The organism is Peribacillus butanolivorans (assembly GCF_001273755.1).
Classification (GTDB): domain Bacteria; phylum Bacillota; class Bacilli; order Bacillales; family DSM-1321; genus Peribacillus; species Peribacillus butanolivorans.
Map to the genome: position 1 here is coordinate 3,677,511 of NZ_LGYA01000001.1, position 46,654 is coordinate 3,724,164.

Genomic DNA, 46,654 nt, shown 5'->3' on the forward strand with positions numbered 1-46,654 from the left:
CAGAAAAAAAATATACATGACTGGAGGTAATCCAATCATGTATATTTAGCTTGGGGGTGATTGCTCTTCTTTAACAGCTTCAGTAGCCGCCTTTTTCTTCTGTTCAATCTCTTCGATTTTCATCACCATATATTCAATATTCTTCAGGAGCCAAAATTGCCGCTGCAGTTGGGTTACATTATCTAGTTCTGTTCTATGGCCTCTGCCGTCCGAATAATTCTTCACTATATCTAGAGCCGATCCCGGAAAAGCAAGATAGCTTTGCATCAGCAGCAATTCTTCTTCTTTTAACGGGAAATAACGGAGATAGTTATATAGCCAATCAACACAGTCATCACATTGGACAGGATAGGTCCTCGCCGATTTGACTAGGAATGGGAGTAAATCGAAATGAGGAGGTGCCGTATTCGAATTCTCGAAATTAATAAAGTAACCATATCCACGTTCATCATAAACAAAATGCTTTAATGAGACCTTTCCATGCGTGACAACAGTCCGGATTTTTTCACTTTCCTTTGTTTTTTCATACCACGTTTCAAACTTCTTAATCGAGTACCTCAGTGCCTGTGATATATCTGTGAAAAAGGAACAAACCGTCATTTCAAATGGAGACATATACCACTTCTTTTCACAGCTATCAATATACTCATCCATAAAATCCTTCTCGTTATTCCAGGCATCCAATGTTCTCTCATAATGAGATTCTCGTTCCTCAATATCCACATCTATTTCTTTTACAGACAACGTATGCATCCGGGCAAGCTCCCTGAACATTTGCTTATGGCTTTCATCGCGCTCTCCGTTTCTCTCGTTATTCAACCAGGGCATCAGGTAATACAAACGACCATTATGAAGAACCGCATAACGTTGATCCATCGTTTGATAAATGGGAACAATTCGGTTATACCCGCGATGATACAGTTTTTGAACATTTTTGATAAAATCAATGCCGTTGTGCGGTAAAATGGACTTCAAGGCAAATGTACCGCGATCACTATAGACTTTTTTCACTCGTCCGAAATCCTCTATATATTGTACATATAGGGCATATTCTTTCAAAACTTCTCCTGTGTCCCTATCCCAATTATTAGTCTGCTGATTCTCGTTTTCCCTCACGAGACTCACTCACTTTCTCTAAAAAAACTCGCCAATTGGATTCCTATAGCCACCAAAGGCGTAGTCACATTCAATCTTAATTTCTTAGATTGTCTTTCATATTTACCAAAGTTTATTAAATTACAACTCAATTACTATAGTAAAAAACAGGAGCAGTGCCATCTGCTCTGCTCTCTGCCGTACTTAATTTTTATAAGCAATCGCCTTCGGTATATAAATGACTTGCCCTTCATGAACGTTCTGATTCGACTCCAATTCATTGCTGAAGAGTATAGATTGAACAGTAACATCATAGCGCTGTGCCAAATCATCCAACGTTTCCCCTTGCTGAACAATGCAAACCTTCATCCTGACCAGTTCTTCCTCTTGTTTTCGTCCGAATAAATCCATAATGGATAAATGCTTATCCGCGTGCTCTGTCGTCTCTTTATCATCACGTTCCGAGGCTTGTTTTCTGCCTTTATAATTTTTAACTTCTTTGGCTGGTTGCTCTGGATTTTCTTTTCTTTTAAACAAATCCCTTATAGACGATTGGTGTTCCTCTTCGTTTGCTACTTTCACATGCTCATTGAGGATAGGGCCTGCTTCATTAACAGCTTTTTCCTGCCGATCGACTTCCTCGGATCCAAATGGCGATACAGGATTCTTACTAACTGGGACATTTTGTTGATTACTTACATAAACCGATTCTTCTTCTTTCTTAATCTCCGAGTTCTCTACGGCTTTCACCAGTCTGCTAACTTCTGCCTCTAGATTCTCATCTTGAATGGGAGACTCCGGAATCTTATCAACTGGATGACTATGGCGATCAATTAGGTAAATCACTTCTTCTTCCTCTTCGGCTTCTTCCCTGTTTACTTCTTCCCACTGCTCCTCTTCTGGATACGGTGAAACAGGAATTTCAAAAACTGGAGCATTATGCTGTTCACTTAAATAGATAGGCTCCTCATCATCTTCTTCCTCAGTTTCAGACACTCGTTTTGCCTCGGCAGAAAATGGCGTGTATAACTCTTCTTCCTGCTCATCACGAAACACCGGTTGAAAATCTGGGATTGGCGGGACCCCAGCCGCATATGGAATGTATGACTCATTTTCTTCGTCTGTTTCTTCTTGTTCATCGGTTTCTGTTTCCACGACCTCCAGTTCCGTATCGGTACGTTCTTCCACATATGAATCATTATAGATTCCGGTTATCAACAAATCCGCCTGCAATTTTAAACAGTTATGCTCAGGTAGAGCATAATCAAAACTTTGAATCGAGACATCAATTTCATCTAATGAGGCAATCCGATTATTCGGAATCGTTATATCAACCGGAAAACGGTGTGTGAACTCATTGAGTCCATCGAGATTCCTCTCAACCTTTTGAACGGATCTTGGCAAAAAGGTCTGTGAAAACTCTTCTTGTTCACCATTTTGCGAGTCCTTGTATTCACCGCATAAATCTAACGAGCCTCGTATAAAAACATATTGATCACTTTCTTGAATCGTCACATTTGGATCGAGGGAAATGGAATATAGCTCAGCCACTTCCTGTCCCTTCTGGAACCAAACGGATTCCTCTAAAGAAAATCGTAAATACGATTCATTTTCTTGCGACAAGACAACTCCTCCTTTCAACTTCAGTAAACGGTACCTATACCAATAACAATCTATGAAGAAAGGCTGTTGATTATTCCTTAATATCATCGGAAACCATCTTGCCCTTAAGCCCTTCAACCACTTTTATTCGGCCTTCTACCATTTAATTCGGCCTTCAACCATTTATTTCGGCCTTCAACCATTTAATTCGGCCTTCATCCACTTTTATTCGGCCGTTAACCATTTATTTCGGCCTTCTACCATTTATTCGGCCTTCAACCATTTAATTCGTCCTTCAACCACTTTTATTCGGCCTTTAACCATTTATTTCGGCCTTCAACCATTTAATTCGGCCTTGATCCACTTTTATTCGGCCGTTAACCACTTTTATTCGGCCTTCTACCATTTAATTCGGCCTTCATCCACTTTTATTCGGCCTTCAACCACTTAATTCGGCCTTCAACCAATTTTATTCGTCCTTCAACCATTTATTTCGGCCTTCATACATTTATTCGACCTTCAACCATTTATTTCGACCTTCATCCACTTTTATTCGGCCTTCAACCATTTAATTCGTCCTTCTTCCACTTTCGGCCTACAAACTTTTTTTGGGCCTTCTGCCACTTATTGATTGAAATTCTATAAAAAAACAGGCTACCTTTCTCCAAAAGTTTTTGGATAATGGTAGCCTGTTTTATGTGTTTCAATTAGCTAGGTAGTTCAGGAAGTCCTTTTTAGACTATTTTTTTAATTTTGCAAAAGCCTGTTCAGTTGCTGCAATGGTCTTTTCGATATCTTCATCACTATGTGCTGTAGATAGGAATAAACCTTCGAACTGGGACGGCGGCAAGTAGATACCTTGGTTAGCCATTTCCCTATAATAGGAAGCAAAGAACTCTAAATCAGAAGTTTTTGCTGTATCATAATTAACTACATCTTCATTCGTAAAGAAAAGTCCGATCATTGAACCAGCACGGTTAAATGTATGAGGAACACCATATTTTTTAGCAGCTTCTCCAATGCCTTTTTCGAGCATGTCACTTTTACGGGTAAACTCTTCATAAGACTCTGGAGTCAATTGGCTCAGCGTTTCAAGTCCGGCTGTCATGGCAAGCGGGTTTCCAGATAATGTTCCTGCTTGATAGATTGTTCCACTCGGTGCAATTTGTTCCATGATTTTACGTTTACCTCCGAAAGCTCCGACCGGTAAACCTCCGCCAATAACTTTACCAAGACAAGTCAGGTCCGGCTCAATGCCAAAATAGCCTTGTGCACAATTATAACCGACTCGGAAACCTGTCATCACTTCATCAAAAATCAATAGAGCCCCGTATTGGGTCGTCAAGTCGCGCAGGCCTTCCAAGAAACCAGGTTGTGGTGGCACGACACCCATGTTCCCCGCAACAGGCTCCACGATGATACAGGCGATGTCTTCGCCAAATTGCTCAAACGCATATTTTGTTGCTGCAAGATCATTATATGGCACAGTAATTGTATTTTTTGCGATGCCTTCTGGTACACCTGGGCTATCTGGTAGACCTAACGTTGCAACGCCAGATCCGGCCTTAATTAACAAGGAATCACCATGTCCATGATAAGAACCTTCAAACTTCAGGATTTTATCACGGCCAGTATATCCTCGCGCTAATCTTAAAGCACTCATAGTCGCTTCCGTTCCTGAAGAGACCATACGAATCATCTCAATCGAAGGAACCCGTTCAATGACAAGCTTAGCCAATTCATTTTCAATCACGGTAGAGGTTCCGAAGCTTGTACCTGATTCCGCTACCTTTTTCAGTGATTCAACGACACGATCATTCGTGTGACCCAGGATAAGCGGTCCCCAGGAAAGAACGTAGTCTATATATTCATTGCCATCGATATCATACATTTTCGAGCCTTTGCCACGCTCCATGAAAATGGGGTCCATGTCCACAGATTTAAAGGCACGGACCGGGCTGTTCACGCCGCCCGGCATCAAATTTTTTGCTTCAGCAAACGCTTTTTTCGATTTTTCAAATGACCGCATGATTCAGTCCCCTTTTCTCTATCAGGTTATATTTTTTATCTTTTATTATCTTCGTCAATCCAGCGTGCTACCTCTTTTGAAAAATACGTAATGATTAGGTCCGATCCTGCACGTTTTAAGCCTGTCAGCATTTCCATAACAATTGCTTTTTCATCAATCCAGCCATTATTGGCCGCAGCTTTTACCATGGAATATTCTCCGCTCACATTGTATGAAACAACAGGAAGATTAAAGTTATTTTTTACATCTCTGATGATGTCCATATAAGAAAGGGCTGGTTTCACGATTAAGAAATCCGCACCTTCAGCAACATCTGATTCCGCTTCACGGAACGCTTCAAGACGATTCGCTGGATCCATTTGGTACGTCTTCCTGTCACCAAATTGTGGCGCGCCATTCGCAGCTTCACGGAATGGGCCGTAAAAGGCTGAAGCGTATTTTACAGCATAGGACATGATAGGGATATCTTCATAACCCGCTTCATCCAAACCTGCACGAATGGCCGCAACAAATCCGTCCATCATGTTAGAAGGTGCAATGATATCAGCGCCCGCTTCGGCCTGGCTAATAGCCGTTTTAGCAAGAAGGTTAAGAGAAGCGTCGTTTAAAATCTTGTCTCCCTCAACGACTCCACAATGGCCATGGCTTGTATACTCACAAAGACAAGTATCAGCAATGACAATGATTTCCGGGTATTGTTTTTTGATAAGACGGGTCGCCTCTTGTACAAGACCGTTATGATGAAAAGCACCTGTGCCATGTTCGTCTTTATCATGATCAAAAGGGACACCAAATAAAATGACTGATTTAATGCCTAGACTCACGACTTCATCCATTTCTGCTCCCAGATTATCCATAGAAAGCTGATAAATACCGGGCATCGAGCTAATTTCATTTTTTACGTTTTCTCCGTCAATGACGAAAATCGGATAGATTAAATCCTCTTTATGCAATTGTGTTTCACGGACTAGAGCTCGCATGCCAGCACTTGCACGCAGGCGACGGTGGCGATTGAATGGAATGTCTTTCATTTTAAAGTTCCTCCCCTATTATTCTTTTTTACAATAAATCGTATTAATTCCTCAACCATTGCTTCTGTTGTATAAACATCTGGACACACATCGACAGTTAAACCATGTTTAGAAGCCGTTTTAGCAGCAATTGGCCCGATGCAAGCAATGATAATGCTTTCTATGTATGTACCCAATTTATTGCGGTCTATAATCTGTAAGAAGTGCTCTACCGTTGAAGAGCTTGTAAAGGTTATGATATCAATTTTCCGACTAACTATCAGTTGAACAAGTTTTCGTTCACTCTCATCAGGAAGTACGGTATGATAAACAATCACTTCATCACAGGATGCACCAGCTTTATTAATCTCATCCGCAATGACCGCGCGCGCGAGATTTCCTTTTGCCAGCAAAACACGGGATCCGGGTTGAAGTAGTGAAATGAACTCCGAAACAAAACCTTCAGCAACAAACTGAGATGGAATAAAATCCGCTACATATCCATGGCACTTCAGTGCTTCTTCTGTTTTTGAACCGATAACTGCTATTTTTGGAAGCCTAACAGGCTTTTTTCCGAGAAGTGCAAAGAGGAATTCAACCCCATTTTGACTAGTTAAAATAATCCAGTCGTAGCTATCTAATTCATCTAACCGCTGCTGCACTTCTTCCGGACGATCAGGAAGAGTGAACTCAAGCAAAGGAACGAGAAGCGGAGTTCCACCATTTTTTTCAACCGAAGCTTTTAAGCCATCAGCCTGTCTTTTCCCTCTGGTGATTAACACCTGATAATCTTTGAGAGGTTGAAAGGGCTTCATTACTGATCAAGCTCCTCTTTTACACGATCGATTAACTCTTTACCGCCAAATTCACTAATAAGTTTAGCAGCATTATGTCCAACTGCTTCTGGGTCAGACCCTTCAACCATTTCTTTATAAATCAATTTACCATCCGGAGAAGCGACCAATGCAGTTAATGAAATATCTCCATTGTCTTTTGCTACCGCGAAGCCGGCAATCGGCACCTGACAGCCACCTTCCATTTTATCTAAAAAGGCACGTTCTGCTTCAACTGTTCTTTTCGTTTTTTCACAGGTGAATTTCGCAAGCTCAGCCAGTAAATCTTGATCGTCAGCACGGCATTCAATAGAAAGGGCTCCTTGGCCAACTGCTGGTATACAAATATCTTCATCTAAAAATTCTGTTACGACGTCCTGCTTCCATCCCATTCTTGAAAGTCCGGCAGCAGCTAAAATAATAGCATCGTAATCTTCAGTTTTCAGCTTATTCAGGCGGGTATCGATATTACCGCGAATCCACTTAATTTCAAGGTCTGGTCTTCTTGCTAGGATTTGAGCACCACGGCGTAAACTGCTTGTCCCAATGATAGAACCTGGCTTCAGTTCAGAAAGAGTTTCATGGTTTTTTGAAATCAAGGCATCTCGGTGGTCTTCTCTCGGTGGAATGCAGCCAATCGTCAAGCCTTCTGGAAGTACCGCCGGCATATCTTTCATACTATGTACAGCCATATCGATTTCTTTATCAAGCATAGCTTGTTCGATTTCTTTTACAAATAAGCCTTTGCCTCCTACTTTAGAAAGCGTTACATCAAGGATTTGATCCCCTTTTGTGACAATTTCCTTCACCTCGAACTCGTATGGAACACCAAGCTCTTTAAGTTGATTAATAACCCAGTTCGTTTGGGTAATCGCTAATTTACTACGTCTAGAACCGACAATAATTTTTCTCATAATTTCCTCCTATGTATTCCAAAAGTGGAATGTTGAAAGGCTTCCAAAAAGGAAAAAGTTAATTAACACAATCATGAAAGATCCAATATTCAGAAAGGCTAGTGTCCTTCCATACATTTGTTTCCGAATTTTCAAGTATAAAAACACGCTGTAACCGATAAGCAAAATGAATGAGCCGATAATTTTCATATCCAGCCAGGATACTCCAGGTACTTTTATATAGGCCCATTGAATACCCAAGATAAGGGAGACCACTAATAATGGGACTCCGATTACTGCAAGGACATATGACATATGCTCAAGCTTTGTTAAATCTCCGAGACGAAGCAGCCGTTTTCCCCATTTTTTTCGTTTCAATAAATCATATTGAATTAAGTAGAGTAGGGAAAATACGAAAGAAAGTGTAAAAGCCCCATAAGATAGAATGGCAAACGTAATATGTATGAGCAAAAGCTCTGAAACGAGCTGCTGTGCGAGCACTTCTGATTCTATCTGAACTGGTGCAAAGGTATGAATAGCCATAACCATAAAGCCTAATACATTGGTAAAGAAGACCGTAAAATCGACTCTAAGCAATCGATTAATAATTAATGATAACGAAATGAGGACCCATGCATAAAAATATAAGCCTTCAAAAATCGTCAATACCGGAAACCTTCCCGTTTTCATTACATATAGAAACAAAAAAATTGTTTGCAGCACCCAAACAATAGAAAGCAACCAGAAGGCAACTTTATTCGCCTTCTGGTTATTATTAAGGAAGTCAATAAAATATAAAAGCATACTGATGGCATACAACAATACAGTGGCTTCATGTAATCTTGTCATTAGTAATTCCATATCTACCTCATTACTGGACAGGAACTGGATTTAATAGGGATGTCTTGGCGCTGTTCCGTTCATTTTCGTCATCCACTACCAACTGTTCTTCCATCAATTCCTCTAAATGAAAGATCTTCACGAAATTATTTAATTGCTCTTTTGCATTCGGCTCATCTGCAAGTTCTTTTGCATATAAAATCGGATCTTTCAGCATTTGGTTGATAATGCTCTTCGTATGCTTGTTCAGAACTTTTTTGTCGCGTTCGCTTAAGTGTGGAAGCTTTCTCTCAATGCTTTCCATCGTTTCCTTTTGAATCGACAGTGATTTTTCCCGTAAAGAGGAAATAACAGGAACTACGCCAAGCAAATTAATCCACTGATTAAAATCAACAATTTCTGATTCAATCATTAATTCGATTTTCTCAGCTGCTTTTTTACGCTCCTCAATATTCGCTTGCACTATTCCCTCAAGATCATCAATGTCATACAAGAAGACATTCTCAAGCTCAGCTAATTTTGGATCAAGGTCACGCGGTACCGCGATGTCGACCATGAAAATAGGGCGACCTTTGCGAAGCTTGTTCACGAACGTCATCATTTCTTTTGTTACGAGAAGATTTTTTGAACCAGTGGAAGTAATTAAAATATCCGCTTCCACTAAGGCACATTGCAACTCTTGAAGCTGTTTTGCTTTACCATTAAATCTTTCAGCCAAGTCGACTGCTTTCTGATACGTACGGTTGATAACCGTAATACTATCTGCACCGTTACTGTGCAGATTTTGAATAGCCAGTTCTCCCATTTTTCCTGCACCAAGAATCAAGACATTCTTGCCGTTTAGTCCACCGAAGATTTTTTTTGCAAGCTCGACTGCCGCATAGCTAACAGAAACTGCATTCGTATTAATTTCCGTTTCTGAATGAGCCTTTTTTGCTAATGTAAGGGATTGCTTGAAGAGATGGTTAAAAACCGTACCAAGCGTATCTTCTTTTTGTCCTAACATATAGCTTGAGCGAACTTGTCCCAAAATCTGTGTTTCTCCAAGAATCATGGAATTCAAGCCGCAAGTAACTGAAAATAAATGCTCGACTGCTCCATCGCCTTCATAGATAAACAGATATTTAGAGAATTCTTCCTTATCGATGTTAAACCATTCTGAAAGAAATTCCTTGATATAATATCGGGTTGTATGAAGTTGGTCACCGACCGCAAATATTTCCGTTCTATTACATGTTGAAATAATAACATTTTCCAAGATGCTTTTTTTATTTTTAAGAGCTTTCATTGCCTCGGCAAGTTCGGCTTCGTTAAACGACAGTTTTTCCCGAATTTCTACAGGGGCAGTTTTGTAATTAATACCAACCGCTAGAATATGCATCCTTTTATTTTGCACCCCCAAAATTTTTCATGTAAATTTATTATACCATGTACTAAAATTGATTCACGCAAATAATATGAACAGTTTATGAAAACGTATGCTACCATTAAAAAGACTGCCAAAACACCTGAATAGCTACAAAAGGTATTAGAGCGGTGGTTTGTAATTTATATACATACTTCGACATTGTGTACAAAAGTACCATATCAAAAATGCCCAAAAACTTCAAGTAATCGAATTGGATAGGAGGACAAAATGAAAACGCAACGTATTTTCCCTGGAATCGTTTTAATCGGTTTCGGACTCTACTTTTTTCTTGAACATTCACAAATAGAAATCTTTCCAGGCTTTTTTAGCTGGCCCACCTTATTATGTATCGTTGGTATCGCCTTCTTAATACAGGCTTATAGCGGTAATGAATTTGATTCAATCCTTCCCGGCGTCATCTTGCTCGGGTTCGGCGCTCATTTCCATATCGTTGAGAACCTAGATATTTGGCCGGATAATATAGGTATCTTTATTTTAATCATATCTCTAGGATTTATTCTCCGGGCCCGCAAAACAAAATCTGGAATGTTACATGGGATGATATTATTTATCATCTCAATCCTTATTTTATTTTATGATAAAATCTCTACTTCTTTCGGCATCCTCGAAACAAGTACGGCAAACATTGAAAAGTTTTGGCCGTTTGTGTTGATGGGAATTGGGGTTTACATATTAATCCGAAAAAAATAAAGCTGCGAATTTCATGCAGAAAAGGGTATTTCCATATACGGAATACCCTTTTCTTTTTGTTACATATATTTCTTAAGAACGCCCCAGGCCTGTTCTTTTCCTTCGCCTGTTTCTCCTGAGAAAAGAAGCAATTCATCTTCTCTTTCCATATTAAGCGTTTGGCGTGTGACTTTTAAGTGCTTCTGCCATTTGCCTTTTGGAATTTTATCCGCTTTTGTGGCGATAACAATCCTTGGCAGGTCATAATGCTTTAGGAATTCGTACATTGCGATATCATCCTTAGTCGGTGGATGACGCAAATCGACGATTAAGAGCGCAGCACGAAGCTGGTCACGGGAGGTGAAATACGTTTCGATCATTCTCCCCCAAGCATCACGCTCAGTTTTAGAAACCTTCGCATAGCCATAACCCGGTACATCCACAAAATGAAGTGCTTCATTTATGATGTAAAAATTCAACGTCTGCGTCTTACCTGGTTTAGAGGAAGTACGCGCCAAATTTTTTCGATTAATCATTTTGTTAATAAAACTCGATTTCCCTACATTGGAACGACCCGCTAAGGCAAACTCCGGGATTGGAGTGTTTGGATATTGTTCAGGCTTTACAGCACTTATGACAATATCTGAACTTGTTACTTTCATTCGTTCACACCTACCAATGCATGCTCAAGGACTTCATCAACGTGTGAAACTGGAACAAATGTTAATTCTTTACGGACACTTTCCGGGATATCATCAATATCCTTTTCGTTATTTTGCGGGATGATGATTTTCGTAAGTCCTGCCCGGTGAGCCGCTAAAGATTTTTCTTTAAGGCCGCCGATTGGAAGAACTCGTCCGCGTAATGTAATTTCGCCTGTCATGCCTACCTCTTTTCTGATCGGCCTATTAGTAAGGGCCGATATTAACGCTGTTGCAATCGTGATGCCTGCAGAAGGACCATCCTTAGGGACAGCACCTTCAGGAACATGAATATGAATATCATATTTTTCATGGAAGTTCGTATCAATATGAAGTTTCTCGGTTTTCGAACGGACGTAACTAAAAGCAGCCTGAGCCGATTCTTTCATTACATCGCCAAGTTTTCCTGTCAAAATAAGCTTGCCTTTACCTGGTGATAAAGAAACCTCGATTTGTAGCGTATCGCCACCTACCGACGTGTAAGCTAGTCCATTAGCGACACCGACTTGGTTCTCGACTTCCGCTTGTCCATAATGGAACATCGTTTTCCCTAAAAACTCCTCGACATTCTTTTCAGAAATGACGACCCGTTTTTTATCTCCGGATACGATGATTTTCGCAGTCTTCCGACAGATGCTTGCAAGCTGTCGTTCCAGACTCCGGACACCAGCCTCCCGAGTATAATAACGGATGATTTTAGTAAGGGCTTCCTCACGAATTTGCAGTTGGGTCTTCAATAAACCATGGTTTTCTAACTGTCTAGGCAGTAAATGATCCTTGGCAATATGAAGTTTCTCTATTTCAGTATAACCCGCAATCGAAATGATTTCCATACGATCACGAAGCGGCCCCGGAATTGTGCCCAAATTATTCGCAGTTGCAATGAACATAACTTTGGAAAGGTCATAGGTTTCCTCTATATAATGGTCACTGAAATTATGATTTTGCTCCGGATCGAGCACTTCAAGCATCGCTGCAGATGGATCTCCCCTAAAGTCATTTGACATCTTATCCACTTCATCCAGTAAAAAGACAGGATTAATCGTTCCAGCTTTTTTCATACCCTGGATGATCCGGCCTGGCATTGCCCCTACATAGGTACGGCGGTGTCCACGGATTTCTGATTCATCACGCACTCCACCTAAGGAAACCCGAACGAAATTCCGGTTCAGGGATGCAGCGATTGATTTAGCCAAGCTTGTTTTCCCAACCCCAGGAGGGCCCACTAAGCAAAGGATTGGTCCCTTCAACGAATTAGTCAATTGCTGAACAGCTAAATACTCAAGCACCCGCTCTTTTACCTTTTCCAACCCATAATGGTCACGGTTTAGAATTTTTTCAGCTTTATGAATATTCAAGTCGTCTTTCGAAGCTTTAGACCAAGGAAGCGAGATTAACCAATCAATATAGTTGCGGATGACGGAACTTTCAGCTGAGCTTGATGGAACCTTTTCATAACGGTCCAATTCCTTTAATGCTGTTTCTTTAATATGCTCCGGCATATCCGCTTCTTCTATCTTTTCAGTAAGAACGGTAATTTCACCTGTTTTACCTTCTTTATCTCCCAATTCCTTTTGAATCGCTTTCATTTGTTCACGCAAATAATATTCTTTTTGCGTCCGCTCCATGGAACGTTTAACACGCTGACCGATCTTTTTCTCAAGAAAAAGAACTTCTTTCTCGTTATTAATGATCTCAATCACACGGCTTAAACGTTTTTTCATATCAATAGTCTCAAGTACTTCTTGCTTTTCCTTCAATTTCAAAGGCAAATGCGAAGCAATTATATCAGCTAGTCTTCCCGGCTCTTCAATATCGGAAGTAGCTGAAAAGGTTTCACCGGTTATTTTCTTGGACATCTTTATGTATTGTTCAAAATAATCCAGCAAAGTACGCATTAATGCTTGATGTTCCGCATCTTTTTCATCGCTGTCTTCATATATTTTAATCTTGGCACCATAATGTGTCTCATAATCGTAAAATTCGATGACCTCTGCTCGGTTTAATCCTTCCACCAACACTCGGATTGTACCGTTTGGAAGCTTCAACATCTGTTTTACCTTTGTTAAAGTCCCCATTGTAAATAAATCTTCTTCACCTGGTTCGTCCAACGAAACATCTTGCTGTGTCGTCAAAAATATAAGATGGTCTTCCACCATTGCTTTCTCAAGGGCTTGTACCGATTTATCTCGGCCTACATCTAAATGAAGTACCATCGTTGGATATACAAGCAGTCCTCTAAGCGGCAGGAGGGGGACGATGATTTCTTTATCAGTCATTTCCTGACACCTCCATCTAATTAGTATCGTCGTTGTAAACTATTTACCCATGTTCTCAACCTTTTAACAATTCTATCCTATTTATATAGAAGTGTCTATTTGTTTACCTTAACACGTTTCTACTGCTTTTATTATCTCCAATATTAGATAAAAAAGCACGTATGAACAAGCTATTATTTTTCTGTTAGGTTTATTTCGAGAAATTGTTATGGTCCTTAAAATGCCCCGGTCTGATCAAACCGGGGCAATTCTTTTATACACTTTCTTTTTTCGATAGGTCCAAGGATGTGAGAATTTGTTCCGACATCAACTCTTTTTTCAGTGCCCGGTCAAATACTTCTTTCACATTCGAAACGGGAATGATCTCAATATCCTTGATTTCTTGGAGCAATGGCTGCATGTTTTCTGCTGGAATGATTACTGTCTTTGCTCCAGCCAGTTTTGCAGCCTTGATTTTCGGAATGACTCCCCCAATCGGTTTAACGCCGCCATGAATGCTGATTTCTCCAGTCATCGCTAGTGTGTGATCAACAGGGATTTTATAGATTGCCGAGTATATACCTGTAGCCATTGCAATTCCCGCTGAAGGGCCATCTACAGGACTTCCACCAGGAAAGTTTACATGGATATCAAATTGGTCGGCCGGCACTCCCATCGAACGTAAAACCGTGATTACATTTTCAATTGAACCTTTTGCCATGCTCTTGCGGCGAATTGATTTCCCATTCCCCCCGCCGATGCTTTCTTCTTCAACAATACCGGTTATATTTATCGAACCGGTTTCATTGGAGGCCGCCATAACTGTTACCTCAATTTCTAGCAATGCCCCGCTGTTGGGCCCGTATACGGCAAGACCGTTAACGAGGCCAATTTTTGAATTAGATTCAATTTTCCGATCCATTCGCGGTGTCAGTTGGCTGCTATGAGCCATCCAATCAATATCTTCTTCCCTAATAAATGATCGGTTTTCATTAATCGAAATACCCGCGAGAGTCTGAATCATATTAACAGCTTCTCTACCATTTCGGGCATAATCCGAAATCGATTGTAATCCTTTTTCACTAATTGTGATTCCTACTTTATCGGAGGCATTTTTAGCAACTGTAATGATTTCTTCCCGGTCAAGTTCACGGAAAAACACTTCAATACATCTCGAGCGAATCGCAGGTGCAATTTCATTTGGCGTCCTGGTTGTGGCCCCAATCAAGCGAAAGTCAGCCGGGAGTCCATTTTTAAAAATATCATGAATGTGAGTAGGAATATTTTGATTTTCTTCTTGATAATAGGCACTTTCGAGAAACACCTTACGATCTTCCAACACCTTTAACAGCTTATTCATCTGTATTGGATGAAGCTCTCCTATTTCATCTATAAACAATACGCCTCCATGAGCATTGCTAACAGCACCCTGCTTTGGCTGTGGAATACCAGCCTGGCCCATTGCTCCAGCTCCCTGATAAATTGGATCATGCACAGACCCAATTAATGGGTCGGCAATTCCCCGCTCATCGAATCTAGCTGTAGTCGCATCCAATTCAACAAACACAGCCGAATTTTTAAAAGGAGATTTCCCATTTTTTTTCGCCTCTTCTAATACAAGCCTAGCAGCTGCTGTTTTCCCTACCCCTGGGGGACCGTAAATAATCACATGCTGAGGATTCGGCCCACACAAGGCCGCCTTTAAGGATTTAATGCCATCTTCCTGACCGACAATTTCGTTAAACGTACATGGCCTAACCTTTTCGGCCAATGGCTCTGTTAACGAAATCGACCTCATCTTTCGTAATTGATCCATTTCTTTTCGTGAATCACGGTCAATAGAAACCTTTTGCGTCCGCTGACCTTTCAATAAATTCAAAAAATACAATCCAATTACAATCCCAAAAAACAGCTGGATAAACAACGCTATTCCTGTCCAATTCATCGTATTCCCTCCTGCACTCGCCTAGTTTGTCATTTCTGTTAGTATCTCCTAGGGCAGGTCGAAATAATCCAAGAAATTCAGGTTGTAAATTTTGGAGTTTTAATCGTAAACATCAGCAAATTTCCATCATGACATCCTAAAAAGCAAAAAAAAAGACTGCCAGCATGAACTGACAGTCTTTACGTTTTTATTAAGTTAAGCAGATGTTTTCTTTTCTTGTCCTTTGATGGTTGTACCGTCTTTAAGGACTAGCTTTGGAGATTCATTTTTCGAAATCGTGCTACCTGTGATTACGCATTTTGCAACATCGTCACGGGAAGGAAGATCAAACATCACTTCAAGAATGATGCCTTCAATAATAGAACGCAGACCACGTGCACCTGTTTTACGTTCTATTGCCTTTTTAGCAATTTCACTTAGCGCTTCCGGTTCGAATTCCAATTCAACATCGTCCAGCTCAAGTAATTTTTGGTATTGTTTTACAAGAGCATTTTTCGGTTTTGTCAGGATTTCAATCAATGCAGCTTCGTCTAATTGCTCAAGAGTAGCAATTACTGGAAGACGGCCGATGAATTCCGGAATCAATCCGAAACGAAGTAAGTCTTCTGGAAGAACTTTAGAAAGCAATTCTTTTTCTGCAACATCATCCTTTTTCACATCAGAGCCAAAACCGATAACTTTTTGTCCAAGACGGCGTTTGATGATTGGTTCGATGCCATCAAAGGCACCGCCGCAGATGAATAAAATATTGGTAGTGTCGATTTGAATGAACTCTTGATGAGGATGTTTACGTCCCCCTTGTGGCGGTACGCTAGCAACCGTTCCTTCAAGAATTTTTAGCAACGCTTGTTGCACACCTTCACCAGACACATCTCGTGTAATAGAAGGGTTTTCAGATTTACGGGCAACTTTATCAATTTCATCGATATAAATGATCCCTTTTTCCGCTTTTTCCACATCATAATCAGCAGCTTGGATCAATTTAAGAAGGATGTTTTCCACATCTTCCCCTACATATCCAGCTTCCGTTAATGAAGTTGCATCAGCAATAGCAAAAGGAACATTCAGAAGACGTGCTAATGTTTGCGCAAGAAGCGTTTTCCCACTTCCCGTCGGTCCGATTAAAGCGATGTTACTTTTAGAAAGCTCTACATCGTCGACTTTGCTATTGGAATTGATACGTTTGTAATGATTGTAAACAGCAACAGCTAAAGATTTCTTCGCCTGTTCTTGTCCAATCACATATTCGTCAAGAATTTCACGAATTTCCATTGGCTTAGGTACATCCCTGAATTCAACTTCTTCATCAGTACCCAGCTCTTCTTCAACGATTTCCGTACAAAGCTCGATACACTCGTCACAAATATATACACCTGGACCAGCAACCAGTTTACGGACTTGTTCTTGTGTTTTACCGCAAAAAGAACATTTTAACTGTCCTTTTTCATCATTAAATTTAAACATGACATTCACCCCTTTAAATACTCTTCCAACTCTATTACAGTAGCGGTATCTAATTCCTAATAAAAAAAGACACACATCCACTAAAGCATTCCAAAACTCCTAGTATGTTTTGCATTTTATCATGTTTCTTGGAAGTTTAGTAACAATAATGCTCACGCTTGCGAGTTGTTCAATAAGTACAATAATCCAATCAATATGTATTTGCCCTTTACCAGTATGCCCAAAACTTTTGATTTTTAAAATAAGGATTTGTTGTATAAATATGTATATGCGGTATTAGAACTAATCTACACCGAAATCCAAAAAAAATCAATCAGGAAATAACTGAAAATTTCAAATTTCCACAAATTCTCAATATGTATAAAACAAGGCACGATTACTCGCGCCTTGTTTTTTTGAAGAAAATATTAAAATCTAATTACTTATTAAAATTATTTTGCTTCAACTGTTTTGCTGTTTTCAACCAAGAAGTCAATTGCTTTCTTAATTTTAAGATCGCCTTTAATTCCATCTAAGTTTCCAAGAGCTTGTTTGATTGCTTCTACTTCCATTTTGTACATTTCAGCCATTTGACCAAGTTCAGCTTCTACATCTTCGTCAGTTGCTTCAAGTTTTTCAACTTCAGCAATTGCTTCAAGAGTTAGGCTTGTACGAACTTGTCCTTCAGCTTCTTCTTTCATTTGTGCTTTTAAAGCTTCTTCGTCTTGACCTGAGAATTGGTAGTAAAGATCCAAGTTTAGTCCTTGTGATTGAATGCGTTGAGAAAACTCATTCATCATGCGGTCTACTTCGTTTGAAATCATTGCTTCAGGAACGTCCATTTCTGCACCTTCAACAGCTTTACCAATTACAGTATTTTGTACGAAGTTTTCTTCTTCGTGTTTTTTGTCATGCTCTAATTTATGTTTTGTTTTCTCTTTAAGTTCAGCTAATGTTTCAACTTCGTCGTCAACATCTTTCGCGAACTCATCATCCAACTCAGGAAGTTGTTTTGTTTTGATTTCGTGAATTTTCACTTTGAATACAGCTGGTTTACCTGCAAGCTCAGCAGCATGGTATTCTTCTGGGAATGTTACTTCGATATCTTTTTCAGCGCCAGTTTCAAGACCAACTAGTTGTTCTTCAAAACCAGGAATGAAAGAGTTAGAACCGATTTCTAATGAATGGTTTTCAGAAGCTCCACCTTCAAATGCTTCACCATCAACGAATCCTTCGAAGTCAAGAACAACTGTATCGCCTTCTGCAGCTTGTCCTTCTTCTTTAACAACAAGCTCAGCTTGACGCTCTTGCAAAGTTTTTAATTCATTTTCAACATCTTCGTCAGTTACTTCAGTATTGAATTTTTCAACTTCAACACCTTTGTAATCTCCTAATTTAACTTCAGGCTTAACTGTTACAGTTGCAGTGAAAATTAAGTTTTCGCCTTTTTCCATTTTCTCGATGTCGATTTCTGGACGATCTACAGGCTGAATTCCAGCTTCTTCGACAGCATTTGCATAAGCATCTGGAAGAATAATATCAAGCGCATCTTGATAAAGAGATTCTACGCCGAATTTTTTTTCGAACATTTGACGTGGCATTTTACCTTTACGGAAGCCAGGTACGTTTACTTGTTTTACTACTTTTTTGAAAGCTGCGTCTAAACCTTCGTTTACTTTTGCAGCGTCAACTTCAATTGTTAATACGCCTTGATTACCTTCTTGTTTTTCCCATTTTACAGACATGTGTTTCCCTCCAAAAAATCTATATACTTCAATAATAAGCATTGGATGAATATGCTTTGCAAGTGTTAACAAGTCATCCTTCAAAAATACCCAAAAAAATTATTGGGAAATCGTCAAAATTAGACGATTATACATTACAACCACTACATTATACCACAGGATTAATCTGTTACAACAGCTATAGGTTAAATAATGGGATAAGAAATTTCCTCGATTTCTTTAATATAGGATAGAATATCCTCAACTGCTTCCTCATCAGCCAAATAAATGTCCGCTATCTTCCTGCTGATATTTTCTCCTGCCATGTATTCTTCTGCTAATGCATGATAGGCAGCCGCCCAAACTGGCAGGCTTTCTGGTTCCGGTTCAAACGGATATAATAGAAAGGAATGCCGCTCGATTAAACTATGCACCATTTCAAATAAACTTGGGTTTTTCTGACTGATTTCCGCTTCTGTAAGACTGGTAACCTTCTTATAAAATTCCGTCTCCTTCAAGCCTGCTAATTCTTTTGGAATTACGGACTTTGCTTTAGAGAATTTCTTAAGTGTCACTTCTTCGTTATATTCCTGGTCGATAAGGATGTTAAGGAGCATCGTTTTAAAAAACGGATGGCCTTGTTCTTGTTGTAGAAATTGTTCGATTTGAGGGATAAATGGTCGAATATTTATATTCGTCAGTTTTGAAATAACTAAGAATATTTCATTATCCGTTTTCCCTTCAAACAGCTCATCCTCTTTTAATTCCTCTGCAAGCTGCTGTTTTTGCCTGTCCGCTTCCTCTTTTTTATCTTCAAGAGCCCTTTTACTGAACTGAAGCATCTTTTCAAAATGTTCCTCTTTATCAAATGGTATTTGATTTTCTTCAAATAGCATTTCAATAGTCGTAACCATTTCCTGATGCTCGCTTAATTGTAAAAGCACCATTAAATAGATATTGATAAGTTGAAAATAATCACCGATGCCTTTGTTCAACATCTCTTGGCACAACTCTTTTGACTCCTCATAATACTCAAGTTCGACAAGGGAGACCACTAGTCCCATACAGACTTCATCATTTTCAGGCTCAAACTCCCGAGCTTGGCTAAAGAGCAGTGCAGCATCTCTAAAGTTTCTGTTCCCAAGCTCATCTAACCCTTTTACTATCAACCTTTCACCGAGATTTGGAAAGGAGATAATCTTGGTCTCTTCAGCTTTCTTTTGGTTGTTCTTATTATCCATCCTATTTTCCGCCTCACCGTCGCTTTTTGAAAAACAGTTTAGCATGTAATAGTATGAAATACAAAAATTATAAGGGTGAATGAACACTTTCCACCCTTTTTTCTTTACAAAAAAAATCCCGGCCCCTTTCAAATAAGAAAGAAAGAACGGGAGATTTGTTCTTCAATTAAGTACTAGAAACAACCTTTTTTTGTTGTTCATAAGCAGAAATCTCTTCATCATATTGAAGTGTAATAGAAATTTCATCCCAGCCTTTGACTAGCATTTCCTTCCAATATGGATGAATCTCAAAGCTTACTTCAAATCCTTGACCATCTATTAATGTTTGATTAGGCAGATCAATCGTCAACTCATAGTCAGGCGCTGACACTCGCTCCATTAAATACTTCACTTCATCCTGCGTTAAAGCAATAGGAACCATCCCATTTTTCATGCAGTTACTTTTAAAAATATCAGCAAAAGACGGTGCGATGACAATATCAAATCCGTAATCTTTCAACGACCATGGAGCATGCTCACGTGAAGAACCACAACCGAAATTTTCACCTGCAATTAAAATGGACGTGTTTTGATTATGAGGCTGATTTAATTCAAAATCGGGCCGTTCCTTTCCATCCTCATCAAAACGCCAGTTATAGAATAAAAATTCACCAAATCCGCTTCGCTCGATTCGTTTTAAAAATTGCTTTGGAATGATTTGATCTGTATCCACGTTTTTACGGTCAAGTGCCGCGGCTCTTCCTTTATATATAGTAATGGGTTCCATTCTCTGCACCTCCAGCTAATTCGTATTCTTAATGAACTTGTTCAGTTTTTTTCAAGTTTCTAATATCGACAAATTTCCCATAAATAGCCGCTGCTGCAGCCATTGCCGGGCTAACTAAGTGAGTCCTTGCTCCAGCACCTTGACGTCCTTCAAAGTTCCGATTACTAGTGGATGCACAGTGCTCACCAGATGGAACGGCATCCGGATTCATACTTAAGCACATGCTGCATCCTGATTCACGCCACTCAAAGCCTGCGGATTTAAAAATTTCATCCAAACCTTCATCTTCCGCTTGTCTTTTAACACTTTGTGAACCTGGTACGACCATCGCTCGAACACCTTTTTGAACAGTCTGACCATCTATCATTTCTGCTGCTTGTCGCAAGTCCTCAATTCGGGAATTTGTACAAGATCCAATGAATACATGCTGAACAGGAATATTCGTTATTGGCATACCTTCTTCAAGACCCATATACTCCAGAGCACGATTCAGTTCTTTTGAATCGATGATATCTTCAGCAAAGGTCGGCACATTACCGTCAACTCCACTCGCCATTCCTGGGTTTGTTCCCCAGCTGACCATCGGCGAAATTAGGCTACCATCAAGAATTATTTCCTGGTCATAGACCGCATCTTCATCACTGGCGAGCGATTTCCACTCCTGAACATATTGTTCGAATTCCACTCCTTTTGGTACATATTTACGACCTTTTATATAAGAGAATGTTGTTTCATCAGGAGCCACAAGCCCCGCTCTTGCTCCGCCTTCAATCGACATATTACATACCGTCATTCTTTCTTCCATTGACATATCTCTGAATACTTCGCCACAGTATTCAATGATATGTCCAGTACCAAAATCGACACCGAATTTAGAAATCACATATAAAATGACATCTTTCGCCATCACACCTTGACCAAGCTTTCCATTAACCTCAAGCTTTAATGTTTTTGGTTTTGTTTGCCATAGAGTTTGTGTAGCCAAAACGTGTTCGACCTCACTTGTTCCTATGCCAAACGCAATCGATCCGAATGCGCCATGTGTAGAGGTATGACTGTCACCACAAACAATCGTCATCCCCGGCTGTGTAAGACCTAATTCAGGACCAATAACGTGAACGATTCCTTGTTCCGGACTGTCTAAATCAGCAAGGCGGATGCCAAACTCCTTACAGTTTTGGTCAAGTGCTTCTAACTGTTTTCTTGCAATATCATCCTCGATGAAATAGCGATTAACAGTTGGCACATTATGATCCATTGTGGCGAATGTACGATCCGGTCTTCTAACTTTACGCCCTTTTAATCTCAATCCTTCAAACGCTTGAGGAGAGGTTACTTCATGAATATATTGAAGGTCTATATACAATAAATCCGGTTTATTTTCCTCTTCATTTACAATATGCCGATCCCATATTTTTTCTATTATCGACTTGCCCATCTGTATCCACCTCGATTAATTTTATATTTTTTTTAAAAAACACGGCCTAATGTTAGGCCGTGAAAGAAGTTTATGCATAAGCTCCCATGATGTTGGAAATAGCTTCCTGGTCTAAAAGATTCGCTTTTATTTCGGCAATCATTTCTGAAGTAGAAGTAATGTTTGATTGCCCATTTGCAATATCACCTGTTCTTAACCCATAATCGAGTACCGTTTCCACAGCTTGCTCAACAGCATTCGCCTCATTTTCCAAGCCAAAGGATAAGCGCAGCATCGATGCCGCCGATAAAATAGTTCCGATAGGATTAGCTAAATTTTTGCCTGCAATATCAGGTGCAGAGCCATGAATTGGTTCATATAAATTCGGCCCTTGAGTAGATATTGAGGCGGAAGGAAGCATTCCAAGCGATCCAGTTAATACGGACGCTTCATCGCTTAAAATATCGCCAAACATATTCTCTGTTACGACAATATCAAATTGTTTTGGATTTTTAATGAGTTGCATGGCTGCATTATCCACAAGCATATGTTCAAGCTCTACATCCGGATAATCCTTTGCAATTTCTTCAGCCGTTTCACGCCACATCCGGCTGGATTCAAGCACATTGGCTTTATCAACAGATGTTACTTTTTTCTTTCGATCAGATGCTAATTTAAACGCAAGTTCAATGATGCGCTGCATTTCGATTTTTTGATAGAAAAGAGTATCGACAACGGCTTCTTTTCCTTCTCTTTCTACCCGTTCACTCGGCTTTCCGAAATAAAGGCCGCCCGTTAGTTCTCGGACAATAACAAAATCCACATCTTCAATGAATTCCTTTTTAAGAGGTGAAGATTCCGATAAGCTGGAATAATAGCTGATTGGTCGAATGTTAGCATAGAGATTCAAATCTTTTCGGATTTTTAATAATCCTCGTTCCGGTCTTAGGTGTGCAGGTTGATTATCCCACTTCGGTCCCCCAACGGCACCTAATAATACCGCATCGCTGTTTTTACAAATCTCTACTGTTTCATCTGGCAGGGGCGATCCAGTGTTGTCGATTGCCCCGCCACCAATTTCACCATATTGAAATTCAAAATCGTGACCATATCTTTGGGCAACGGCTTCGAGAATTTCTACAGCGCCTCTTGTTACTTCTTTCCCGATGCCATCTCCTTGAAGCACCGCAATATTCCTTTTCATCGAAATCTCCCCTTTCTATTGTAATACTGCTTTTTCTTCTAATTCCTTCATGATGATTACACGGTTCACCGCGTTCAAATATGCTTTAGCAGATGCTTCCAAAACGTCTTGATCGAGACCGCGTCCGCTCGTTTCCACACCGTTAAAATCGATTTTCACAAAAACCTGTGCAAGGGCATCCATTCCGCCACCTACAGATTGAATCCGATAGTCTTTCAAGTTAATCTCGCTACCCAAACATCTTTCAAGCGTGTTATAAAGCGCTTCAACACTTCCTGCACCAGTTGCCGCTTCCTGAATTTCTTCGTTATCGCCTTTTTTCAGCGTAACAGTCGCTGTCGCAACCTGATGTGTACCGTGAGAAATCTGGAAAGAAACCAGGTCGTAAAAACTGATATCTGTCGCTTTTTCTTCAAGCACTAGTGCCACGATATCTTCATCCGTCATTGTCTTTTTGTTATCAGCCAATTCCTTGAACTGAACGAATAAAGAGTTCATTTCTTCATCAGTTACCGAAAAATTCAACTCTTGCAATCTTTCTTTGAAAGCATGTCGTCCGGAGTGTTTACCTAAAACGAGTGAATTAGATGCAACGCCGACAAGTTCCGGTGAAATGATTTCATACGTTGTTTTTTCTTTTAACATACCATCTTGGTGAATACCCGATTCATGCGCGTAAGCATTGGCACCAATTATGGCTTTATTAGCTGGAACCTGCATCCCCGTTAGACGGCTGACCAAATCACTGGATCTTTTAATTTCATTTAAGACAAGGCCCGTTTCTGCTTGATAGAAATCTTTACGAATGTAGAGAGCCATTGCTACTTCTTCGAGTGCCACGTTACCAGCACGCTCTCCAATGCCGTTGATTGTACCTTCAACTTGTGTTGCTCCGCCTTCGATGGCAGCCAAGGAGTTAGCTGTTGCCATTCCAAGGTCGTCATGGCAGTGTGCAGATAAACTCACCTTATCAATAGAAGGAACGTTTTCACGCAGGTAACGGAAAATGTTGCCGTATTCGATTGGAGCAGCATAGCCTACTGTATCCGGAATATTAATAACCTTTGCACCCGCTTGAATGACCGCTTCGACGATTTCAGCCAAATAGTCAAGTTCTGTACGGCTCGCATCTTCTGCAGACCATTGTACGATAGGAAAACGTTCTGCCCCATACTTAACCATCGCAATCGATTGTTCAATCACCTGTTCTTTTGACATTTTCAGCTTATATTCACGGTGAATGGGAGAAGTTGCGATGAATGTATGCAATCTTGGTTCTGCCCCGACTCTTAATGATTCCCAAGCTGCATCAATATCACCTTTTACAGCGCGCGCCAGCCCTGTAACAGAGCTGTTTCTGATTTTGCGCGCGATTTCCTGAACCGAGTTGAAATCTCCTTTGGATGCTGCCGGAAAACCGGCTTCGATAATATCTACACCCAATCTTTCTAACTGATAAGCAATTTCAAGCTTTTCTGTAAAGTTTAAATTTACACCAGCGGATTGCTCCCCATCTCGAAGTGTAGTTTCAAATATATTAATTTTTCGCAACGGCTACCACTTCTTTCTCTTTTTGTTGAGGTTTTACAAATGGCATCATTTTTCTTAACTCACGACCAACTACTTCGATTTGATGTTGGTTTTCACGATTATTGATAGCATTGAAGACTGGACGATTTGCTTGGTTTTCCAAAATCCATCCTTTAGCGAACTCACCGTCTTGGATGTCTTTCAAAATAGCTTTCATTGCTTCTTTAGTAGTTTCTGTTACAACGCGTGGTCCAGAAACGAAATCTCCCCATTGTGCTGTATCAGAAATGGAATAGCGCATGTTTTCCATTCCGCCTTCATACATAAGGTCGATGATTAATTTAAGTTCATGTAAACACTCAAAGTAGGCAACTTCCGGTTGGTATCCAGCTTCTGTCAAGGTTTCGAAACCGGCTTTTACAAGGGCAGTTAAGCCGCCGCAAAGTACTGCTTGCTCTCCGAATAGATCTGTTTCTGTTTCTTCTTGGAATGTTGTTTCCAAGCCACCAGCTCTTAATGAACCGATTCCTCTAGCGTAAGCAAGTGCTAATTCTCTTGCTTCCCCTGTAACGTCTTGATAGATGGCAAACAATGCTGGTACACCTGCTCCTTGTTCATATGTGCGGCGAACAAGATGTCCAGGACCTTTTGGAGCTACCAATAACACATCTACGTCTGCTGGCGGAACGATTTGATTGAAATGAACGTTGAATCCGTGTGCGAACATTAACGCTTGGCCTGCACGCAATACTGGTTTAATTTCTTCTTGGTATACTTTTGGTTGAGTTTCATCCGGTAATAGATTCATGATAACATCCGCTTGTTCAGCTGCTTCTTTAACTGTGTATACATTGAATCCGTCTTCTACAGCTTTATCGAAGGATTTACCTTTTCTGATTCCGATGATTACTTCAACGCCGCTGTCACGTAGGTTTTGTGCGTGTGCGTGTCCTTGTGAACCGTATCCGATAACTGCTACCTTTTTATTGTTGAAGAAATTCTCGTTTGCTTCTGCGTTATAATATACTTTTGCCATAATAATTACATCTCCCTTTTCTTATCCATTAGTTTTTTGTTTTTGTTTTTAGTCTTTAAACGATTGTTGCACTTTTTGCATGTGCTAATTGCATTCCACGTGGGAATGCAGCTGTCCCTGTCCTTGCCAATTCCTTGATGCCATAAGGTTTGATTAGTTCAATAAAAGCTTCAATTTTGTCTGACTCCCCAGTGATTTGAACCGTCAGACTATCTTTACTCACATCTATTACAGATGCTCGGAAAGGTTCAATGACTGAATAAATTTCAGCACGGGTCTGGGTACTCACTAATATTTTAATGAGTGCCAGCTCCCTGGCCACAATCGATTGATTCGTAATATCATATACTTTTAAAACATCAATCTGCTTGTTTAATTGCTTTGTGATTTGTTCAATGACGTTTTCGTCATCAACATCGACCACGAAGGTCATCCTTGATATACCTTCCTGTTCGGATGGTCCGACAGTCATGCTTTCAATGTTATAGTTTCTTTTTGTGAACAGGTTCGTAATCCTATTAAGGACGCCTGGCCTGTTGTTCACAGTGAGGCTAAGAATTCCCTTCATTGATTAAACTCCTTCCATTTCATCAAGCCCTTTTCCTTGCGCTACCATCGGAAAGACATTTTCTTTTTGTTTAACACGGAAATCAATTAATACCGGTCCATCAATTGCTAGCGCTTCATCGAGGCAGTTGCTTGCTTCTTCTTCCGTAGTTACTTTGAATCCCGGAATTCCATAAGCATCAGCCAATTTCACGAAATCAGGGTGCGATTGGAAAATGCTGTGTGAAAAACGGTTATCATGAAAGAGTTCCTGCCATTGTCTTACCATTCCAAGTGCTCCATTATTAACGATGATAATTTTGATTGGTAGATTCATTTCAGCAATAACCGAAAGTTCCTGAAGGCACATCTGGAAGCCACCATCTCCGGATATTGAAAGTACTGTCGCTTTCGGATCTGCAAGTTGCGCCCCGAGTGCGGAAGGTAATCCAAAGCCCATCGTGCCAAGTCCCCCGGAAGTGACCCAAGAATTTGGTTTGTTAAACGGATAGTATTGCGCTGCCCACATTTGATGCTGTCCAACATCCGTCGTAACAATGGCTTCTCCATTCGTTTTTTCATGAAGCATTTGGATGACTCGCTGAGGTTTCAGCACGCCTTCTTCCTGTGTATAACGCAATGGGAATTCTTCATTCCATTTAGTCAGCTGTGTGGTCCATTCTTTAATATCCGGCATTTTACCACTTTGCCCAATCAACTCGGTTAGGGCTTCTTTCGCACTGCCGACTACCGGAATCTTTGTTGGTACATTTTTGCCGATTTCTGCTGGATCAATATCGATATGGGCAACCGTTGCATGCTGTGCGAATTTTGCTAAATTCCCAGTCAATCGGTCATCGAATCTGGCACCGATATTGATTAATAGATCACATTTTGATAACGCCATATTTGCTGCAAAACAGCCATGCATACCGCCCATTCCGATAAAAAGCGGATGGTCAGCCGGAAAGCCGCCAAGACCAAGTAGAGTGTGAACAACTGGAATTCCTTGCTGCTCGACGTATTCCTTTAATAGATGGGATGCCTTTGCATGCAGGACACCTGCCCCAGCAAGAATGACCGGTCTTTTCGCTCCACTTACCGCTTCAACGAGCTTTCTAATTTGCAAATAATTCGGCTTCGTCGTCGGCTGATAACCAGGGAGATCCATTACAGGCTCATCATCCGTTGATACTCCTTCTAAAATGGCCATATCTTTCGGAATATCGATCAAAACTGGACCCGGTCGGCCGCTTGAAGCGATATAAAAAGCTTCTTTTATAATACGTGGGAGGTCTTCCGGCTTTCTTACTTGATAGTTGTGTTTTGTAATTGGGGTTGTAATCCCTAGTACATCAGCTTCTTGGAAAGCATCTGTACCAATTACACTAGTAGCAACCTGACCTGAAATAACAACAAGTGGTAAAGAGTCAATCATTGCATCCGCTAAACCGGTAACAATGTTTGTTGCTCCTGGACCGGATGTGACTATGACCACCCCCGGCTTGCCGGTAATCCTGGCGTATCCTTCTGCTGCATGGATTGCGCCTTGCTCATGTCTTGTCAAAATATGAAAAAGCTCTGAACTGTATAGCTTGTCATAAATCGGCAATACAGAACCACCCGGATAACCAAAAATGACTTCAACATTTTCCTTTTTCAATGCATCCATCAGGAATTCGGCACCACTATATTGTGTCTTTCCACCTTTCCGATCAGCCACTACTGCTTTTTGTGTCATACGTAAAGACCTCCTCCACTTTCTCACTTGATATTTTTTCTTAAAATTCGGAATTTTCTGCTTTTTTAGCATACAAAAAAGCCTCCCCACCCCAAATGTACTTGCACTCTGCAAGTTAAAGGGGTGAAAAGGCTTGATAAGCCACTCCACGGTACCACCCTTTTTCGCACGAACTTCCATGCGCACTTTGAATAGTCTACACTATTCTCTGTTTTGGTAACGGGTACTGGTACGCACCCGTTCAGCTCTACTAGTCTGACGTTCAAGCCGAAACTCCAAGGTGAGTTCATCTTTCGGGACAATACCGGTTCTCAGCAACCCGGCTCTCTGTGAATGCCTTGTAAAAAGACTACTTATCCTCTTCAATGCTTTTCGCATAATTCATATTTTTAGAAACGCTTATGTTTGATGTCTTGTATTTGTGATTATCTTACTTGTATTTCGGGTACTAGTCAACAGGTTTTTAAAGAATTTTTTGATAATTCTAAATTGCAAGTTTTACTGTATACGCTTACATACCTACTATTATCCCATTCTCTAAATAAATAAATTGTATTTATTTATTTTAAAAAATGTTAAATATTCTATATTTTCAAATTACAAATCAATTTAAAGATTTTTCTCAAGGACCTTCATAAAAGCAAATAACTTATTTCGCGAATTTTACCCAATATCCCTTTTTCCTGTAAATTATGTTTTTTCTGAAAGGCGATTACTGCTTTTTTTGTTTTCGCATAAAATCAAATTTCACATCATAACATCTGTTTTTAGTTTATTAGTATAAATACATAGAAAAAGGCTGAATACATAGGATAATGGATGAATAATCATGTTCATCCTCCTCGTATCAGCCCTTTAATTATTTAGCTAAAACATCCTCGTAATCGGCATTTTTTTCAAATTGTTTTTGAACGAATGTACATACCGGAACGACTTTTAGTTTTTCTTCACGTGCAAACTCAATTACCTTTTCAACAAGAGAATTACCTACCTTCTGCCCGCGAAGCTTGTCAGACACAACAGTATGGTCCACCGTGATTTCATTATCACCTGATTTATAAAACGTAATTTCCGCCAATTTCTCGCCAGATTCCGCGACAAAAAAAGAACCTTCACCTTTTTGGATATCCACCATTTTGATGACCTCCTTTTATATCCCTTTATCATATCTCACAAAATGAAAATTAAACAAATATTTAAAACTAAATTAAGATTGAACCGTCCAAATCACATCTTTTTTTCGATAAACACTTAACACAATACCGAAAATAAAAGAATTCAACAACGTACCAGAAACTCCATAAGAGATAAAAGGGAGCGAAACACTAACAATCGGGAGAACCCCAAATGACATCCCCAAGTTGATGAATACCTGCATGGCAAACATAGCCAGGCCCCCGGAAATCAAAAGGGTTCCATAATCATCCTTAATGTTCGTTAATATGAAAAACATTCGAAAGATACAAAGTAATAGAATTCCACTTAATAACAGAGCAAAGATCCAGCCCAATTCATAGGTCAACGAAGTCAGGATTAAGTCGGGAGATCCTTCTGGAAAATAGATTTCCACCTGCTGGGTACCGCCGAATAAACCAGCATTCCCAATAAGTTCTTTTACTCTCACATATAAATACTCCATTCCGCCCCCATACTTTTCAGGTGCAATGAATGAATAGATTCTCGCCAGTTGGTATTCTTTCAACGGAAACCTATAAAACGTTGCTGCAGCTATTCCGATCATCGCACTCGCAAAAAGGATCATTTTCTTTTTGTCCAAACGTGTTTTCAAAATCATTGTAGAAACCATAACGAAATAGATTACGATGCTTGGCCAGTTAACAGCTCTGTATAATAAAAGCATTGGAAAAAAGAAAAGAAGTCCAACTAAGAACATATTGATTCTCTCATTCCGGAGAATTCCTGCCCATCCAAGGAGAAAAAGGGGAAGCGTTATTAAAATATCACTGTAAAAAAAGCCTAGATTTAGACTAGGCATTCCGTTAACCGTAGGCCCAAACTCTGATGTAAATAAAACCACCGAACAACCTAAACCATAAAATACCCATCCAAATTTAGACAATTTCGTATAATCCATAAACATGACTGCACCAGCAACACCTAAACCAAGAAGGCAGCCGACCAATTTAGCATAGAAAGAATAATAATAGGACTCTGAACTTAATACCAACAGTGGAATGAAACCAAGAGACATCACCAATAAAAATAAAGCTGTCAAACGCCAGTCTACTTTCGGCCTGTGCAACCGATTTAACTTTTGGCCGATTGTAATCGGGCTTCCCATCTGTTGAACGGACTTCACTTCGGCCTCTTCTTCTGTGTACCCTTGTTTCTTTAGAGCCTCAGTTGACTGCTTCAGATGGAATTCTAATTCCGCTGTTACGAATCGCTTTGCCTCTTTGGAACAGATGAACTGTTTTACTTCATAAAGAAATTGTTCTTTTTTCATCATTTCACCCCTCTAAAACCGTTTGTAAGATGTAAGAGCCTGCATTTTGTTTAGATTCTGACTTTGCGAGCATTCGGCGCCCTTTATTACTAAGGCAGTATGATTTCTTCTCCGTCTGTTCCCATTTGGCCTCAATGAAACCCCTCTGTTCCAAGTCATGCAGCATCGTATACAAAATTCCCTCCTGCTCGGTGAATTTTTCAATGCCCCGCCTTATTAAGGATGACATAATCTGATAACCGCTTTGTTCCTCCTGGAGAATTCGAAAAATGGCGATCATTACTTCCTCATCACTTTCCTTTGCCTGAACAAGTCGCTGTTTAATAGCCGTCTTTTGTTTGTCAGTAAACTTTACATCAGCAAAAACAGTTCTTTTCATTGCACGTTTGAGCTGATTCAATTTATCTTCCATCGTTATCCCCCTCCAGCTTCTCTTTTAGCATCGCTTTCGCCCTCCGCATCCGGGTTTTTATTGTACCTTGGCTGATTCCCGTCATTTCGGAAATTTCTTTTATCGATAACTCTTGAAAATAAAATAAATAAATCACTTCCCTGTATTTTATCGGCAGATTCATCAGGGTATGAGAAAGCATTTGATCCTCATCAAGCTTAAGAATAGTTTCTTCCACACTCACTGTTGCCTGTGGCTCCACCCGCTCATCCACGGTATATTCGATGTTCCGATGGTACCAGCTTTTCAAATAATCCTTACAGTGATTTATGGCAATCTTCCATAGCCATGTTCTCAACTTGGATTGCTTCTTATATGTAGGCAATGCTTTATAACACTTCACAAAAATCTCCTGCGTTAAATCTTCGGCAACAGTGAGATTTTTCACATATGAGTACACAAGCTGAAGAATATCCTGACCGTATACAGTCATAATCTCATCCAACCATATATCTTCTTCACCAGCCTCCAGATATTCTGTAAATAACTCCTCCATAACCCTCATCCTTTCTTTCTAATTTATAGACGATTGTCAACAGGTTAAAGTTTTCTTAATTTACCCTTTATAATCAATGGAAGGATTCTTTCCATATTTATGTAAGGATAAGTATATAATAGGAAGAAACAAAAAAAACTGCCCTATACTGGATAGGACAGAATGTTAAAATTTTATAAAAAGAAAATATAAAATAATCATCAATAACATAATCACCATAAAGACCGCAATGAGAATTACCTGCACACTAGAGGGTGTGAACGTCTCCTCGTTAATTTGTCGCTTCTTCTGCAAATAACCGAAAGTTGCCAATACAGTAATCACTAAACCCAAAGTACAAGTAAACATCCCCAACACAATACTAATCAAATCAATCCGGTCGTCCCGATACTTGCCAATCGTAAAATGCAAACTCGTGGTTAAAAAACCAACCCCTACAATCGCAATCACCGTTCTGATCCATGCCAAAAAGGTGCGTTCATTGGCCAAATGCTGCTGTGCATACTTTAATTGATTTTTTTCCATATCATCACCTTAGCTTGAATGTTTTATGAATAAATCATATCACAGTGATTGCTTTTTCACATTGACACAGGAGGTAATAAAGAAAATCATATACCCTTTAATAAAAACAGACTGATACACCAAAGACCCTCGATTATTTCTAATACCCCTGGTATACCCTCCTTTTTATTTATTATTTTATCTCTTAAGGAGCGAAAAGGCTCTAAACATAGATCCGACAAACATAAGCCCCGCACCACCAAGTAATAAATATATACATAGTGTTTTATCAATAACATTCAAAGGATAAAGCAAGGCACCCAGTGCGAAAAAAGCCCCTATTCCTGTTATAATCCATCCCAATTTTTTCATGCGCAACTCCTAAAAGTTAATTATTTAGTGAAGCTCCTCTAAGGGTCTCACTATCTATTGCAAAAACTACTCTGTCTTATTCCCATAATAATAGCTTAAACCATTTAAAAACTTACAACAAGTACGAGCTTATAATTATCTTTCTAAAGGGTTTATTTAAAATTAACTAGAACTAAGAATCTCTCTATACGAAAAAAGGAACCATAACTGGTTCCTTCAGACTGTATACAAACTCGATGAAAATCGAGTTAGTCTACAGTTTTTTTGAGGGTTTGTAAAAATTCGAACGTTGATTTCCACTCCAGGCACTCGCTTTCCGCGGGCGGTCAGGGAGCCTCCTCGGCGCCTTTGCGCCTGTGGTGTCTCCCTTGGACACGCTTTTCCCGCAGGAGTCTCGCACCTCCCGTTCCAATCAACTTTGTTTTAACAATTAGAAATAAACACTTTTGCCTACAGTCTTTTTTGTTTTAATAACTGAAGGAACCATATCTGGTTACTTAAATTGAACGTATTCATATTTTGTCAGACATCCTTTTTATCCTTTTCCATGAATTCCTTTATCTTTCTTTCTTCCCATTCCGATCCGAAGTTACCATCTGCAAAAGTTGTTATACCGTGTACCAGAACTCCAATTCCCCATCCTCCAAGTGGATAGAGGAACCACCAATAACTAGTATCCGTTATTAGGTTCATAACAAAAAGCATAGCATTAACCAAGAAATACACCGTTAGATGAATGTAGAATGCCTTAAGGTTCTCCACCCTCTTTTTCGCTCTTAAATATTTATCTTCATTTCCCATTCCCTCGCCCCCTTATCGTAAACACTTAAATATATTATTCTCCACATCAATAATACCTTATTTACCCAATTTTTATTACAAAAAGGAGACGATGTGCATCCTATGATGGAATGCCGGGAATTCGGTTAATAATCGAAGATTGTTTATCTCCTATCTTTGTAAATCCAATACACTTCAGCTGGATTTTACCCTATTGTATCCTCTTTCTTCATATGGCTGTATTTTCTCCAACCATGCTTCCTCAAGTTTTTTCAATTCGCGTTTGGCATCAAAATATCCTGTTTCTTTCGGTTTTAGAACCTCTAGCACCTCAAAAGAAAAGACGTCTTTCCCATATTGATTCCACTCATCTTGCAGCATTTTATTAGTACTTGTTCCCATTTCCAATTCAAATTGTTTACCCTTTAATGTCTTTAGATTCCTAGTGCTCCCTATAAATACTTTATTATTTATCGTGTTTTTTATTTGGTAAACTCCCGCTTCAACTTTTGTTTCCTTATATAATTGCTTCAATTCTTTTTTTCGATCCATCTTCATTGCCTCCATTCGTCATTTCTTCAGCCAATATTGGCTTCCATCAGGCTTTCTATCCAAGAATCCATATTCTATTAAATACCTTCTCAAAAGAACATAGTCATGATAGGCCGCTTCCAATATTTGATTGATTTCTTTTTCACTATATTTCTGCTCATTTTTAAAACGATTCGAAATTTCTTGAAGAACAATAAACCTTTGTTTTTCCTTTGGCGGAAAAGTACTCAAAGCAGCCTGACTACCTTCTGGTAAGAATTTTTTCAATATGACCTCTTTTTCATCCTGCGTAACATTATAACGATCATCCACCATCCTTGCTTTTTGATGAAGAGGGACAAATGCAGGCGCATGTTTATCTTTATCTTTTAAAAGCTCCATCATGGCCAAAAATAACTTAGCTTGACGCTCTTTCTCTTTTAATACAAAGCGATGGTTCCGAATAGTAGAAGAACTTCCAATTCCCATTTCCTCTTGCACCTCTGCATCGTTTTTCCCTTGATAAAAAAGACGAAGAAGGCGATTCTGATGATCTGTGAGACCTGTTAGTTTCTTATCGAGATCAATCAAGTATTCGAATACCGATTGATGTGCATTTTCGATATGAATACGCATATACCTTTCTGCTTCATAAAGAGTCCCATCTATTGGATACACTATCCCTTTTTGAACTGTATTTCCGCACAGCAAACAAATAAACTGATTCTCTTCTTCGATATACCCCTGTTTTAGCTCATCATGCGATGCACTCCAAAACATTTCTGCATCCTGCATAAAACAAACACTCCCTTATAAAGTTTACAATATAATAAACATAATATTAATTTGTTTATATTATGTCAACATTTTATGTGAATTAGACATTTTTATATCGTATTTATTCATTTTCCACATTAGTTTCGTTGCATTTTCACAAAAGGGGTTAGACTTTGGGAACATATAGTTTTGGGTAAAGAGAGAGCTTTTAAGATTTTTTTGAGAAGATGGGTTTATGGGAGTTTATTACTGATGTCTGATTATTTACGGAGTGTATTGGACGTTCTTTGATATGAGGAGGCTACCAACAGGGGATTTTCTTACAAAAGAATCATCCCTTGTCGACGAATATACGTTGAATGTTGACTTTACGAATGGAGTTGCGACGAAAGACGGTAATTATTAAAAATTGCGAAATTATTACCCTTAAACATTAAATAGGAATTGATGCACCAAGTCAAAAAGCATCCAACTAGTTGGATGCTTTTTTTCAAATAATAATATGAAATTGGTTGAATTTAGTATAAATCCTTTGATTCGATAAAGAAGAATAAGTATTAGCTAGGCACAAACTTAAGTATTCCTTCCAGATAAACACCTTGTTCTTTTTTCGTACACGCTCTTAACTTAATTCTTCCCTCCTCTTCTAATTCCTTTGCTAATTGGACTACCTTTGTTCCATCTTCGGCTATCTCTACTGAAAAGAAATTCCCCCGAGTGGAAGTTTGAATGAACTTAAATAATCTATCTTTATTCATCTAAACAACTCCTTATTTATTACAAATTCGACATAAAAGATAATCTACCTGCGATAAATAGAAATAAAAAACTTCCTTGAAGGAATACGAACATGAATAGTCCTGGAATCACAAATCAATAGACATTCATTCTTGTAATTAGAAACCTAATTATTCTCCCTCTGATTTTTCCCAAGGTAAGATATTAACCCTTGCTCACTTGCCCTAAAACGAAAAAAAACTACGACAATGTAACGGACTATGAACATACATAATAATAATAATAATATTAATACCGAAAATAAGGAATCCCCCTAATCAATCATTTTAACTTTATCCCGATAAAACAAAAACAGCCAAAACCTTAAAAAAGTTTTGGCTGTTTTTGTTAGTGTCCCAGGAGAGATTCGAACTCCCGACCGACGCCTTAGAAGGGCGTTGCTCTATCCAGCTGAGCTACTGAGACATTTCGGTATTTTTTTTCTTCAGTTCAGAATAACGGTCACTTTTCGAACTTAGTCCGTAATCGTGATTTTTATTATAACCTAGTATAACACTCATTGCAATACTAGTAATAATAAATTTTGAAGAGTTATAGAATACCCCCACATTCATTCAAAATTCATCATGGTATTTGAATGAAGCTTGCAGTAAAAAAATGCAGAATACACTCTATCGAACAATTCGAAGTGATCATAATAATCAACAAAAGGAGAACACTTTGTTATAAGCGTTCTCTTCTTTTATCATATATAACTTATTAATTCATGATGACCTACCCATGTTTTAAAAGGCAGCTAGACAAAGCAATGTCATCCTGTTTATTTTAGTTAGATAAGTTACAAAACTGACGAATGAATTTCCGGTCATTCCTTCATAAAGCCAGTAATTTGACGATACAGCTTCTCGGGATGGGTGAAATTGACCATATGGTCAGCACCTGGAATTTCTATGATTCGAGCGTCTGAGTGCTTTCGAAAGTAATTGGCAACACGAAGGTTATCGGGTGAATCCTCCTTACCGATTATCAATAATGTTTTGGCCGTCAATTCTCCTAATCTTTCGATGGCCGATGGTTGCGGCCAAATCAACTTAACAGCCGGCCATTCAAACATTCGGTTCATATGGTGCCGGAGCATCTGAACCATCAAATCCCGGTGAGGACTCATTGTTACAACACGATACGATGGATCACTGAGCAAAAGCTCAATCATCTTATCGATATCGGGGGCAGCTCCATGAATCGTCTTCATTCTCTCTTCAAATTCCTTTGAATAGCTAAACCCAGATAATCCAGGCGCAAGCAAAACAAGTTTTGAAACCCTTTCAGGATAATTCAGAGCGAATTCAGTGGCAATTTGGCCACCCATTGAATGACCGATGAGTGTCGCCTGATTGATTTCTAGATGATCAAGCAGAGACAGCAAATCTTCAACCTGGTTGACATCTTCTAAAGGGGACGGTGATTTCCCGGTCCCACGTCCGTCAAAAGCAACGACCTTGTAGTCTTTCGCTAAAAGAGATGCGACAAATGTCCAGTTCCGTACATCAGCACCACCAGTGAGGAGAACCACAGGATGACCATTTCCATTAACTTCGTAATACAAATCCATTGAAATCCCTCCACCCATTACGATTTAATAATTAAAAATATGTTATCTTTCTTAATAATCCTGCCTTTTTCTGGCTTAACTTACAATTCAAGAAGCACCTTTTAATTTCCTTCCTCATTCTAGAATATGGCCCGAGTGCGGAACAAAAATAAAGAAAATATCTTCATCTATACTACACGTTACTTAAAAAAACCAGCCCCATAAATGGGCGTTTATGGGGCTATTAATCCCTTTAATAAAAAAAACAACTTATTTATGTCTATTCATAGAACCAAATCTCATTCCCAAAAACAAAGTAACAGTTTCGATCATTTACACCTTTTTTTGTGCTAATATATGAAAAAAATATATTGGAACGCCCTTGGTTTAGAAGCGATAGAACTAGAAACAGGTATTTCCTCTAATAATCCTCTTACGTCTACTTCAACATCTAATAATCCTTTTCTTTTGGTCATACGAAAAAACCTCCTATATCGTTAGTAATGTAAGTCGATATACGGTGTAATTTCTTACATGACCGTTATACTGACCGTTTCACTAAACGATATAGAAGGTTTTCGTATCGGGCTTTAAAGCCACTTTGTTAGTGTCCCAGGAGAGATTCGAACTCCCGACCGACGCCTTAGAAGGGCGTTGCTCTATCCAGCTGAGCTACTGAGACATTTATGATATAAGTTGCGGTAAAACTTATGTATGTATTACCTTAACTGTTCCCTTAGGACACTTCTTATTATAGTAGGATATCAAAAGAAAGTCAACGATTTTTCATAAAAAAGTTTTTTTCTTTTTTATAAGCCAGGAAGCGTGGAAAAACGCTTCCTGATCATTATACATTAGGTTAGTCGATCCGATAAGCCCTACTTAGCTCCTCAACGATTTTTCCTTCAAGATCATAATAGATGATTTCAAGTTGGTCGCTTCCTATATCCAAAATGGCATATGTTTTCTCTTTTCGTCCGCGTGGCTGGCGTATGCTACCTGGATTGATGAAGAGCTTGCTTTCAATCAACTCGGAACCAGCGGCGTGGGAGTGACCGAAGCAAATAATATCGGCACCGATTTCTTCACTTTTATAAGACAAATTCATTAAAGTCATCTTAATGTTATACAGATGTCCGTGGGTTAAGAAAAAGCGCTTGCCTCCAATGTCTTCAACAGCGTCATCTGGATAGGTAGCATCATAATCACAGTTCCCCCGTACTGCTAAAAAGCCCTTCATGAGAGGGTCTTTGCTTTCTAGCTCTGAATCACCGCAATGAATCATAGTAGCAACTTCTTCTTTGTGACGGTCGGTTATCATGCTGATTTCATGAGTTAAGCCATGACTGTCACTCATTATTAGCACTTTCATCGTCACATTCCTTCTTCCCTTTTTAGAAATTGACCCAGTTTTTCATCCAAAGCCTTCAATGCATGAGCACGGTGGCTGATTTGGTTTTTTTCCTCTTTTGTCAATTCAGCATTTGTTTTCCCCTGCTCTTTAACAAAAAAGACTGGGTCATATCCAAATCCATTCGTTCCTGAAGGCTGTTCGGTAATCAAGCCTTCCATCGTCCCAGAAACGGTGATTGTTTCCTGATTTGGTGACGCTAACGCTAAGGCGCAATAAAACCTTGCTGTTCTTTCCGCTTCTGGTACACCCTCTAGTTCCTGCAGAACTTTTTTCGTGTTCGCTTCATCACTCTTTGACTCGCCAGCATAGCGCGCAGAGTATACACCAGGACGCCCATCTAATGCATCGACAATCAAACCGGAGTCATCAGCTATCACGAAGTGACCTAGTTGATGGGCAATGGCTTCTGCTTTAAGAATTGCATTTTCTTCAAAAGTCGTTCCTGTTTCCTCCACATCCGGGGCGTCCGGTACGTCAAGAAGTGTTTTGACTTCATATCCTTTTGCTGAGAATAGACTTTCGAATTCCTTGGCTTTTCCTTTATTTTTTGTTGCAATAATTACTGTCTTCATACTTTGTCTCACCCTTTTGTATTTTATCGGCAATAACTCCAAGTGCTTCTTTTTGCACCTCGAATAAGGTTTGAAGTCCTTCTTGAGCTATTGAAAGTAATTGCTGTAACTCGTTATATGTAAAAGTTGCCTCTTCCCCTGTGCCCTGCAATTCGACAAATTCACCACTGCCTGTCATGATGATATTCATATCCACAAGGGCTGCTGAATCTTCCTGATAATTTAAGTCTAACACAACTCCTGCTTCTTCAATAATCCCGACACTTGTTGCTGCTAGATAATTTTTCAACGGAAATACCGCCAGTTTCCCCTCTTCATCCAGCCTATTTAAAGCAAGAGCCAACGCGACGAATGCGCCCGTAATTGAAGCTGTCCGAGTGCCGCCATCTGCCTGAATAACATCGCAATCAATCCAGATCGTTTTCTCACCAAGCGCCTCTAAATCGACCACTGCCCGCAGTGACCGTCCAATTAGCCTCTGAATTTCCATCGTGCGCCCTGTTATTTTCCCTTTTGCCGATTCCCTGATTGTCCGTTGATTAGTTGCTCGCGGAAGCATCGAATACTCCGCATTAATCCAGCCTTTCTTTTTACCGCGCATGAACGGCGGAACCCGCTCATCAACGCTTGCGGTACAGATGACCTTTGTGTCACCGACTGTAATTAATACCGAACCTTCAGGATGCTTCAAATAATCTTTTTGGATCTGTATCGTCCTTAATTCAGTATTCAGCCTGCCGTCAACGCGCATATTGTATCCCCCTAATTTCAAAAAAAGAATAAGAGGCAGCGAAAGGCTGCCTCATTGTGTTATATCTATAGTATACAAAATCGTTTCTTTAAAAACTACCTGTGTTCACTTTTTCTGGACGGACCACAGGTTCTGATAATTTCTTTCCTTCTTCGTTAAGAATATCTGCACTGCCTTGCACCTGTACTTCAACACTTTCAATTCCCTTTTGCTCCGTCAAAGATAAAACTAATGCATCAAGAACATCTTGAGAAACCTTTTTCTCTTTAAAACTACCAAGAATGTTTTCGTTAAAATTGAGAGTAACCTTTCCTTCTGCCATTTTCGGCTGATCAAGTAAGGCCACATCACTCATGAAGCCCGTTTGCAGGTTTGTTCCAGAAGGACTCTTCGTTAATTCCTCAATAACTGCTGTTACATTATCGGACACCGTCTCGCTAATACGGCGTGTTACTGGTACATAATAGGTGTACTCCTCGTCCCCGCCAATGTAATAGACAGTCAACGCTTTCGTATTCGAAATATCTACCACGTCACTGGTATCAATATTGATTCCGGAAGACCGTGAGATATTTTCATCTATCGGCGTGCCATTGACTGGCATTTCCGTAATATCTTCCCCATTGATTCTCATTTGGATTTTATCAACCGAGTCGAATTGAGTTAGTGTCCATGTAATAGCTTGAAGAATTTTGAGTTCATCTTCTTTTTGATAATTTTTGAACTCCGGTGAAAAGTCAGCCACAGCCACTCCTTCTTTTATGTTTACACTTATTTGAGTATCGGCAGGAATAACCGCTCTAAACCCATTGGGAAGCTTATCTGTAACTGGTCCATTATCCACGAGGTAGTCAAGGGCCTGTTTTGCGACGGCTTCCGATTTAGGAAGTTCCATTGTCTGTGGAACCACATATCCACTTTTATCAATTAAATACAACTCGGTCTTCACTGTTGCTGTTTCACCAGCAGTCTTTTCCCCATCTGTTGCCGGCTGTTGCTCCCCGTTGGTCTCTTTTAATGAAGATTCATCCTCGACTAATGAAACATCCTTAGGCGGGTCAATCTCCTTTTTCTCTTCACCCCCAAATAATCCACATCCGGAAAGAAAAAGAGAAGATGCCAGAATGGTCACAGCCATTGTTACTTTTGATTTATTGGACATAAAATCACTCCTAGGACAGTTTGTACTCCTATTTATACGAGCCCTAAGGGAAAATAGACCAATTATTTTTCTCTCTGATCATGCAGCTGAGCAATCTGGCCGTACTGTTGTATGTTTGTCAGCTTTAATTTGACTTCAGGATTTCCTGCTTGAAACAAAGAAATCCCTTTACCTAATACTGTAGGAATAATAGAAAGAATCATTTCATCCACCAGCTGTTTTCTCATGAACTCACTAACTAACTCCGCACCACCGACTAGCCAAATCCTTGAGTCACCCTTTAGATTTCCTATGAAATCTCCCACATCTTCATTTACAAATTCCACATGCTCGTCTTTACCTTTCGCACTTCTAGAAAAGACGTAGCAGGTTTTATCTTGATAAGGAAATTCTTCTGCTAGTGTATGAATCTGTTGATACGTTTTATTTCCCATGATCACCGTATCAATATTTTTAAAGAAATCGCCGTATCCATTATCCCCTGCACCTTCTGTCTCTTCAAGCCAACCTATGCTTCCATCCTCTCTTGCTATATATCCATCCATGCTTGTAGCTATATACATAACGATATGCTTTTGTGATACCATTTTTTTTGCTCCTTTCTACAAAAAAAAGACCTCCAAATGGAAGTCTTATAGGTGGTCAATTTTAATTGTTTCTATTGCATTGATATGAATACCGAGCCAACTCGATGCGATTGACCCAAACATATCTCTTGAACCAGTTGTGTAAAAACGATGAACCGGACGCTGCTTGCTTTTATTGATTAATCGATAGTAATCCAAAATAACACTTGCCTCACGGGCTGTCTCTTCCCCAGAGGAAATGACTTGTACTTTATCTCCCATATACTCTGAGATTACAGGCCCTAACAGCGGATAATGGGTACAGCCAAGGATTAATGTATCGATGTTCGTTTTCTTTAACGGGTTTAAAGTTTGAGCCACAACCCTATTCACGATTTTCCCTTGAAACTCTCCGCTTTCTACGATGGGGACAAATTTTGGACAAGCTAAACTATCCACTTTCACATCCGAATTGATGGAGGCAAGAGCGTCGTCATAGGCCTTGCTTTTCACTGTACCTTCTGTGCCAATTACTCCAATATGTAGAGCATTAGAAACCTTCAATGCCGCCCTTGCCCCTGGATGAATAACACCCAATACAGGAATCGGAAGTATCGCTCTAATTTCATCGAGCACCGCTGCAGTCGCAGTATTGCAGGCAATGATTAACATTTTAATATCCTTCTTCAATAAGAACCTTGTCATTTGCCAAGTGAAGGTTTGGACATCTTTTTTTGACCTTGGTCCATAAGGGCATCTTGCGGTATCGCCCAAGTAAATTATATTTTCATTTGGTAGCTGGCGCATGACTTCTTTAGCCACTGTCAAACCACCTACCCCCGAATCAATGATTCCTATTGGTTGTTTCAAAAATCTCGCCTCATTTTTCTTTCATTTCTTGATGTAGTTTTGCTAAAGTCCCACTTAGGGAAACGATATCGGATTCGCTGAAATTGACTAAAACGCCACTCAAGTACTGCTGCCGTTTGTTGATCACTTCTTCGATAATCCGTTCGCCTTCTTCAAGAAGGTGAATGCGAACCACACGCCGGTCTTTCTCATCCTTGACGCGCTGAACAAGCTGATGTTTCTCCATGCGGTCAATCAGTTCCGTCGTTGTGCTAAAGGCAAGAAACATCTTCGTAGACAATTCGCCAATCGTCATGTCGCCCGCTTCAAAAAGCCATTGCAAAGCCAGAAACTGAGGAATAGTAATTTTATAATCACTCAGAATTTCCCGTCCCCTTTGCTTAAGCCATGACGAAACATAGCGCAATTCCCTTTCGATCTCGACCACATGTGCAGCCTGACTCTCTTCACCCATACACCCAGCTCCCCACTTCATGAAACTTATCATACTACCATTTTGGGGGAAAGTGAAATAAATTTCAAGATAGATTATCTAAAGGATATAATGAAACCCCCTCCATTAAAATAAGCAGCATCTAAAGAAGTCAACATGAGAAATTATCTCAGACTTCCTTATATGCTGCCAATGAATGGGAGAGAAAAAATATATAAGGCTTACGTATTAAAGAGTCAACACATTAAAGCTTAAGTTCTCCCATACGAAGGAGCTCTATAACTGCCTGCGAACGTCCTTTGACTCCAAGCTTCTGCATCGCATTTGAAATATGGTTTCGAACTGTTTTTTCGCTAATAAACAATTCACCTGCGATTTCTTTTGTTGTTTTATCTTGTACTAGTAACTCAAATACTTCTTTTTCTCTTTTGGTGAGTAGTGGCTTATGAGTGAATTCGTTCTCCTTCAAGTAATGTTACCCTCCTTGCCTTCACCAGCATAAAACCCGGAGTGGGTGTCTATTTAGTCAAGATATAGTATGTCAGCTGGGGCAAGGGAGTGACTCTTTTACTTGTCTAATTGAAACTTTATTTAAGAATGTTTGACCTTTGTTCGCGCCATACATTCCTTCATCTCTTCCGGCCAAGGAATCGGATTCCCAGTGGTTTTAGAGACTTGGACAATAGTTCCTCTACCCGTCAAGCAAACCGAACCATCTTGTTTGGTTCCCATGTAATGAATGTCCACAGAAGAATTCCCGACATGGGCCGCTTTTACATGGATCATCAATTGATCGTTAAAAAAAACCTGCTGGATATAATCACATTGTAAATCGGCAACAACCGGTATCTCATTGCTTCCATCCGATGTCCAATCCTTCATAAAACCCATGCTATTAAAATACTCAATTCGTGCTTCCTCAAAATAGGTAAATGGAACCGTATTATTCAAATGACCGAACATATCCGTTTCCGAAAAACGGACCTTAATTTCATGTTTAAAAGAAAAGTCGCTGCCCCATTCTTTTATATTATCGATATATGATATTCTGTTCAATCTGTGCACCCCCTTATAAAATGAATGACTATTCACTCATTTTATAAGAAAAAATAGATAATGGAAAGGATTTTATATTCTTATCCTGTAAATATGATGGATTTGACCACTTTATTATTTTACACAACACTATTTTTCAATTACAGATGGACGAGGAGTTTACTAGCTTGAGAGCTATTAAGGAACTTCCTGCAGCTGCTGAATCAAGCATCAGAGAAGCATTAAAAGAATTTGAAAATGAAAAGCCCGCAATTGTTGAAGCATACATACACCCAAATAATAGCTATATTGTATTAGATCCCGGATTGACCGATCACGATATCGTAGAAGAATGCACAGCTGATTTTGCTAATAAGACTATCGTTAAGACCTATTACAACCAAGACGAACTTCTATATCCAATTAAACCCAGAACTGCAAATGAGGTAGTTTGGTATCATAGTCGCCAGATGAATCCAATCATTTCATCGTACTGCAAAAAATTTGGGACATCGATGATATGATTCCATTTACAAAATTCCAATTAACTAATAAATAGATTGTTATCCGGTCCATTGACGTCAATTGTGTCATTTTTATGGGCCGTTTATTTAATTACCTCACTCTTTCTACTAAATTGGTATTATGTTGAAAGAGTGGATTTTAATATTTGTCCCCTCTTTTTCAAAATGTGACACAAAAGTGATGTCTTTCCATGTTATGCTTTTAACAAACAAATAGGAGCTGTAAACATGATTAAAAAATATGCTGTCATTTTACTTGCTGGCTTAATGTTAATTGGTTGTTCTTCTCAATCGAATGTAAAGGCATCTAAAGAAAAGACTTCTAAAGAAGTATCTGAAATAAACGATCCCGCAGACGTTATTTACGAAACAGACAAAACTAAAAATCCTAAACACAAACAAACAGTGATACTTGAAATCGAATCGAAATAATAAATAATAAGAGCGACTGCATTTAATTAGCAATCGCTCTTATTATTTATTTTACCTGGTGGTATAGTAGTTTTCAGCTGTGTAAATAGGCCAGTCCCAAAACACTACGCCTTGTGAAATAATGTAGCGGTCTAAGAAAATTTCGAAATTAAGATTTGGAGTTGCGAGTTCTGTAAACTCCAAAATGTTAAGGTAATTCGGATCCGAACTCTTTAGTTTTTCTGTATCTAATATGAGAAAACAATCTTCCAATAAATGTCCAATCGGAATCCCCAGTCCCTCCATTAACTCAAGTTCTTGAGCTTCCTTTACTTCATCTAAACTAAATAAATGAAGCCCGCCCCCTATGTTAATATCGTCTTCTTCGATCAATTCATATATTCTTGCCCCATTATGGAGTGTTAAGAATGCCTTGTAGTCTTCAGGAAGCTTGATGTTATTTTCCCTTTCAAACATTTCAATTTCAGTTGTCTGTATTGGAGCGTTAAAAGAACAAGAAACGTTACCAACTTCCCCTTCGTGTGATATTGTCTTCATTTGATTTTTGTTATTCAACAATTTTTTAAGTCCAGATAGGGTGTTATGCACGAAATGACTCATTTACTTATCCCTCCAAAATTAAATTAATATGCTTTCCACCAAGGAGATACTGTGTTCCAATGGAGATCTTCTGTCAACGGAAATACATTAGACATCGAATTCGTTCCGCCATATTCTAATGGCAATTCATGATGTGCTTGAAGCCCTGGCCAAGTTGCACCCCAGCCTGGATCTCCATATTCTTTAATATACCATGTCCTAAATTTTCTCTTAAGATTAGTATCCCTCTTAGTTCGTTTATCTTTTGGTACTACCTTTATATTAGCTTTTGTCGGAGTCCACATAGTCGTTTTATTGTGTGAATTGTATATTTCAGGATAAGCAACTGTCTTTTTATTAACTAACACCTCTTCTGTTGCTCCGTCACTGGTTTGTGTTCCACTACCATTCCACCCCGCCGTAGTTCTTGTATAGGTTTGGTAAAAATTCGTAGTTTTATTATTGTAAGTCTTAGACGTTTTTTTGCCGATTTTTATATCTGTACCTTGCCACTTCGTATCATATTTGATTACTTGAGTATATTTACCATACTGATCTTTACCTGCATAAAGTTTTCCGCCTGTCCATACGGTACGTTTGATCCCTCCACTCGCGTCATTAAAAACAAAAAAGGGAAAGGTTCTTATAACCGAAATCGAGTAGGAGGAGGCGCCTAGCCTCCGACCTCTCACACCACCGTACGTACCGTTCGGTATACGGCGGTTCAGTTTAAGTCTGACGTAGTTTTGTATATCGTTCATATAGATTGACTAACCCTTGGTGGTGCCAATAAACATTATTAAGGGTTTTGTCTAGAATAGGACTATGCGCTATGCGCCAATAACCCTTTCTGCTATTTCCCCATTCATATGCTTTTCCAAATGGGACGCCTAATCCTTTGAGTTTCCTCACTCTTGTTCTTGGCAATTTCCATTGTTTCCATAGGCACATCCTGAGTCTTCTTCGAATCCATGAATCTAAATTCTTCAATACGTTCGGAGTATCAATGAGGGCGAAATACCCCATCCAACCTCTAAGGTATTGCTTTAACTTATTTATTCGGAGTTTCATAGGTATCGGTAATTTTCTCGAGGTCATTTCCCTGATTCGTTTCTTTACTCTCTTCACCGTTTGTTTAGCCAGTAGAACCTTCGGGTTCTTCTTTGACTTCGTGANATACTTCGACTTCTCGTAGTTGACCTTTAGCTTCAGTTTATTTTCAATGAAGCTTGAGATATTTCCCATTGCACGTTTGGCGGCTTTTCGTGTCTTCACAAAGATAGTACTGTCATCCGCATACCTTACGAATCGAAGATTGCGTTTCTCTAGTTCTTTATCTAAATCGTCTAACATGATATTAGATAATAAAGGACTTAACGGACCTCCTTGCGGAGTTCCCTCCTCACTTTTATGAAAAAGTCCGCCTATCATAATGCCTGCTTGAAGGAATTTACGAATCAGTTTGAGAACTCGTTTATCTTCAATTTTCCGCTCTAACATTCCCATGAGCTTGTCATGATTCACTTTATCGAAGAACTTCTCCAAGTCCATATCCACTACCCATGTATAACCTTCGGTTATATAGGACTTTGCCTTTCGGACCGCCTGGTGTCCTTGTTTGTTAGGGCGAAATCCATAGCTATTCTCCGAAAAGGTT

Annotated in this window: 49 protein-coding genes, 2 tRNA genes, 2 pseudogenes and 1 other annotated feature; of the genes and pseudogenes, 4 read left to right on the forward strand and 49 right to left on the reverse strand. The window is 39.5% G+C overall.

Annotated features, from left to right (window positions below; all coding sequences use genetic code 11):
• Nucleotides 1–45 precede the first annotated feature (45 nt).
• From ysxE to hemA, 8 genes are all read right to left on the reverse strand, one after another.
• Nucleotides 46–1,116, reverse strand: a complete 1,071-nt coding sequence (gene ysxE, locus AKG34_RS16970; protein ID WP_053347170.1) for a spore coat protein YsxE — start codon at nt 1,114–1,116, stop codon at nt 46–48.
• A gap of 183 nt (nt 1,117–1,299) precedes the next feature.
• Nucleotides 1,300–2,718, reverse strand: coding sequence for a stage VI sporulation protein D (gene spoVID / locus AKG34_RS16975; RefSeq protein WP_053347171.1), 1,419 nt, complete (start codon nt 2,716–2,718; stop codon nt 1,300–1,302).
• Nucleotides 2,719–3,436: 718 nt separating this feature from the next.
• Nucleotides 3,437–4,726, reverse strand: coding sequence for a glutamate-1-semialdehyde 2,1-aminomutase (gene hemL / locus AKG34_RS16980; protein ID WP_053347172.1), 1,290 nt, complete (start codon nt 4,724–4,726; stop codon nt 3,437–3,439).
• A 35-nt stretch (nt 4,727–4,761) separates the two neighbouring features.
• Nucleotides 4,762–5,757 (reverse strand): porphobilinogen synthase, encoded by a 996-nt coding sequence (gene hemB, locus AKG34_RS16985; protein ID WP_053347173.1) that lies wholly within the window; start codon nt 5,755–5,757, stop codon nt 4,762–4,764.
• Nucleotides 5,754–6,551, reverse strand: a complete 798-nt coding sequence (locus AKG34_RS16990) for a uroporphyrinogen-III synthase (RefSeq protein WP_053347174.1) — start codon at nt 6,549–6,551, stop codon at nt 5,754–5,756. The genes hemB and AKG34_RS16990 overlap by 4 nt, the downstream gene beginning before the upstream one ends.
• Nucleotides 6,551–7,483, reverse strand: coding sequence for a hydroxymethylbilane synthase (hemC, locus tag AKG34_RS16995; RefSeq protein ID WP_053347175.1), 933 nt, complete (start codon nt 7,481–7,483; stop codon nt 6,551–6,553). Before hemC ends, AKG34_RS16990 begins: the two co-directional genes overlap by 1 nt.
• A 9-nt stretch (nt 7,484–7,492) precedes the next feature.
• Nucleotides 7,493–8,323 (reverse strand): cytochrome C assembly family protein, encoded by an 831-nt coding sequence (locus AKG34_RS17000; protein WP_053347176.1) that lies wholly within the window; start codon nt 8,321–8,323, stop codon nt 7,493–7,495.
• 10 nt (nt 8,324–8,333) lie between these two features.
• Nucleotides 8,334–9,683, reverse strand: a complete 1,350-nt coding sequence (gene hemA / locus AKG34_RS17005) for a glutamyl-tRNA reductase (protein WP_053347177.1) — start codon at nt 9,681–9,683, stop codon at nt 8,334–8,336.
• Between the two features lie 255 nt (nt 9,684–9,938).
• Between hemA and AKG34_RS17010 the strand changes: the two genes are divergently transcribed.
• On the forward strand, nt 9,939–10,421 hold the full coding sequence (locus tag AKG34_RS17010) for a LiaF transmembrane domain-containing protein (RefSeq protein ID WP_053347178.1): 483 nt from the start codon (nt 9,939–9,941) through the stop codon (nt 10,419–10,421).
• 59 nt (nt 10,422–10,480) lie between these two features.
• On the opposite strand, the gene yihA is transcribed toward AKG34_RS17010, so the two are convergent.
• From yihA to AKG34_RS17115, 23 genes and pseudogenes are all read right to left on the reverse strand, one after another.
• Nucleotides 10,481–11,062 carry a ribosome biogenesis GTP-binding protein YihA/YsxC gene (gene yihA, locus AKG34_RS17015; protein WP_053347179.1) on the reverse strand — a complete coding sequence of 194 codons (582 nt, stop codon included), beginning with the start codon at nt 11,060–11,062 and terminating at the stop codon, nt 10,481–10,483.
• On the reverse strand, nt 11,059–13,380 hold the full coding sequence (gene lon, locus AKG34_RS17020; protein ID WP_053347180.1) for an endopeptidase La: 2,322 nt from the start codon (nt 13,378–13,380) through the stop codon (nt 11,059–11,061). Before lon ends, yihA begins: the two co-directional genes overlap by 4 nt.
• A gap of 253 nt (nt 13,381–13,633) precedes the next feature.
• A complete protein-coding gene (gene lonB, locus AKG34_RS17025; RefSeq protein WP_053347181.1) occupies nt 13,634–15,304 on the reverse strand; it encodes an ATP-dependent protease LonB in 1,671 nt (556 codons plus the stop codon).
• A 195-nt stretch (nt 15,305–15,499) separates the two neighbouring features.
• Nucleotides 15,500–16,768: an ATP-dependent protease ATP-binding subunit ClpX gene (gene clpX / locus AKG34_RS17030; protein ID WP_053347182.1), complete on the reverse strand. Its 1,269-nt coding sequence runs from the start codon at nt 16,766–16,768 to the stop codon at nt 15,500–15,502.
• A 431-nt stretch (nt 16,769–17,199) separates the two neighbouring features.
• Nucleotides 17,200–18,492, reverse strand: coding sequence for a trigger factor (gene tig, locus AKG34_RS17035; protein WP_053347183.1), 1,293 nt, complete (start codon nt 18,490–18,492; stop codon nt 17,200–17,202).
• A gap of 185 nt (nt 18,493–18,677) precedes the next feature.
• Complete coding sequence (locus AKG34_RS17040; protein WP_053347184.1) at nt 18,678–19,712, reverse strand: tetratricopeptide repeat protein; 1,035 nt, start codon at nt 19,710–19,712, stop codon at nt 18,678–18,680.
• A gap of 166 nt (nt 19,713–19,878) precedes the next feature.
• Complete coding sequence (gene leuD / locus AKG34_RS17045; protein ID WP_053347185.1) at nt 19,879–20,478, reverse strand: 3-isopropylmalate dehydratase small subunit; 600 nt, start codon at nt 20,476–20,478, stop codon at nt 19,879–19,881.
• Between the two features lie 28 nt (nt 20,479–20,506).
• Entirely contained in the window at nt 20,507–21,916 is a 1,410-nt protein-coding gene (leuC, locus tag AKG34_RS17050; RefSeq protein ID WP_053347186.1) for a 3-isopropylmalate dehydratase large subunit, read from the reverse strand.
• 70 nt (nt 21,917–21,986) lie between these two features.
• Nucleotides 21,987–23,099: a 3-isopropylmalate dehydrogenase gene (leuB, locus tag AKG34_RS17055; RefSeq protein WP_053347187.1), complete on the reverse strand. Its 1,113-nt coding sequence runs from the start codon at nt 23,097–23,099 to the stop codon at nt 21,987–21,989.
• Nucleotides 23,100–23,114: 15 nt separating this feature from the next.
• On the reverse strand, nt 23,115–24,650 hold the full coding sequence (locus AKG34_RS17060) for a 2-isopropylmalate synthase (protein WP_053347188.1): 1,536 nt from the start codon (nt 24,648–24,650) through the stop codon (nt 23,115–23,117).
• Complete coding sequence (gene ilvC, locus AKG34_RS17065) at nt 24,637–25,665, reverse strand: ketol-acid reductoisomerase (protein ID WP_053347189.1); 1,029 nt, start codon at nt 25,663–25,665, stop codon at nt 24,637–24,639. The genes AKG34_RS17060 and ilvC overlap by 14 nt, the downstream gene beginning before the upstream one ends.
• A 55-nt stretch (nt 25,666–25,720) precedes the next feature.
• Nucleotides 25,721–26,233, reverse strand: coding sequence for an acetolactate synthase small subunit (gene ilvN, locus AKG34_RS17070; protein WP_053347190.1), 513 nt, complete (start codon nt 26,231–26,233; stop codon nt 25,721–25,723).
• Between the two features lie 3 nt (nt 26,234–26,236).
• Nucleotides 26,237–27,952, reverse strand: a complete 1,716-nt coding sequence (ilvB, locus tag AKG34_RS17075) for an acetolactate synthase large subunit (RefSeq protein WP_053347191.1) — start codon at nt 27,950–27,952, stop codon at nt 26,237–26,239.
• 116 nt (nt 27,953–28,068) lie between these two features.
• Nucleotides 28,069–28,327, reverse strand: a binding site (T-box leader).
• Between the two features lie 257 nt (nt 28,328–28,584).
• Nucleotides 28,585–28,677 (reverse strand): annotated as a pseudogene (locus tag AKG34_RS29725) (peptidoglycan-binding domain-containing protein); the annotation flags it as partial.
• A gap of 134 nt (nt 28,678–28,811) precedes the next feature.
• Nucleotides 28,812–29,087: a GNAT family N-acetyltransferase gene (locus AKG34_RS17080; protein WP_053347192.1), complete on the reverse strand. Its 276-nt coding sequence runs from the start codon at nt 29,085–29,087 to the stop codon at nt 28,812–28,814.
• 72 nt (nt 29,088–29,159) lie between these two features.
• Entirely contained in the window at nt 29,160–30,419 is a 1,260-nt protein-coding gene (locus AKG34_RS17085) for an FtsW/RodA/SpoVE family cell cycle protein (RefSeq protein WP_161804946.1), read from the reverse strand.
• A gap of 4 nt (nt 30,420–30,423) precedes the next feature.
• Complete coding sequence (locus AKG34_RS17090) at nt 30,424–30,831, reverse strand: PadR family transcriptional regulator (protein ID WP_053347194.1); 408 nt, start codon at nt 30,829–30,831, stop codon at nt 30,424–30,426.
• Complete coding sequence (locus tag AKG34_RS17095) at nt 30,821–31,366, reverse strand: sigma-70 family RNA polymerase sigma factor (RefSeq protein WP_053347195.1); 546 nt, start codon at nt 31,364–31,366, stop codon at nt 30,821–30,823. The genes AKG34_RS17090 and AKG34_RS17095 overlap by 11 nt, the downstream gene beginning before the upstream one ends.
• Nucleotides 31,367–31,531: 165 nt before the next feature.
• Nucleotides 31,532–31,891, reverse strand: coding sequence for a YidH family protein (locus AKG34_RS17100; RefSeq protein ID WP_053347196.1), 360 nt, complete (start codon nt 31,889–31,891; stop codon nt 31,532–31,534).
• A gap of 177 nt (nt 31,892–32,068) precedes the next feature.
• Entirely contained in the window at nt 32,069–32,242 is a 174-nt protein-coding gene (locus tag AKG34_RS28360) for a hypothetical protein (RefSeq protein WP_162878664.1), read from the reverse strand.
• Nucleotides 32,243–32,764: 522 nt separating this feature from the next.
• Entirely contained in the window at nt 32,765–33,043 is a 279-nt protein-coding gene (locus AKG34_RS17105) for a 2TM domain-containing protein (RefSeq protein WP_053347197.1), read from the reverse strand.
• Between the two features lie 174 nt (nt 33,044–33,217).
• A complete protein-coding gene (locus AKG34_RS17110) occupies nt 33,218–33,574 on the reverse strand; it encodes a GIY-YIG nuclease family protein (protein ID WP_053347198.1) in 357 nt (118 codons plus the stop codon).
• An 18-nt stretch (nt 33,575–33,592) separates the two neighbouring features.
• Nucleotides 33,593–34,348: a DUF2087 domain-containing protein gene (locus AKG34_RS17115; protein ID WP_053347199.1), complete on the reverse strand. Its 756-nt coding sequence runs from the start codon at nt 34,346–34,348 to the stop codon at nt 33,593–33,595.
• 244 nt (nt 34,349–34,592) lie between these two features.
• Here AKG34_RS17115 and AKG34_RS28045 point away from each other — a divergent pair, with 244 nt between their 5' ends.
• Nucleotides 34,593–34,736 carry a DUF5412 family protein gene (locus AKG34_RS28045; protein ID WP_269083768.1) on the forward strand — a complete coding sequence of 48 codons (144 nt, stop codon included), beginning with the start codon at nt 34,593–34,595 and terminating at the stop codon, nt 34,734–34,736.
• A 151-nt stretch (nt 34,737–34,887) separates the two neighbouring features.
• Here the strand turns inward: AKG34_RS28045 and AKG34_RS17120 are convergent, their stop codons facing one another.
• From AKG34_RS17120 to AKG34_RS17180, 14 genes are all read right to left on the reverse strand, one after another.
• A complete protein-coding gene (locus AKG34_RS17120; protein ID WP_053347200.1) occupies nt 34,888–35,088 on the reverse strand; it encodes a hypothetical protein in 201 nt (66 codons plus the stop codon).
• 371 nt (nt 35,089–35,459) lie between these two features.
• Nucleotides 35,460–35,533: transfer RNA gene (locus AKG34_RS17125), tRNA-Arg, on the reverse strand.
• Between the two features lie 400 nt (nt 35,534–35,933).
• Nucleotides 35,934–36,680 (reverse strand): alpha/beta fold hydrolase, encoded by a 747-nt coding sequence (locus AKG34_RS17130; RefSeq protein WP_053347201.1) that lies wholly within the window; start codon nt 36,678–36,680, stop codon nt 35,934–35,936.
• A gap of 329 nt (nt 36,681–37,009) precedes the next feature.
• Nucleotides 37,010–37,135, reverse strand: coding sequence for a hypothetical protein (locus AKG34_RS29335; protein WP_255264011.1), 126 nt, complete (start codon nt 37,133–37,135; stop codon nt 37,010–37,012).
• A 132-nt stretch (nt 37,136–37,267) separates the two neighbouring features.
• Nucleotides 37,268–37,341 (reverse strand) — tRNA-Arg (locus AKG34_RS17135).
• 177 nt (nt 37,342–37,518) lie between these two features.
• Complete coding sequence (locus AKG34_RS17140; protein ID WP_053347202.1) at nt 37,519–38,031, reverse strand: metallophosphoesterase family protein; 513 nt, start codon at nt 38,029–38,031, stop codon at nt 37,519–37,521.
• 2 nt (nt 38,032–38,033) lie between these two features.
• Nucleotides 38,034–38,645, reverse strand: a complete 612-nt coding sequence (locus tag AKG34_RS17145; RefSeq protein WP_053347203.1) for an XTP/dITP diphosphatase — start codon at nt 38,643–38,645, stop codon at nt 38,034–38,036.
• Nucleotides 38,614–39,396, reverse strand: a complete 783-nt coding sequence (gene rph / locus AKG34_RS17150; protein WP_053347204.1) for a ribonuclease PH — start codon at nt 39,394–39,396, stop codon at nt 38,614–38,616. The genes AKG34_RS17145 and rph overlap by 32 nt, the downstream gene beginning before the upstream one ends.
• Nucleotides 39,397–39,484: 88 nt before the next feature.
• Complete coding sequence (locus tag AKG34_RS17155) at nt 39,485–40,558, reverse strand: GerMN domain-containing protein (RefSeq protein WP_053347205.1); 1,074 nt, start codon at nt 40,556–40,558, stop codon at nt 39,485–39,487.
• A gap of 62 nt (nt 40,559–40,620) precedes the next feature.
• Nucleotides 40,621–41,145: a dihydrofolate reductase family protein gene (locus AKG34_RS17160; protein WP_053347206.1), complete on the reverse strand. Its 525-nt coding sequence runs from the start codon at nt 41,143–41,145 to the stop codon at nt 40,621–40,623.
• A 45-nt stretch (nt 41,146–41,190) separates the two neighbouring features.
• A complete protein-coding gene (racE, locus tag AKG34_RS17165) occupies nt 41,191–41,994 on the reverse strand; it encodes a glutamate racemase (protein ID WP_053347207.1) in 804 nt (267 codons plus the stop codon).
• 10 nt (nt 41,995–42,004) lie between these two features.
• Entirely contained in the window at nt 42,005–42,448 is a 444-nt protein-coding gene (locus tag AKG34_RS17170; RefSeq protein WP_053347208.1) for a MarR family winged helix-turn-helix transcriptional regulator, read from the reverse strand.
• 223 nt (nt 42,449–42,671) lie between these two features.
• On the reverse strand, nt 42,672–42,896 hold the full coding sequence (locus AKG34_RS17175; protein ID WP_028392149.1) for a helix-turn-helix domain-containing protein: 225 nt from the start codon (nt 42,894–42,896) through the stop codon (nt 42,672–42,674).
• 122 nt (nt 42,897–43,018) lie between these two features.
• On the reverse strand, nt 43,019–43,483 hold the full coding sequence (locus AKG34_RS17180; protein WP_053347209.1) for an acyl-CoA thioesterase: 465 nt from the start codon (nt 43,481–43,483) through the stop codon (nt 43,019–43,021).
• 167 nt (nt 43,484–43,650) lie between these two features.
• On the opposite strand from AKG34_RS17180, the gene AKG34_RS17185 reads away from it, so the two are divergent.
• Both AKG34_RS17185 and AKG34_RS17190 read left to right on the forward strand, forming a co-directional pair.
• A complete protein-coding gene (locus AKG34_RS17185) occupies nt 43,651–43,986 on the forward strand; it encodes a hypothetical protein (protein ID WP_053347210.1) in 336 nt (111 codons plus the stop codon).
• A gap of 228 nt (nt 43,987–44,214) precedes the next feature.
• Complete coding sequence (locus AKG34_RS17190) at nt 44,215–44,418, forward strand: hypothetical protein (RefSeq protein ID WP_053347211.1); 204 nt, start codon at nt 44,215–44,217, stop codon at nt 44,416–44,418.
• 51 nt (nt 44,419–44,469) lie between these two features.
• On the opposite strand, the gene AKG34_RS17195 is transcribed toward AKG34_RS17190, so the two are convergent.
• From AKG34_RS17195 to AKG34_RS29020, 4 genes and pseudogenes are all read right to left on the reverse strand, one after another.
• Nucleotides 44,470–45,018 carry an SMI1/KNR4 family protein gene (locus AKG34_RS17195; RefSeq protein WP_053347212.1) on the reverse strand — a complete coding sequence of 183 codons (549 nt, stop codon included), beginning with the start codon at nt 45,016–45,018 and terminating at the stop codon, nt 44,470–44,472.
• Between the two features lie 23 nt (nt 45,019–45,041).
• Complete coding sequence (locus tag AKG34_RS28050; RefSeq protein WP_053347213.1) at nt 45,042–45,758, reverse strand: hypothetical protein; 717 nt, start codon at nt 45,756–45,758, stop codon at nt 45,042–45,044.
• A partial coding sequence (locus AKG34_RS29015) for a group II intron maturase-specific domain-containing protein (protein WP_330219155.1) occupies nt 45,727–46,172 on the reverse strand: 446 nt, incomplete at its 5' end. The genes AKG34_RS29015 and AKG34_RS28050, both read right to left, overlap by 32 nt.
• Nucleotide 46,173: 1 nt before the next feature.
• Nucleotides 46,174–46,654: pseudogene (locus AKG34_RS29020) on the reverse strand (reverse transcriptase domain-containing protein); the annotation flags it as partial.

Excerpts from the sequence above, each read along its gene's own strand:
- hemL (WP_053347172.1), bottom strand. The coding sequence starts at position 4,726 with ATGCGGTCATTTGAAAAATCGAAAAAAGCGTTTGCTGAAGCAAAAAAT.
- hemB (WP_053347173.1), bottom strand. The coding sequence starts at position 5,757 with ATGAAAGACATTCCATTCAATCGCCACCGTCGCCTGCGTGCAAGTGCT.
- AKG34_RS16990 (WP_053347174.1), bottom strand. The coding sequence starts at position 6,551 with ATGAAGCCCTTTCAACCTCTCAAAGATTATCAGGTGTTAATCACCAGA.
- hemC (WP_053347175.1), bottom strand. The coding sequence starts at position 7,483 with ATGAGAAAAATTATTGTCGGTTCTAGACGTAGTAAATTAGCGATTACC.
- AKG34_RS17000 (WP_053347176.1), bottom strand. The coding sequence starts at position 8,323 with ATGGAATTACTAATGACAAGATTACATGAAGCCACTGTATTGTTGTAT.
- hemA (WP_053347177.1), bottom strand. The coding sequence starts at position 9,683 with ATGCATATTCTAGCGGTTGGTATTAATTACAAAACTGCCCCTGTAGAA.
- AKG34_RS17010 (WP_053347178.1), top strand. The coding sequence starts at position 9,939 with ATGAAAACGCAACGTATTTTCCCTGGAATCGTTTTAATCGGTTTCGGA.
- yihA (WP_053347179.1), bottom strand. The coding sequence starts at position 11,062 with ATGAAAGTAACAAGTTCAGATATTGTCATAAGTGCTGTAAAGCCTGAA.
- lon (WP_053347180.1), bottom strand. The coding sequence starts at position 13,380 with ATGACTGATAAAGAAATCATCGTCCCCCTCCTGCCGCTTAGAGGACTG.
- lonB (WP_053347181.1), bottom strand. The coding sequence starts at position 15,304 with ATGAATTGGACAGGAATAGCGTTGTTTATCCAGCTGTTTTTTGGGATT.
- clpX (WP_053347182.1), bottom strand. The coding sequence starts at position 16,768 with ATGTTTAAATTTAATGATGAAAAAGGACAGTTAAAATGTTCTTTTTGC.
- tig (WP_053347183.1), bottom strand. The coding sequence starts at position 18,492 with ATGTCTGTAAAATGGGAAAAACAAGAAGGTAATCAAGGCGTATTAACA.
- AKG34_RS17040 (WP_053347184.1), bottom strand. The coding sequence starts at position 19,712 with ATGGATAATAAGAACAACCAAAAGAAAGCTGAAGAGACCAAGATTATC.
- leuD (WP_053347185.1), bottom strand. The coding sequence starts at position 20,478 with ATGGAACCCATTACTATATATAAAGGAAGAGCCGCGGCACTTGACCGT.
- leuC (WP_053347186.1), bottom strand. The coding sequence starts at position 21,916 with ATGGGCAAGTCGATAATAGAAAAAATATGGGATCGGCATATTGTAAAT.
- leuB (WP_053347187.1), bottom strand. The coding sequence starts at position 23,099 with ATGAAAAGGAATATTGCGGTGCTTCAAGGAGATGGCATCGGGAAAGAA.
- ilvC (WP_053347189.1), bottom strand. The coding sequence starts at position 25,665 with ATGGCAAAAGTATATTATAACGCAGAAGCAAACGAGAATTTCTTCAAC.
- ilvN (WP_053347190.1), bottom strand. The coding sequence starts at position 26,233 with ATGAAGGGAATTCTTAGCCTCACTGTGAACAACAGGCCAGGCGTCCTT.
- ilvB (WP_053347191.1), bottom strand. The coding sequence starts at position 27,952 with ATGACACAAAAAGCAGTAGTGGCTGATCGGAAAGGTGGAAAGACACAA.
- AKG34_RS17080 (WP_053347192.1), bottom strand. The coding sequence starts at position 29,087 with ATGGTGGATATCCAAAAAGGTGAAGGTTCTTTTTTTGTCGCGGAATCT.
- AKG34_RS17085 (WP_161804946.1), bottom strand. The coding sequence starts at position 30,419 with ATGAAAAAAGAACAATTTCTTTATGAAGTAAAACAGTTCATCTGTTCC.
- AKG34_RS17090 (WP_053347194.1), bottom strand. The coding sequence starts at position 30,831 with ATGGAAGATAAATTGAATCAGCTCAAACGTGCAATGAAAAGAACTGTT.
- AKG34_RS17095 (WP_053347195.1), bottom strand. The coding sequence starts at position 31,366 with ATGGAGGAGTTATTTACAGAATATCTGGAGGCTGGTGAAGAAGATATA.
- AKG34_RS17100 (WP_053347196.1), bottom strand. The coding sequence starts at position 31,891 with ATGGAAAAAAATCAATTAAAGTATGCACAGCAGCATTTGGCCAATGAA.
- AKG34_RS28360 (WP_162878664.1), bottom strand. The coding sequence starts at position 32,242 with ATGAAAAAATTGGGATGGATTATAACAGGAATAGGGGCTTTTTTCGCA.
- AKG34_RS17105 (WP_053347197.1), bottom strand. The coding sequence starts at position 33,043 with ATGGGAAATGAAGATAAATATTTAAGAGCGAAAAAGAGGGTGGAGAAC.
- AKG34_RS17110 (WP_053347198.1), bottom strand. The coding sequence starts at position 33,574 with ATGGATCGAAAAAAAGAATTGAAGCAATTATATAAGGAAACAAAAGTT.
- AKG34_RS17115 (WP_053347199.1), bottom strand. The coding sequence starts at position 34,348 with ATGCAGGATGCAGAAATGTTTTGGAGTGCATCGCATGATGAGCTAAAA.
- AKG34_RS17120 (WP_053347200.1), bottom strand. The coding sequence starts at position 35,088 with ATGAATAAAGATAGATTATTTAAGTTCATTCAAACTTCCACTCGGGGG.
- AKG34_RS17130 (WP_053347201.1), bottom strand. The coding sequence starts at position 36,680 with ATGGATTTGTATTACGAAGTTAATGGAAATGGTCATCCTGTGGTTCTC.
- AKG34_RS29335 (WP_255264011.1), bottom strand. The coding sequence starts at position 37,135 with ATGACCAAAAGAAAAGGATTATTAGATGTTGAAGTAGACGTAAGAGGA.
- AKG34_RS17140 (WP_053347202.1), bottom strand. The coding sequence starts at position 38,031 with ATGAAAGTGCTAATAATGAGTGACAGTCATGGCTTAACTCATGAAATC.
- AKG34_RS17145 (WP_053347203.1), bottom strand. The coding sequence starts at position 38,645 with ATGAAGACAGTAATTATTGCAACAAAAAATAAAGGAAAAGCCAAGGAA.
- rph (WP_053347204.1), bottom strand. The coding sequence starts at position 39,396 with ATGCGCGTTGACGGCAGGCTGAATACTGAATTAAGGACGATACAGATC.
- AKG34_RS17155 (WP_053347205.1), bottom strand. The coding sequence starts at position 40,558 with ATGTCCAATAAATCAAAAGTAACAATGGCTGTGACCATTCTGGCATCT.
- AKG34_RS17160 (WP_053347206.1), bottom strand. The coding sequence starts at position 41,145 with ATGGTATCACAAAAGCATATCGTTATGTATATAGCTACAAGCATGGAT.
- AKG34_RS17170 (WP_053347208.1), bottom strand. The coding sequence starts at position 42,448 with ATGGGTGAAGAGAGTCAGGCTGCACATGTGGTCGAGATCGAAAGGGAA.
- AKG34_RS17190 (WP_053347211.1), top strand. The coding sequence starts at position 44,215 with ATGATTAAAAAATATGCTGTCATTTTACTTGCTGGCTTAATGTTAATT.
- AKG34_RS17195 (WP_053347212.1), bottom strand. The coding sequence starts at position 45,018 with ATGAGTCATTTCGTGCATAACACCCTATCTGGACTTAAAAAATTGTTG.
- AKG34_RS28050 (WP_053347213.1), bottom strand. The coding sequence starts at position 45,758 with ATGAACGATATACAAAACTACGTCAGACTTAAACTGAACCGCCGTATA.